Below are 55,853 nucleotides of genomic sequence, written 5' to 3'. Positions count from 1 at the left end.
CACCGGTCAGGTTAGCGATTTGCATGCGGACTGCCTCGACACCCCTATCGAGCGTTTCGTAATCGATCAGCCCGACGTCGCCACGGCACTGTTTGCCCAGCCAGCGCACCAGGTTGTTGTCGGTCATGGGCGTCAATGGATGATGCTGCATGCCGGATGCATTGAGCGGTACGCCGTTGACGAAAAGCTCGCCGTTCACAACAGTGCGGCCGGTGGCCGGAAATGCCGGCGCAGCGATCGCTAACGGGGCCCCCAGATCGCTCAGGAGGGCCTCGGCGACGGGACCGATATTACCGTCTGGCGTAGAGTCGAAGGTTGAACAGTATTTGAAGTAAAACCGCTTGCAACCGGCGGTCTGTAGTGCGGCAAGCGCCGCGCGCGACTGGGCCACCGCATCCGCCGCCGGTATGGTCCGGGATTTCAGAGCGACAACGATCGCGTCCACCTCGCCTAGTCCGGCGAGAGCCGAGGCCGTGGGCACGCCAATCACCTGCACTGTGCGCATCCCCGCCCGAACCAGGTTGTTGGCAAGGTCCGTCGCGCCGGTGAAGTCATCCGCGATGCAGCCAAGAAACGCCATGATCAGACCGCTGCCGCATCGTTGGCCGCAGGCGGCAGGGCAATGCCTGCGAGGCGTTCGTAGACCTTGATCACCGCACAGTCATCCTCGCGCCCGAACCCCGCGGCCGAGGCGGCATTGAACTGTTGCTGAGCAGCGGCCGAGAGTGGCAGCGGGAAGCGCAGATCGTGACCGGTCTCGGTAACAATCCCCATATCCTTGACGAAGATCTCCACCGCCGAGCGGGGGCTGTAGTCTCCCGCCAGCACATGCGCCATGCGATTTTCGAACATCCAGGAATTGCCCGCCGACGAGGTAATGACGTTGTAGATCGTATCGGCATCGAGCCCCATGCGAATCCCCAGCGCCATCGCCTCGGCGGCGGCGGAGATATGCACGCCTGCAAGCAGCTGGTTGACCAGCTTGACGCTTGAACCCGGACCACAGTGATCGCCCAGGCGGTGCACCGTGGCCGCCATTGCCTCAAGCACCGGCTCTGCACGTTCAAAGCCAACCGGTGTGCCAGAGGCCATGACGGACAGAGCGCCTTCGCGCGCCTTGACCGCGCCGCCGCTGATAGGCGCATCCAGGATTTCGATGCCATCGGGCAGGCGCCCGGGCAGCGACCTCGCGAAAGCGGGCGGAACCGTCGCGTTCTGCAGCACGACCGCATCGTTCCCCAGCGCGGCATGGACAAGGCCATCGTCACCGAAGATTACCTGTTCGACCTGGTCTGCATTGACAACGATCAGAAGGACGACATTTGCGCCACGAGCTGCCTCGGCCGGTGTACGGGCAATCGTGCCACCCGCATCGGAAAACTGCTCCAGCGCGCCCGGACTGACGTCACAACCGGTGACGCTGAAGCCGGCATCAACGAGGGCCTTTGCTGTTCCCATGCCCATCGCGCCCAGACCGATTACGGCGACCCGTGTACTGGATGGTTCGCTCATATCTCTCCTCCTCGTTTGATGGTAACGGTACCAATCTATTTCTGGTAACGGTACCACCTTTCATGAATAATCCTCGAATATGGAGGAAGACAACAACCCCAGGGGTGCAGGGGGCTCGCCCACACGCCGCCGACGATCCGGCCGCATCACGATTACCGATGTGGCAGAACGAGCCAATGTAGCCCGGATAACCGTCTCGCGCGCGCTGAACGACCCGGGCACGGTCTCAGCGGATCTGCGAAAACGCATTGACGCCGCTGTCAGTGAACTTGGTTACGTCCCCAACCGGCATGCGGGGAGCCTCGCGTCAGCGGTCAGCCCCGTCGTGCCGATCGTCGTCCCCTCGCTCTCCAATGCCGTATTCCTCGAGGTCATTCGGGGCGCGCAGACGGTACTCGAGACCGCGGGGTACGAATCCTTACTGGGGAATACCGACTACGACGTCAGCCGCGAGCAGAGACTCATGCAAACGCTGCTCGGCTGGTCGCCCGCCGGCGTCATTATTGCCGGGCTGCGGCACAGCGAAGGCACACTCGCGATGCTCCGTCGATGGAATGGTCCCTGCGTGGAGATGATGGAATTCGGCACGCCGAACATCGACATGAATGTCGGGCTTTCCCACGAGGCGGCCGGTGCAGCCATGGCACAGCACCTCATCTCGCGTGGTTATCGACGGATCGGTTTCGTGGGCGCACGAATCGACTGGGACTATCGTGCTGCGCAGCGTCTCGCCGGATTCAGTCAATCCCTCGACCAGGCCGGGATCGAACTGGATTTCGTGGAGCGGTTTGATGCGCCCTCCACGGTCGGGCTGGGAGGGCGCGCCCTGAGACGAATCGTTGAGAGGTACCCGCAGGCCGAGGCCACTTTTTTCGCCAATGACGATCTCGCAATCGGCGCGATCCTCGAGGCGCAGCGTTCCGGCATTCGCGTGCCCGATGACATGGCGATTGCAGGCTTTAACGGACTCAACCTCGGCAATCACATCACACCGCGGCTTACTACGATCGTGTCGCCGCGCCTGCGCATGGGGCGACGCGCCGCTGAAATGCTCCTCGCAAGGATCCGGGGCGAGTCGGTCCCCCAGTGCTCGAAGGATGTCGGTTTTCGGCTGGTTGCCCAGGACAGCACCTAATTCCCTGGCAGTATAAGTATCGCCCGTAAATCATTGACATTCGTAAGGGTCGGCCCGGTCACGAGGAGGTCATCGAGGGCCTCGAAAAAACCGTAACCATCATTGTCAGCCAGCCGCCCTTTCGCATCGACCCCCGCTGACCGTGCGCGAGCGAGTGTGTCCGGCGCAATCCGGGCGCCAGCGTTATCCTCACTGCCGTCGATCCCGTCACTGTCGACGGCGAGCGCATGCACACCGGGCTCGCCCTCGAGCGCGATCGCCAGCGCCAGCAAAAACTCCGTATTGCGCCCACCTCGACCCTCGCCCCGCAGGCTCACGGTGGTTTCACCCCCGGATAGAAGGACGCTTGGTGCCGCCGCCGGTTGCCCGTAGCGTGCGACCTGGCGCGCGATTCCCGCCATCACCCGGGCGACATCGCGGGCCTCCCCTTCGATGGAATCTCCGAGTATGACCGGCGTTATGCCCGCTTCACGTGCGCTCCGCGCCATTGCCTCCAGCGACATCTGGGCGCGGGCGGCAAACACGGTCTCGACGCCGGCAAGACGGGGATCGTTCGGCTTCGGTGTTTCGCTACTCTCCAGCTGTAGGTGACGGCGGATGCGCTCCGGGGGATCAATCGCGTATCGATTCAACACCGATCGGGCATCCGCGCAGGTCGTTGCGTCCGCTACCAGCGGACCGGACGCCACCATTCCCGGATCGTCGCCGGGCACGTCCGAGATCAAAAGGTTGGTGACGTGGGCAGGATAGGCCGCCGCCGCAAGTCGTCCGCCCTTGATCGCGGAGAGATGTTTGCGCACGCAGTTGATCTCGGTAATGGTGGCGCCCGATCGCAGCAGCGCAGCGGTCAATACCTGCTTGTCCTCGAGCGTTACCGCACCGGCGGGCAGCGTGAGCAGCGCCGAGCCACCCCCGGAAAACAGCCCGATCAGCCGGTCGTTCGGGCCCAGATCACGGGCGGTGTCGAGCATCTTCTGCGCCGCCTTACACCCTGCTGCGTCCGGCACGGGATGACTCGCCTCGACACAGCTGATGCTGTCGAGGCTGACGGCATGTCCATAGCGGGTAACTACAAGGCCAGTGGGTGGCGGAAGATTAGCAGGCCAGTGGCTCTCGACAGCGCTTGCCATAGCCGCTGATGCCTTGCCGGCACCGACGATCAGCGTGCGGCCCGTCGCCGCCGGCGCGGGCAGACAGGGCGGCACGATCTGCGCCGGATCAGCCGCCGCCAGCCCCGCACGTAACAAGCTGTCCAGTAAATCCCTCGACGTGGCGGTCATGTCGACTGATCAACCCGGAGCGACATTTCGGGTGCGATCCCGGCGGCTGAACTTATCCGCGTACATCCGGCCGTCCGCTTCGCCGACTGTCTGATTGAACCGTCTTGCGGGATAGTGGATAGCACTGCCGATCGACGCGCTTACCTCTGACGCCTCGAGCGCGGCGCGAACACGCTCGACAACGCCCTCGATACAGTTTGGATTACAGTTAAAGGCGAGCACGCCGAATTCGTCCCCGCCCAGACGCGCGACCACATCATTCGGACGAACCGCCTCGCGCAGTGCGCCGGCCGCACCTCTGATCAGCGCATCACCCGCCTCGTGCCCCTGCTCATCGTTGACGGGCTTTAGCCCGTCGAGATCGATCACGAGGACACCGACGGGTTCGCCATAGTGGGCGGTCCTCAATTCTTCCTGGGCCACTGCCGATTCCCAACCGCGCCGGTTGTTGAGACCGGTGAGATAGTCCGTGTGGGCCTCGGTCTGGGCACGCTCGTGGCGGCGCTGGTCGTCGATCGCCTTTAGATCCCGATCAAGCACCGTGCCGAGCAGTCGAGCCAGAAGGGTGACGGTAGGCTCTTGCCGGGTGATCGCTTCATCCTGCGTATCGGGGGAAATACCGCACAGCGTCCCGAAGAGCGTGCCATCCTCCCGCTGGATGGGGACACCAACATAGGCCCCGATCTGGACCGTTTGATTAATGGGGGCCGTCGCGTAGGCGGAAAATCCCATGGCGTCCGGCGCAAAGCGAGGCGCCTCGTTATTGACCATGCGCGAACAATAGCTGTCCGACCAGCGCAGCACGCTGCCTTCGTCAAGCGCATAGAAGCGGTCATCGGTTTGAAGGATAATCCAGTCGTCCCCCTCCGTGCGCGTCATCATCCACAGGCCCATGCCGATCTGCTCATGCAGGTAGGCAAGCACGGCACGGCTGGCGGACTCGAAATCTTCAAAGGGCTGAACGAGCGGATTCACTGGCCTTCTCCGGGTGATATTCCCAGCCCTCAGTGTACTCGGTTCAATCCTCGGACGGACAGGGTGCGCCACAAGGGGCGCATGCCCCGCTATCAAGCTGGGAATAGCTGGTCGCCACGCCGCCCTGGCCGCTGTTCAGGGCGAAAGTCGCCGAATTGAAGTGATCGGCAAGAATCAACACCAGCAGGCCGAGGAGGACCGCCAGAACTCTAATGCGGCTATAGTCGCGCTGGATTGTCATTCCGGCTTCCTCACTGATCGAGGCCGAACCAGGGACGCAGGCGAATGCCGGCCAGCGACCCGGCAAAGGCGCAGGCGAACCAGATCCAGCCATGCAGACTGGCCGATGCAATGCCGCTGAACATGGCGCCGATGTTGCAGCCAAATCCCAGCCGGGCCCCATATCCCATCGACAGCCCACCGATTACCGCGGCTGTAATGGAACGGGCCGGTAGCGGTCGACGGCTCGCGCGGTTGAAGCGACCTGCCAGTCCAGCGGCAAGCATCGCACCTAGCAGCAAGCCGAAATCCATGACGGAAACGACGTTCACGAGAACACTGTCTGCCAGGGCAAGCGCCGGGTAGTCCCAGGTCCAGAACGCCCACTGCGCCATGTCAACGCCCAGTGCCTGAAGTACCTTCGCCCCCCAGAGTCCGAAGGCGAAGGTAATACCCCAGGGGTACCCCGCGATGAGTAGCGTCGCCAGGTTGAGCAGCGCCAGCGCGATAGCGCCCCAGAGCAACGGCCATCCGCCCTTCAGCAGGGTCGTATACCAGGGACCGACCGGGCGCTGCAGGATGGCTCGTTCCACCTCGCCGTGATGCTGGCGCTCGATCCGGGCAAACCACATCGCCAGCAATCCAAGCGCACCGAGTTGCAGCACCAGCGTCGGCATCACACCCACACCGGCGATCAGATCCACGGGATCAATGCCGGGCTGTGCGAGCCACCAGGGGAGATGCATCGTGCCGATCACGGAGCCAATGATGAAAGTAGTCAGCGTTACCATCATCCGGAGGTTACCGGCACCCACCGTAAACAGCGTGCCTGAACCGCAACCGCCGCCGAGCTGCATCCCGAAACCGAACAACGACGAGCCCACCAGTAGCGACACCCCGACCGGCGCAAGGGTGCCGCTGATACCCGTCAGGCCCAGTGTTTCGGCGAAGCCGAGCACCGGCACGAACAGCACCGTTGCAATCGCCAGTAACAGCATCTGCGCGCGCATGCCGCCGCTGCGGCGTTTGAGGACCAGGTTCCGCCAGCCGGCGGTGAACCCGAATGCCGCGTGGTAGAGCGCAATACCTAACCCCACTCCAACGAAGAGCAGCCACACGCGGTCGATCGGCGCCTCCAGCCCGATCAGACCCGCCAGCAAAGCCAGTGAAGTTAGTGCAGTGGAAACGACAAACCCGTCAATCCGGCGCGCTTCGTCGGTCTCCGATTGCGGCGGGAGCCCCGTGTTCAGCGTTGTCTGCGTGGTCGCCATCATTAGCCACCAAAGAACTCGAGGATCCGCGCAAGCCCGCGCTTGGCAACGGCAACCGGGCGCGACTCATTCGCCGTCCACTCCACCATTGAACCGTCGTAGAGGCCGACGTTATCAACTCCCTCGATCTCGGACAGGGCAAACCAGGTCGTACTGGCCCAGTGACCGGTATTGCAGAAAGACACGGGACGGCGATCTGCATCCAGGGTTATACCGTCGACAATGCTGCTGACGCTTGACTCGTCAAACCGCCAGACATCGTCATTGCTGAAAAACCGCTGGTGCTCCAGGTTCACGGCGTCCGGAATAGTACCGGCAGCCGCGGCCTCGGGGTGCTTGGTCTCGCCTTTGAAGTAGTCCGAGGGACGCGCATCCACTAATTGCAGCCCGCGTGTATCGGCATTTTCTATCGCATCGGTAGAGACGAGCATCGATTGACGCAGATCCGCACTGAAGCTCGTCTGCTCGGGACTGACCAAACCGGTTGCCACTGACTCCCCTGAAGCGACCCAGCCCTGGTAGCCGCCGTTGAGAATGGTGACGTCATCGTGGCCCAGTGTTTTGAATGTCCAATAGATCCTGGCGGCACTGCCGAAGTCGGTTGGACCGGTCCCTGCCGGGACCACCACAACGGTGTCGCCGTTTTCAACACCCAGCGACCCGATCAGGGTTTCGAGCTCATCGACAGGTGGCAACTTGCCAACCACATCGTCCTGTGTGGCGCGCCAGGGATGACTCGTATAGCCCGCATCCACTGCACCCGGGATGTGGCCATCCGCAAAAGCGATCTTATCGCCGTCATCAATCGCACTACGGACATCAAGCACGGCGATATCGCTATTTTCTACTCGATCGGACAGCCAGTCCGGACCGACTAGTGGTGGCGTCGCGGCCAGTGCCGAAGCACTGCCGAGCAAAGTCAGCAACCCGACGCCGAGTGAGGACAATTGTTTGTGCATGATTGAGCTCCGCTTAGCAGTGGTATTACCCGAATAGTTCATTATATCTAGAAGAAATTATCAAATATTCTTATATTCGATTGTGAAATATAAGACTGCTCGGGTGTTATAACCGTCTACGGATGGATTGCTACACTGGGATTTTATAGATCAGTGGAGACCAGGATGTCTGACCATTTTCCCGTCTGTGCCATTAACGGCGTCGGTCCCGGCAACGGTGCCGCATTCGCGCGTCGATTCGCCGCAGCGGGCTATCGCGTGGCGCTCATCGCAAGAACATCGGAGTTTTCGGAAAGCCTGGTCAATGAAATCGGGGATCAGGCGCGGGCCTATACCTGCGATCTGGCCGATCCCGATGCCGTCACCGCGACCTATGCACGTATCCGCGAAGAACTGGGGCCGCCGGATGTGATGCTGCATAACGCCGGAGCCGGTATCTGGGGCGACTTCGAATCGGTGGATCCGGCCGTGTTCGAGCAATCCTGGCGGGTGAACACCCTCGGTCTGCTAACCGCTGCGCGCGCGATTGCCCCGGACATGCGCGAAAAAGGCCACGGGAGCATCATTGTCACCGGTGCGACCGCCTCACGGCGAGGCGGCGCGAAGACCGCGGCGTTTGCCAGCGCCAAGGGTGCACAGCGAAATCTGACCGAGTCGCTGGCAAAGCAACTCTGGCCTCAGGGGATTCATGTCTCGCTGATCGTGGTGGACGGCGTCGTCGATGCGCCGCAAGCCCGGGAGCGGCTTGCGGACAAGCCGGATGACTTCTTCCTCGACCCGAACGACATCGCCGAGACGGCCCACTGGCTTACCAGTCAGCCGCGCTCGGCATGGTCTTTCGAGGTCGAGGCGCGGCCGTTCGGGGAGAATTGGTAGTGTTATCCGGCGCTCACCAGACCGGGATATAGGGCTCGGGGAGTGCCTGAAACCCGGGGCGAGCCAGCAGATACCCCTGGAAAAGGTTGATGCCATGCGCCCGGCACCAGGCATACTCCGCCTCGGTCTCGACCCCCTCAGCGATGGTTTCGATGCCGAGCCGGCCCATCGATAGCAGCGTCCCCTCAATCAGAGCCTGCTTCGCGGGTTGACGGTCGCAGTCACGAATCAGTGACATGTCGAGCTTCAGATACTGCGGGCAGGTATCGGTCAACAGATTGATCCGCGAGTAGCCTGCACCGTAGTCATCGATCGCGATGGTAAAACCCATCTCGCGGTAAGCATCGATAATCCAGACCAGATGATTGGTGTCTGACAGCGTCTCCGACTCGGTGAACTCGAACACCAGTTTGCTGGTATCGAAATCGTACTGTCGTGCCGCTGCCAGTGTGGTGCGGATGCACGTCGCGGGACTGTACACCGCGTTGGGCATGAAATTGATCGACAGCTGCTGCTTGAGACCCAGGTCGGAGGCGAGCTTCACCGCCTTGACGCGGCAGGCCTGGTCGAACTGATAGATCGCTCTACCCGTGACCTGTTGGAGAATCGTACCGGCGCCTTCGCCGTTCAGCCCCCGGACCAGTGCCTCGTAGGCCCTGATCTCGCGCCGGTTCGCATCAACAATCGGCTGGAAGGCGAATGTGAAGTCGAAATCGAGGCCGGCGCCGTTCTGGCACAGAGCGCAATGGGACTCATCGAAGAGTTCGTCCTCGTCGATATCGATCGGGCTGTCACTCATGCCTTGAACTCCCCGCTGTCCTTGCTTGTCCGCATTCTGTCCGCGCACACTAAATTTTGTGAAAATCCTATTCTAGCTGAAATCGGCCAAACCGCTACGCCAGGAGCACTTCATGGATCTTCAGCGACTGATCGACACTTTCAACTTCCTTGATAACTGGGAAGATCGTTATCGCCTGCTGATCGATATGGGCCGCGAGTTGCCGGCGCTGCCGGACGAGGCGCGCGTCGAGGCGAATCGTGTCGATGGCTGCACGAGTAACGTCTGGCTCGAGACGACGGTCAGCGACGAGACGCCGCCTCGGATGCACTTCACGGCCGACAGCGACGCGTTTATCGTCAAGGGGCTCGTCGCCATTCTCCTCAAGGCCTACTCCGGCAAGACCCCGCAGGAGATACTCGATACCGATATCGAGTCGCTCTTCGATGACCTGGGGCTTTCGCAGCAGTTGACCGCCAACCGGCGGGACGGCTTCGTCGCCATGGTTAAACAGGTGCGCAACCGGGCCCAGGCGATTCAGTCCGGTGGAACCGCCGCCACGGCAGACTGAAAAAGTCAGGTCCGGTGCACCCAGGCATAGACCGCCGGCACCGCCAACAGCGTCACAACCGTGCCGACCAGCACGCCACCGATGAGGACATAGGCGAGCGGCCCCCAGAAGCTGTCCATCGTCAGCGGAACAAAAGCTAGGCCCGCCGCGACCGCGGTCAGCATCACCGGACGGGCCCGCTGAACCGCCGCCTCGATAATCGCCTCACGATCCTCCATGCCGGCCTGCCGGTTGTCAGCCACCTGCTGGGTAAGGATCAATGCATTGCGCATGAGGATACCCGCCAGCCCGATCAGGCCTAGCGTTGCCACGAATCCGAATGGCTGGCCGAAGGCCAGCAGAGCGATCACTGCCCCGATAAGCCCCAGCGGCGCCGTCATCAAAGTAATGAAAAGCCCGCTGAAGCTGCGCATCTGCAGCATGATCAGCATCAGCATGAGCGCCACCATTACCGGCAGCAGTGCCCGGATAGAGGCCTGCGCCTGCGCGGACTGCTCCTCGCTACCCGCAATCTGTATCTCGTATCCCGGCGGTAGATCGGCATTCATCGCCTCGATCTCCGGCCAGATGGCGGCATGGGCGCCCTTGGTGCCAATGCCCTGGATATCGGCATTGACCGCCAGCGAGGTGGCACGGTTGTGCCGCTTGAGTACGGGATTCTCGAAGACGATATCGATATCGGCAACGCTGGTCAGCGGGACGGCGTCCCCGGCCGGATTACGCAGCTCGAGCGCCCTGATCCGGGCCTCCTGCCCGGCGACGGATCGAGCCTGATCCAGCGGCACACGATCACCGATGGCCTCGAGCCGCACCGTGGGATAGCCCTCACGGAGCTCTGTCACGACTTCGCCATCGAGCAGCCGATTCAACTGCTGAGCCACCCGCTGCGGCGTGAATCCCTTGCGAACCAGGGCCGCTTCGTCCCAGTCGAGGTGGATGCTCGGCACCTGCCCGCCCCACTCCAGGTGCGGATCGACTGTGTACGGGCTCTGCGCCATCTGATCGCGGACCCGTCCAGCGATCCGGCGTACTCGCTCGGGATCCTCACCCAGTACCCGATAAGACACCGGCCAGGTCACCGGAGGGCCATAACGCAGCCGCTCGACGCGAATCCGTGCCTGGGTGAACTCTCCTTGATCGATGGCGCGGTTGAAGCGCTCGATCAACGCATCCCGCGCGGCCGGATCGGCCGTGACGATTAACAGCTCCGCGAAGGCGCTGCTGGGTTGCTCGGGCGTGGCGGAGATGAAATAGCGCGGCGCACCCGCGCCGACGTAGGCCGACATCGAATCGACCCCGTCCGCCTCGGCCGCGATCGCCTCGAGTGCCTCGACGGTGCGGTTGGTCGCCTGGATGGATGTCCCCTCGGGCATGTCCACCGTCACCGTCACTTCCGTGCGGTCGGAGGCCGGGAAGAACTGCTTTTGCACCGGTCCCGCGAGGCCGGCAATGGAGGCGACAAGGGCCAGCAACGTCAGTGCCGACACCGAGCGCTTATAGTTGACGCAGAACGTAATCAGCCGGCGCAACCGCGGATATTTCTGCGTCGGTGGCAGCGTCTCGGTGCCCGCCTTCGGCGCCGGCATCAGTTTGACGCCCAGGTAGGGCGTAAAGATAACCGCGACCAGCCACGACAGGATCAGCGAGATCGCCAGTATCCAGAAGATATTGCCGGCGTACTCACCGACCATCGACTTGGCGAAACCGATCGGGACAAAGCCCGACACAGTCACCAGCGTGCCCACCAGCATGGGCGCCGCGGTCACCGACCAGGCGTAACTCGCCGCCTGGATGCGATCGACACCCTCCTCCATTTTCACCAGCATCATCTCGATGGTGATGATCGCGTCATCGACGAGCAGACCGAGGGCGATGATCAGCGCCCCCAGGGTGATGCGATCGAGGTTCATCCCCATCGCCAGCATCACCATGAAGGTCGCCCCCAGGGTGACCGGGATCGCAATCCCCACCACCACACCGGCTTTAAGGCCGATGGCAAGAATACTCACGCCGGTGACGACGAGCAGCGCGATCAGAAACTTCCACTGGAAAAGGTTCACCGCCGCGTCAATGGCATCGGCCTGGTTCGTCAGCACACTCAACTGCATGTCCGCGGGGATCTGCGACTGCTGCTCATCCACAAACGTAGCGAGGCGCTCGCCGAAGGCCTGTCCGTTGGCACCGCTCTGCATCACGACGCCCAGCAGCAGCGCGTCCTCGCCGTGGGCGCGGATCAGCTGCTGCGGTGGATCCTGGTAACCCCGCTCGACTTCGGCGATATCCTGCAGACGGATTTGTTGATCGCCGATGCGGATGGGCAGGCGGGCGATCTCCTCGGGGTCGGATAGCGTGTTATCCACGCGCAACCGCAATGTCGCCCCCTGAGTCTCGATCCGTCCGGCGGGCGCCAGTGCATTGAACTGACGGATCTGCGCCAGCAGCTCGTCGGTGGTAACGCCCAGTCGCTGGAGCTTTGCGGTGTCGAACTGGATGAATACCCGCTCCTCACGCTCGCCGAAGATCTGGGCCTTGTTCACCCCATCAACCCGCTCGAGCCGATCGCGGAGTGACTCGATGACTTCCAGCCGCTCGCGCTGACTGCGCGACTCGCCGGTCAGGGCCATCAGCGAGAAATAGACATCGGAGAAGTCCTCGTTGACCTGCGGGCCGCGGACACCGGCTGGCAGCGACGCCCGGATATCCTGCATCCGCCGGCGGACCTCGTAGAAGCGATCCGGCAGCGCTTCCGAGGTCACAAAGTCCTCGAACTCCACCTGCAGATAGGCAGCACCGGGACGGATAGTGGTCTTGATGGCGTCAATGTCACTGACGTTCTGTATTTCCTTTTCGATCGGATCGACGACTTCCGCCTCGAGGGTTTCCACATCGGCACCGGGCCACTGCGCGGAGACCATCATGACGCGGACCGTGAAGTTGGGATCCTCTGCGCGTCCCAGGGACAGGAAGGCGTAGATGCCACCGGCCAGGATCAGCAGCAGGAAGAACAGGGTGACCGAGCGCTCGCGGACGGCAATGGCGGAGAGATTGGGCAGCGACATCACTCGACAACCTTCACGGCCTGACCCTCGGTCAGTCGATGCACACCATGGGATACCACCTTGTCGCCGGGCTCGAGCGATTCAGCCTCGACGACCGCCTGCCGGGTATCCACGCGAATGACCGACACCGGGACCGTCGTCGCCTTCTGCTCCACGACCTGCCATACCCGGGTTTGATCGCCGCGCCGATCGATTGCCGTCACCGGCAGCGTCAGCGCGCGCCCGGATTGATCCGAAGCCGACAGGGGCAACCGGGCCTCGACAAGGGTGCCGAAGGTGACGGCGTCAGAGTCGAGGGGCAGGCTGTAGCGCACCGTGCGGGTGAAGCTCTGCGGGTCAACCGATTGCTGTGCGGAGAATCGTGTCAGCGGATATTCCTCGCCCTCGACCATTGCCGAGCCGGTCGCCGGGACCTCGACATCGCCGGGCAGAGTGAGCTCGAGTTGCACGGTATCCCCCTCGGCCAGCCGGACAACCGGCCGCGAAGGACTGACGACATCGCCGGGAGCGGCATGAACATCCACCACCGTGGCCGCCATTGGCGCTTCGAGTCGGGTGTAGTCCAGGGCGTTGCGGGCCTGTTCAAGGTTGGCACTGGCCTCTTCGAGACGTGACTGCGCCTCGCGTCGGGCCACCTGCAAGCTCTCGAATTCGCCCTCGTTGATTGCGCCGGTCTCCACCAGACGGCGCCCGCGATCGAGATCGTTACGGGCCTTCTCCAGCGCCCGCTCGGCCGCCGTCTCCGAGGCCTGCGCCGCAATCAACCGTTGCTCGAAATCGGCGGCATCGATCCGCATCAGCGTCTCGCCCGCCTCGACGCGATCGCCCGGTTCGACGGATCGCTGTGCGACTCGACCACTCACCTGGAACGCCAGCGACGCGTCAAAGCGTGGCGCTACCCGGCCCGTGCGAACGAGCGCCGGTGGATCGAACCGCTCGATAGCGGCCGTGCTGACGGGCGTCGGTTCGGACTGGCTGGCGGGCTCCTCGGAAGTACAGGCGACGAGCGTTGTCACCGTCGTGAGCAGGATTGTGCCAAGGCGCAAGAATGTGTTCGTGGTCTTCATACTCTGTCCATCCAGTGAATGTTGCAGAGCATAACGCAGGGAAGATGGTCGATCAGATCAATCTGTCGGCGGCTTGATATTTGTCAATGCGCATATGCGCGTGAGTAAATATGATGCCGGTATGCAGGAATTGTTGACAGCACTGGCGGATCCGACAAGACGGGCGGCCCTGGCGATTATCTGGTCGGGCGGCGAGCACTGCGTATGCGATTTGATGGCGGCTCTGGGTGCCACTCAAAGCCGCGTCTCGCGCCACATGCGCATCCTCCGCCAGGCGGGCATCGTTACCGACCGGCGCGACGCGCAGTGGGTTCGTTATCGACGCAATCCGCAGCTGACGGGCGATTTTGTCGCCGTCATTGATGCCATTCTCACCGCCGAGGCAAACGCCGCGGCGCGCGTTCAAGAGGAGACAATATGAGTACCCTACAGAGCGAAACCGGCGCAAAACGCGGGGTGTCCGACTGGACCTGGTACCTGGGTGTGCCCGTCGCCGCGGTCATCTGGTGGCTGGCCTACAGTCAGCTGGTCCCGGTATCCGAGGCAATCACGGCGCTATTCCCGGTCGAGCGCACCAGCCATACCGGCGAGGCCATCGCGTTTTTCGTCTACGACGTCCCCAAGGTGCTTTTGCTGCTGGTGGCAGTGGTGTTCGTCACCGGCGTCATTCGCAGCGGGTTCAACCCCGAGAAGACCCGGGCGATCCTGGCCGGCAAGCGGGCCATCTGGGGGTATCCCCTGGCAGCGTCGCTGGGCGTTCTGACACCGTTTTGCTCATGCTCGTCGGTGCCGCTTTTCATTGGCTTTGTCACCGCCGGCATCCCGCTGGGGATCACGTTCTCGTTCCTGATCGCCGGCCCGATGGTCGGACCCGTGGGCCTTGGCCTGCTCTTCGGTCTGGTCGGCTGGCAGGTCGCGACCATCTACCTGGTCTTCGGTTTCAGCATCGCCACGCTATCGGGCTGGGTTCTGGGCCGCATGGGGCTCGAGCGCTATCTCCAGGAGTGGGTGCGTGAACTCAACGTCGGCGATGCGCAGGCACCGGCCGAAGGCAAGATGACGTTTGCCGACCGGATGCGGATCGGGGCCGATTCGGTCCGCGACATCGTCGGCCGGGTCTGGATCTGGGTACTCGCCGGGATCGGCGTCGGTGCGCTCATCCACGGCTATGTCCCGGAATCGACCATGGTGCAGATCATGAACGGCGATGCCTGGTGGTCCGTCCCCGCAGCGGTGGGTGCCGGTGTGCCGATGTATACCAACGCGGCCGGTGTCATTCCGATTGTCGAAGCCCTGCTTGGCAAGGGTGCCGCGCTGGGGACGACGCTGGCATTCATGATGTCGGTCATTGCGCTGTCACTGCCGGAGATGATCATTCTGCGCCAGGTCCTGACCGTTCGACTGATCGGGGTTTTCGTTGCCGTTGTTTCCGCGGGCATTCTTGCCACCGGATTCCTGTTCAATTTCATTATGTAAGAGGTGAATCAGTATGCGTAAAGTCAACATCTACGGACCCGGATGCAAGCGTTGCGAAAGCGCCGCCAGCTTGGTCGATGAAGCGGCCCGCGCCACGGGCGTCGAGGTGAGCATAGAAAAGGTGACCGACCCCAAGTCCATCGCCATGGCCGGTGTCATGTCGACCCCGGGGATCGGCATCGACGGCAAGCTCGTTCATACGGGCGGCCTGCCCGATAGCGAGCAGGTCAAAACCTGGCTGGCAGAGTAGCAACCCGGGGCCGGCCCTCAGGGCCGTAATGTCGCCCCGCTGAAATCGGTCACGGGCATGGCGATCAGCGCATCCGCCATCGCCCGTGCGACCGTTTCCGGCGCCCGAGCCTGACCACTGGCCAGGGCATGATCGAGATAACCGGTATGCGGCAGACCGCAGGATCGCGCCGCGGCAAGATGATCCTGCAGCCCCGCCGTATCCACCAACCCGGGCTGGAACAACGCCAGCGCCGGCCAGTCATCCGCTTCCGCCCAGGCGAAATCCGCCTGCAACTGATCGAATAAACGCGCCAGCGCCTTTTTACTGATGCCGTAACTACCGGTGCCGGGCTGGGGACGATCGGCGATACCGGCCCCGACGAATAGCACCCTCGCATCCTCCGCCTGCCTGAGCGCGGGCATGAACTGCTGGGTAAGCGCGAGCGGCGCGGTGACGTTGACCGCCAGCGCCTGCGTCAGATCATCAGGCTCCATGGCCTCGAAACCCGCCGCGGGTTTACCAATGCCGGCATTGTGGACGAGATAACGCAGGCGTTGACCGTGCATTTCCAGCCGCTGCATGACCGACTGAACCAGCCCTTCCCGATCCGTCGCCTCGGCGATATCCACGGGCGCGACGAAAGCCGGCACCCCCGCCGGCAACGACGCCCGCGTCTGATGGAGCGCCTCGCGACGTCGACCCACCAGGATCACCCCGACCCCGCGGGTGGCAAGTTCAACCGCCAGCGCCGCCCCTATTCCGGAGCCTGCGCCCGTGACGAGCGCGAAATCGGTTACGGCATCCATCAGGTTGACGCCTCCGCCAGCCACTCCGACGGCTCACCGACATGGGTCAGCGCCAGTCGGTGCATTGCCCGGGTGCAGGCCACGTAGAGCAGGTTACGATCCATCTCGCTGATGTACTGGCGGGCGCTGACATCGGCGACGATGACCCGGTCGAACTCCAGGCCCTTGGCCATATGCGCGGTGCACAGGATAACGCCGGGGCGAAATGATCGGCTCTGCGTATCGAGTCGCTGAAGCCCCGGATAGTGAGATGTCAGCGCCTGCTCCAGCCGGCGGGCCTGCCGGTCGGTCCGGGCGATGATGGCGAGCGTGTTGTGTTCCGAGGCCTTGAACGCATCGATCATCGACCGGAGTTGCCGGGCCTCGTCCGCGGCATTCCGGCAGCGCACCACGCTCGGCGACTCGCCATGCCGTTCGATAGGCTCCAGGTCGGGGTTGGGGGAGATTCGCTGGGCGAACTGCATGATCTCGTAACTCGAGCGGTAGCTCTTGTTGAGCATGACGCTCGAGGCGCCGGGGAATGCCTCTTTGATCATCCCGGCATTCGTGGCGCCGTAAGGACTGACCGCCTGGCTCGCATCGCCGAGTATCGTCATGTTGCAGCGGAAAATCTGCGCGAGGACCGCATACTGGACCGGCGTGTAGTCCTGCATCTCATCGATGACCAGGTGCTCGACATGACGATGCCGTGACCGCACGCCCTCGAGCCGCATTTTCAGGTAGATCATCGGAAAGATATCGGCATACTCGAGCCGGCCGCGCCCGGCCGGGCGAAACAGCTCCGGCCGTCCGAGCCAGTCGAAGAACTGCTTGTAGGTCGAGCGCAGGGTCTGCTCGCGCACCATGCCCTTGATCGCCGTGCGCAGCTCGCGGCGCTCCTCGGGCTCGAGATCGTAGTGATACTGGATACCAATGCGCTGCTCGATCTCCACGACCACCTGCTTGACCCGGTCTTTGAGGCCGAGTCGGCGGTGCTTGCGGAACGTCTCGTCGATTAACCACGCCGGCACGTAGCGCCGCGCAATCCACACATCCTCCGCAGCGAAGCGCTGCTTCTCCACGATCTTTGCGTACTCGCCCAGCTGGCGGAGAAAATCGGCCGAGCCCTTGAAGGCCAGTCGCTCTCGCAGCGCCTCGTCGCCCTTCTCGAGCAGTGCCGTGATCTGCTCGAAGAAATGCTGGAAGCGATACTGACCGTCGAGCAGCTCATCGGCGAGCGTCTCCATGCCGATTTCCGCCACCGATTCCTCACCCAGTTCCGGAAGGACGTTGGAGATGTAGTCGGCAAAGACCGAATTGGGTGAAATAATCAGGATATCGTCCGCCGACAGGGTGTCGCGAAAGCGATAAAGCAGATAGGCGATCCGGTGGAGCGCGATCGAGGTCTTACCGGACCCGGCCACGCCCTGGATGATCAGCACCGGGGCTTCGTCGTTGCGGATGATGGCGTTCTGATCCCGCTGGATGGTGGCGACGATGTTCTTCATGCCATCGTCCGATGACTGACCCAGCGTCTCCTGGAGCACGTCATCGACGACGTGGACACTGCTCTCGATCATCAACTCGAGCCGGCCGCCGCGGATACGGAACTGGCGCTTGCGCTCGATCTCGCCGTCGACGTCACCCTGCGGCGCCTCGTAGCGCGCCGCGCCGGTCTCGAAGTTGTAGAACAGGCTCGCGATCGGTGCACGCCAGTCATAGACCACGTCTTCGCCCTGTTCGTCATCGTGGAAATGATGGATACCGACATAAACCGGGAGGGCGCTGGCCGCGCTGTCCGAGCGAAAATCGACACGGCCGAAGTAGGGAGAGGCCCTCAGCTTGCGCAGCCGATGCTGGCGCGCCTGGACGAACTCACCCGCGGTAGCGGCCTGTTCGATGGACTGACGCGCCGCGATTTTCTCGACGTGATCCATCTCATCGCGGCTGCTCCACAGGTGCTCCTTTTGATCCTGTACGTCCTGCGCATAATCATTGAGCCGCTGGTCAACGCCCTGCAGCGCTTTTTCAATACGGTTCTGAACTTCCGTCAGATAGGCCTGCTCGGCCCGCTCGACATCGGATGCGCTGGTATCGGAGGTATCCATTGGTGGCAATCGGCTCCTGGTCGGGAAATGCACTAAACCGCGTATTATAGCGATCGCAGAGTTACCCCACGAGAGGAGAGACGCCGTTCCCCCATGCGCCTTTTACTGATTCGCCACGCTCAGACCGTCGCCAACGACCAGGGTCGGTGGCAGGGACATACCGACACACCGCTGACCGGGCGTGGCGAGCGCCAGGCGCAGTGCCTGGCCACCACCCTGGCGGCCGAACGGGATCGTGATCCCGCTTCATGGGGTGATCCGGTGCTCTACGCCTCGTCGCTGGGACGCGCACAGGCCACCGCCGGCTGGATCGCCCGCGCGCTGGCGCTACCGGTCATCAGTCGCGACGCGCTGCGCGAGTACGACGTCGGTGTGTTTTCCGGTAAATCCTGGGCGGAAATCGAGACCGATCACCCGGCGATCGCCCGGCACTGGCAGCAAAACCGGGACTGGTCAGCCGTTCCCGATGCCGAGCCGCTCGCCGATCGGGTCCAGCGCGGTGAATGCATGATCGGCGAGCTGCTTGCGAAACACGCCGATCATCAGACCGTGCTCTGCGTAAGCCACGGCGGGTTCCTGCAGTACCTGATTGCGGCCGTTCTGGGTACCCGCCGCATCTGGGGGGTTCGTCCGGGCAACACGGCGGTGTTCGAATTCACGCTGACCCGCGCCGGTCATGCCGATGACCGGCAGAGCGCAAGCGGGCTCAGTCCTTACGAGTGCCGCATCCATCGCTTCAATGACACCGCTCACCTCGCCCCGCTGTCCGCGTCCTGATCACCGGCGCGGCGTTCGAGATCGGCGAGGATCGTTTCATCGATATCGATCATCTTTGCGTTCGACTGCCGGGCGGCAAGCCGCCGGGCACCGGGCAATCGCACACCCGGCTCCTCGACCATCATCGCGAGCATGGCCTCGACGCGGTCGACAAAGCCGTCGCCAGCACCGAAAAAACGCGGGTCCATCACGATAAACAACTGCCCGAGTCGCGGCGGGTCGCCCTCGGCGTTGAATAGCGACGAGGCCTCGTAGGCAAAAGACGAACCGGTCAGCCCCGCCGAGAGCAGCTCAACCATCAGCGCCAGTGCCGCGCCCTTGGCATCGCCCATGGGCCGCACGCTGCCCGCCATTGCCGCCGTGGGGTCAGTGGTAGGCTGCCCGTCACGATCCAGTGCCCAGTCATCGGGAATGGACTCGCCGGTGCGCTGCGCCATCATCACCTTGCCGCGGGCGACCCGGCTGACCGACAGATCGATCACCAGCGGATCGCTCCCGGCCCGCGGTGCTGCAAAGGCGATGGGATCGGTCCCGAACAGCGGCCGCTTGCCGCCCCAGGGAGCGATCGAGGCGGGGGCGTTGCCAAAGCCGAGCGCGACCATACCCTGGCGGGCCATCGCCTCGACGTGATGGCCGGCAACCCCGAAGTGATGGGAATTGGCCACGCCCAGCGCCGCGATTCCGTGGCTCCGGGCCTGCTCGACCGCGGGTGCAATCCCCGCCTCAATGGCCGGGTAGGCGAATCCGGTCGCGGCATCCACGCGCACCACTGCCCCCTGTTCGGTCAGCGACGGTGTCGCCCGACCGTCGACCTTGCCGGCGGCGACCTGGTCGGCGTAGTACGCCACGCGGGCCAGCCCGTGGGAGGGGAGATCATCCAGTTCGGCTGCCATCAATGCGCGGACCACCGAGGCGGCATTATCGCGACTGGCGCCCGCCTCCTGGAGCACACGACGGGCAAGGGATTCGGCGACAGGAACAGTGCATTGCATAGACGAGTCCTTTTGGTGACTGGCTTGTTCATGATCCGTGACAATACGGATAGGCGATGCCTTTGGTATTCTCTCAAACTATCGATCGTGAATCGCTCAACCGGAAAGGGGCAGTCCCCATGGATCAATCGTACCGTCCCCCCGCTTACTGGCTTTTCCCCGTCGGTCTGCTGCTCTCGCTGGGGATTTCCCTGCTACCCGGGCAATGGCCGCTGTACGTTGTCCTTGCAATCAGCACCGCCGTGCTGGGATTGCCGCACGGCAGTCTTGATACAGAAGTGGCCAGGCGCTACCTGCACTTGAACAGCTTCCCGCGCCTGGTCGGTTTCCTGGTGGGGTACATGGCACTGAGCGGGATCGTTATCGCCATCTGGCTGCAGATTCCGAATATCGCCCTCGGCGCCTTTCTGCTCTATTCCGCGGTGCATTTCGGCGATGATGTCGCGCATCGGCTGGGACGGATCGGCGGTATCGGGTACGGGCTCTGGATACTCGGGCTGCCCGTCACGTTTCATCCGGGAACGGTCGAGCCATTGTTCGCGATGCTCGGCGCCGATCAGACCGGCCTGATCATCGCCGCTGCGCCCTGGGCGCTGGCAGTGGGCGGCGCTATCCTGCTCGGCGCGCTTGCACTCAATGCCGACCGGGCTGCCAGTGACTGGCGGGATCCGCTCCTGCTCGCGGCCGGTGCCGCGCTCCTGCATCCGCTGGCCTACTTCATCGCCTACTGGTGCTTCCTCCACAGCCCCCGTCATCTCGAGCTGGCGGCGCGGGACCTGGGGTTGCAAGGCTGGCGCGAACGCCTGCGGGCGGTGGCGCCAACAACGCTGGCGACCTACGCGCTGGCAATCGCTGCGGTGCCGTTTCTGATCAACCTGCCCAGCGATGCCATCCTCATGCAGGTGATCTTTATCGGCCTCGCCGCGCTGACCGTGCCGCACATGATTCTCGAATTCATCGCCAGCCCGCATCGGGCGGAATGAGGGATGCTGGACGCCGCGCTACAGCCACTCCAGCATCGAATCCTGGTGCCCATGGCTCGCCAGATCGTAGCGCGTGGCGGCCGGGCCGACACGCTGACACTGACCGGCTTCGCCCTCGGTCTGGGCGCCCTGCCGCTGATCATGAACGAGGCCTACTTCGCTGCCCTCGTGCTGATCATGCTGAATCGATTGATGGACGGCCTGGACGGCGAGGTCGCCCGCCTGACCACGCCGACGGATCGGGGGGCGTTTCTGGACATCGCGCTCGATTTCTTCTTCTATGCGACGATCCCGCTCGCCTTCGCGATTGCCGACCCGGCCGGCAACGCACTTGCCGCCGCCGTTGTCATCACGTCATTCGTCGGCACGGGATCGTCGTTCCTCGCCTTCGCGGTGATCGCGGAAAAGCATGGGCTGCCGGCCTCGGCGTACACCGGCAAGGGCATCCATTACCTGAGCGGATTGACGGAAGGCACTGAAACCGTTGTATTCCTAATCGCTATCTGTGTATTCCCGGGCTACTTCGCCGAGATCGCCTACGGCTTTGCCATCGCCTGTCTGATTACGACGTTCACCCGCTGGGCCCAGGGGATGAAGGCATTCGGTGGCACGGGGGCGGCCTCGTGAGACAGCTTCCGGTCGTGCTGTGGCTGATCATCATGCTCGTCGGCAGCGGCGCCGCCATGGCCGAGACGCCGCAGTCGGCCGAGGCGGACTGGGTACAGACACGGGCAGACGCCCGCGGCCAGACGGTCTACTGGAATGCGTGGGGAGGTGACAGCCGCACTAATCGCTTCATCGAGTGGGTGGGCGAGCAGACCGAGCAGCGCTTTGGTGTCGCAATCCGTCACGTAAAGCTCTCGGATACCAGCGACGCCGTCACCCGCGTGGTCACTGAAAAGGCGGCTGGACGCGACGAATCGGGATCGGTGGATCTGCTCTGGATTAACGGGCCGAACTTCCTCTCGATGAAAGAACAGGATCTTCTCCACGGGCCGTTTGTCCGGGAACTGCCCAACAGCCGTTATCTCGATCTCAGCCCCGGCTCCGCCAGCACGACCGACTTTACGGTTCCCACGGAGGGTTTCGAGAGCCCCTGGCGCCTGGCGCGGTTCGTATTCAACTACGATAGCGCGCGGGTCGAAGACCCGCCCCGCAGCATGCCCGCGCTGCTGGACTGGGCACGGGCCCATCCGGGCCGCTTCACCCATCCGCATCCGGATAACTTCATGGGGGCGACGTTTCTCAAACAGGCGCTGGTCGAATTGACGCCGGACCCGACGGTACTCCAGCGCCCGGTCGCCGAAGCGGATTTCGAGGCCGCCACCGACCCACTCTGGAGCTGGTACGACCGGATCCGCCCGCATCTCTGGCGGAGCGGACGGACATTTCCGGCGAACGAGTCCGAGCAACAGCAGCTCCTCAACGATGGCGCGGTCGATATCGGTATGTCGTTCGATCCGGCCTCCACCGCCGCCGCCATCCAGCAGGGATTACTGCCCGAGAGTGCCCGGGTCATCGTCCCGGCAGGCGGCAGCATCGGTAATGTCAGCTTTGTTGCCATTCCCTACAATGCGCGTCACACCGCCGGCGCGAAGGTGGTCGCCAACTTTCTGCTCTCGCCCCGGGCCCAGGCGCGGATGCAGGATATCGACGTGCTGGGCGCGTTCTCGGTGCTCGACTTCGATCGCCTCGATGAAACCGCCCGCGCCCGCTTCGAGTCGCTCCCCGACGCGCCGGCTCTGCCATCACGAGAGGCCCTGGGGCAGACCCTGCCCGAGCCGCATCCGAGCTGGATGACACGGCTGGTCGAGGCCTGGTCACAGCGCTACACCCGATAGCCCCACGTGTCCTGATGCTGCTGCGCACGGGCCTGCGCACCCTGGTTATCGCGGTCATTATCGGGCCGGTACTGCTCGGGGTGACCCAGACACTGACCGCGGCGTTTGGCTGGCTGCCGGCGCTGGGCGAGCGCAGCATCGGGGTCGCTCCCTGGGTCGCGCTGCTCGATCGCCCCGGGCTTGTCACATCAATCCAGTTGACGGTCTGGACAGGAATCGCCGCCACCATCGTCGGCTTCGCGCTGGCGTTCGCCTTTGTCGCCGGCCTCTACGGGACGCCGGCGGGTCGGCGCCTGACACCGCTGCTTGCGCCCTTCCTGGCAACTCCCCACGCCGCCATCGCGATCGGACTGGCCTTCATCATTGCGCCTTCCGGGTGGCTCTTCCGCCTGCTGGCCGAGCCACTGCAACTCTCGCAGCCGCCGTCCTTTGCACTGGTGGGGGATCCGATGGGGATTGGCCTTATCCTCGGGCTGCTGCTCAAGGAAATCCCCTTCCTGGCACTGGTGATGACCGCCTCGCTGGGCCATCTCCCCGTTCGACGCTGGCTGATTGCCGCCCGATCCCTTGGTTACAGCAACGCATCGGCGTGGCTGCGAGTGGTTCTGCCGCGACTCTGGCCGCACATCCGGCTGCCGACGCTGATCGTGCTCAGTTACGCGCTCTCCAACGTCGATATGGCATTACTCCTGGGCCCGTCGAACCCGCCCGTGCTGGCGGTCGTGGTGCTGCGGCTCTACACGGATCCGGCGCTCTCCAGCCTGCTGACCGCCGGGGCAGGCGCACTGCTGCAGGCAGGGCTGGTCATGACCGCGTTCGCCGGCGTCTGGCTAATGGAGCGCTTGATCACAGTCACCGGGCGGATCTGGCTACGCCGAGGTGGACGCGACCGATTCGTCACCCCGCTACTGGCGATGGGACGGGTTGGCGTGCGCGTGCTCTTCGCTCTCGGGGGAATGGCAATCACCGCCCTGCTGGTCTGGTCGGTCACCTGGCGCTGGCCGTGGCCGCAGCGCTTCCCCGAGCAGTTTTCACTGGCGGCATGGCGGCAATCCGGCAATGACTGGACCGGACCGTTCGGTCATAGCCTGTTATTCGCGGGCATAACCACCATTGCGGCGCTGGTGCTCGCTATTGCCTGGCTGGAGACGGAGCGGCGCGGACGATCATCGATGCTTGCGGGCATTGTCTACCTCCCGCTTCTACTGCCGCAGATCGGCTTTCTGCCAGGATTGCAGTTCGGGTTCCTGCAGCTCGGCATCGATGCGGGGATTCTCGCAGTGAGCTGGGCGCATCTACTGTTCGTCTTCCCCTATGTCCTGCTGGTACTCGTCGGTCCGTGGCGGGGGTTCGATCCGATGCTCACGTACCAGGCCGCCTCACTCGGTGCCGGACCGCTGAGCCGTCTACTGCGCGTCAAGCTGCCTGTACTGATCGGCCCGATCCTCGCCGCTATCGCCATCGGTGTCGCGGTTTCCATCGCCCAGTATCTGCCCACGCTGATCATGGGTGCCGGGCGGCTCAGCACATTAACCACCGAGGCGGTGAGCCTTGCCTCCGGCGCGGATCGCCGGATTACGGCGGTCTATGCCATGCTGCAAACGTTGATCCCGCTGCTGGTCTATACCGTCGCGATCATTACGCCGATTATCCGGGCGCGGAACCGCCGCTTTCTGAGGGAGTAACCGCCATGTCGCTGGCGATCGATTCGATGGTGATCCAGCCACCGGGGGGTGATCCGCTGTTCGCACCGCTGACGCTTGATATCGGCGCGGGCACGATTACGACCCTGATGGGGCCGTCCGGCGTCGGTAAGACGACACTGCTGCATGCGATTGCAGGTCATCTCGCCGAATCTTTCACGTTGCAAGGTACCCTTCGCCTCAACGGTCGATTGCTCAACGGCCTGCCCGCCGAACGGCGACGCATCGGACTGATGTTCCAGGACGCCACGCTGTTCCCGCACCTGAGCGTCGGAGATAATCTGGCATTCGGCCTGCGCTCGGGCGTGAAGGGGCGCCAAGCCCGCGCCAAGGCGGTTGATCGGGCACTCGCCTCGGCGGGGCTCGACGGCATGCGCCGGCGTGATCCGGCGACGCTGTCCGGTGGCCAGCGGGCACGCGCCGCGCTGATGCAAAGCCTGCTCGCCGAGCCCGAAGCGATCCTGCTCGACGAGCCTTTCTCGCGGCTTGACGAAACGCTGCGCGCCGACATCCGGGCGTTCGTCCTCAACCACATTCGGGACCGATCGATCCCCGCACTGCTCGTGACCCATGACCCCGCCGACGCCAGGGCCGCGGGCGGGCCGACGATTCCGCTGGGTGAAGGAGCCATTGCATGAACCGCAGACGACCCGCCTTCGACGTGCCCACCGCTATGCTGTTGATCGCGGCGACGCTTGCGCCCGCTGCCGAGGCTCGGACGGACATCACCTTCGAACCGGCCTCCATCATCGGCTGGGAACGCCACAGCTTCAGCGGCGAGACCGATTACACGCTATCCCAGCGCAGTGCGCACCGGGGCGTACGCGCCGAGTGCGAGGAAGGTACCGCCTCCGGACTCATTTACCGCGAGGGAATCGATCTCACCCGCACGCCGATCATCGAGTGGCGCTGGCGTATTGTCGAGCCGATCGCCTCCGGTGCCCCGCGCAATAAAAACGGCGACGATTACGCCGCGCGGCTCTATGCCGTGGACGAAAGCCCGATCCTGCGCTGGCGAACCCGCGCCATGAACTATGTCTCGACCACTCGCACGGCAAAGGGTGATCACTGGCCCAACGCCTATGCCGATCAGGCAATGATGGTTGCCGTCGATGGCGCCGACAGCGACTCGGGCTGGCAGATCCATCGACGCAACCTGCGCGAGGATTTTGCGCGTTTTCATGATCGCGACATCACTGAAATCGACACACTGGCGATCATGACCGATTGTGACGACACCGGAGATCGCGCCGAGGCGATCTACGGGACCATCCGGTTAATGGGGGAATGACATGAGCACGCGGAAAATCACCTTCACCGGTCACGACGGCGACACGCTCAACGCCCGACTCGACCTGCCCGACGGCCCGGTCCGTGCCGCCGCGCTGTTTGCCCACTGCTTTACCTGCTCGAAGGATATCCCCGCCGCGCGCCGTATTGCCGGCCGCCTTGCCGCGCAGGGGATCGCGGTGCTGCGCTTCGACTTCACCGGGCTCGGTCACTCCGAGGGCGAGTTCGAGAACACCAATTTCAGTTCGAACGTGGAAGATCTGCAGCGTGCAGCTGCCTATCTGGCCGAACATGTCGCCGCCCCGCAGCTGCTGATCGGTCATTCACTGGGCGGCTCGGCGGTTATCAAGGCCGCCCCGCTGATCGACACGGTCCGTGCCGTCGTGACCATCGCGGCACCGGCGGATCCAAGCCATGTCTCGAAGCTCTTCGCCGAGCAGCTGGCGGCGATCGATACGCACGGCGAGGCCGAGGTCAACCTGGCCGGACGGCCGTTTCGCATCCGCCAGCAGTTCATCGACGATATTACCGAGGCGAAGCTCGATGACGCCCTGAAGCACATGAACGCCGCGCTGCTCGTCCTCCACTCCCCCCAGGACACCCTGGTCGGCATTCGCAATGCGGCGGAGATTTTCCAGGGCGCGATGCATCCGAAGAGCTTCGTCACGCTGGATAACGCCGATCATCTGATCAGCCGCGGTGCCGACGCCGACTATGCCGCCGATGTCCTCGGCGCGTGGGCGGTGCGCTATCTGCAGATGGCGGACGACTCGTCCCTCGCAGCGACGCCGGAGGGCGTGACGCGGGTTTCGGAGGTCGATCCGGAGGGGTTTCGCCAGGCCATTACGGTATCCGGCCCGCATCTGCTGACCGCGGACGAGCCGGTAAAAATGGGCGGCACGGATAAAGGACCCTCTCCCTATCAGCTCGTCGCCGCCGGCCTGGGGGCGTGCACAAGCATGACGATCCGAATGTACGCTCGCCGCAAGCGGATCGCCCTCGATCACGTCTATACCGACGTCAGCCACAACAAGGAACATCGCACCGACTGCGAGCACTGCGGTGAGTCCGGCGCAAAAGTCGACGTATTCCAGCGCCGGATCCACCTGGGCGGCGATCTCGGCGCGGACGATCGCCAGCGGCTGCTCGAGATCGCCGACAAGTGCCCCGTTCACCGCACGCTTGAATCAACGGTTGTCATCGACACGGAGCTGATCGACGACTAGCCGAGGCGTTCGCGCTGCGCCTCGAGGTACTCCCAGCGTTCGTAGGCGGTGGACAGTTCGGCCTCGGCGGCCTCGAGCGCATCCAGCGTAGCCTGGATCGTGTCCGCGTCCTGCTGGTAGAGCCCGGGATCATTGGCCTTCGCCCGTGCGGTCTCGGCAACCGCCTCGAGGGTCTCGATCCGGGCCGGCAGCTCGTCGAGCTCAGTGCCCTCACTGTAGGTCAGCTTGCGTGGCTTTTTCGGCGACGATGCCGGCTTGCCAGCGGTTTTCGAGGCCTTGCCCTCGCTGCGGGCGGGCTGCTGCGTCTGCCGCAGCCAGTCGGCATAGCCACCCACGTACTCACCGATACGGCCCCCACCTTCCGGCACGAACACGCTAGTGACGACGTTATCCAGGAATGTTCGGTCATGGGAGACCAGCAACAGCGTGCCGGTGTAGTCCACCAGTCGCTCCTCGAGGAGCTCGAGCGTCTCGACATCCAGATCGTTGGTGGGCTCGTCGAGCACCAGCAGGTTGGAGGGTCGGGCGAACAGCTGGGCGAGCAGCAGCCGGTTGCGCTCACCGCCGGACAGGCGGCTGATCGGTGCGTTGGCGCGATCGGGCGAGAACAGGAAGTCCTGCAGATAGCCCATAACGTGCCGGCGTTTGCCATCACCCAGATCGATGAAGTCCTCGCCGCCGGCGACATTCTCGCGAGCGGAGCGGCGGTCATCCAGTGACGCCCGGTGCTGGTCGAAATAGGCGACCTGCAGCCCGGTGCCGAGCTTGATCGACCCGCTATCCGGCGCCAGCTCACCGACCAGAAGCCGGATCAGCGTGGTCTTGCCCACGCCATTCGGACCCAGGATGCCGATCCGGTCACCACGGATGATGCGGGTGCTGAAGTCGGTCACCAGCGGCTTGCCATCGATGGCGTAGGTCAGATGCTCGGCCTCGATCACGCGCTTGCCGGAGCGCTCGCCCTCCGCCATGGTCAGCCGCGCCTCGCCCGGGCGTTCACGGCGCTCGGCGCGTTCCTTGCGCATGGCCTGGAGGGCACGAACACGACCCTCGTTACGCGTGCGACGGGCCTTGATGCCCTGCCGGATCCAGGCCTCTTCCTGCTTGAGCTTCTTGTCGAAACGCGCCTGCTCCTCGGCCTCCGCGTGGTCCCGCTCCTCGCAGCGACGCAGGTAGTTGGCGTAGTCGCCGGGCCAGCTCGTGAGCTGTCCGCGGTCGATCTCCACGATCCGGGTGGCAACCGCCTGGAGGAAGGCGCGATCATGGGTCACGAAGATCACCGCACCGTTGAACTCGCGCATGAAGCCCTCGAGCCAGCGGATCGCCTCGATGTCGAGATGGTTGGTCGGCTCATCGAGCAAAAGCACGTCAGGCCCCGGCACTACGGCACGAGCGAGAAGCACGCGCCGCTTGAGCCCGCCGGAGAGGTTCGAGAAGGCACTGTCTGCGGGCAGGTCGAAGCGGGTCAGTACGGCGTCCACGCGCTGCTCGATCTGCCAGCCACCGGCCGCCTCAATGCGCGATTGCAGATCCGTTAGCTCGTCGATATCCCCCTCACCGGCGCCAATGGCCATGGCGAGGTCATGATGACGCGAGAGCAGCGATCCGAGATCGCCCAGCCCCTCGGTCACGACGTCGAAAACCCGCCCCTCGAGGTGATCCGGCACGGCCTGCTCAAGGCGCGAGACGGTGACCGCCTCACCGCGCTGGACGCGCCCGGCATCGGGCTCGATCGCACCCTCGATGACGCGTAACAGGGTTGATTTGCCAACGCCGTTACGGCCTACCAGACAGACGCGTTCGCGATCTTCGATCGTCAGCGACGCATGCTCGAGCAGCGGTGGCCCGCCGACGGAAAACTCGATCTCATCAAGGCGAATCAGACTCATTCGGTCTCCTTAAAACAAGCTGCCAGTCTAACAGAGCGGCCCGGGTCATACCGTCAATTTTGACCCAAATCAACGAGGTGGCAGAACCTCCGGCACACTTCGCGGTCGACCGGTTGGCAGCGACGATTTCGCACCATCGTGGTGCGTACATTCAATTGACCTGCCACAGAGCCGAGCGTATCTTTCGACGTGATTCCAAAAGGAGGAAATCACCAATGGACCTTTCGACACTTAGCGTGGGTCAGTACGACTTTATTGCAAACAGCTTCTCATTCGGCTTTGCAGTAATGGCGGCCGCGACCCTTTTCTTCTGGCTTTCACGCAGCCAGGTGGCTCCGGCCTATCGGCTGGCAATCACCATCACCGGCCTCGTTACCGCGATTGCCGCTTACCACTACTTCCAGATCATGACTTCCTGGGAAGCGGCGTTCAGCGTCACCAACGGGACGATCGAGACGACTGGCTACGGCTACAACCAGGCCTACCGCTATGTGGACTGGCTGTTGACCGTGCCGCTGCTGCTCGTAGAGCTGATCTTGGTTATGCGGCTGTCGCGCAGCGAGACGATCTCGCAGAGCGTCAAGCTCGGCGGTGCAGCCGCACTCATGATCATCCTCGGCTACCCGGGTGAGGTTTCAGAGGGCGGTGCCGTCCGCTTCCTGTTCTGGGTGCTGTCGATGATTCCGTTCGTGTACATCGTCTACACGCTCGTGACCGGTCTGAAGGCTTCCATCGCCAAGCAGCCGGAAAACGTGCGCGGGCTGATCAACGGCGCTTCCACGCTGGTGATTGTGTCCTGGCTGTTCTACCCGATCGTGTTCCTGTTCCCGCTCATCGGTCTGACCGGCGGCGCCGCCGTGACGGCAGTCGAAGTGGGCTACACGATTGCGGATATCACCGCCAAGGCCGTGTTCGGCGTGGTCATTCTGACGATCGCAATGCGCAAGTCAGAGGCCGAGGCAGCAGGCGAAACCGCCAACGCCTAATCGGAAACACTCCGATCAAGGCGGCGTTGCTGACGCCGAACCTGTGGAGCTCGGGCCTCGCCCGGGCTCCACTCTAATCAAGGCAGTCTGAGGGTAGCTTTCGTGGCCACAGTCGATGTCAGCCAAATACTCCAACCTGATCCGGACGTCTCTGTCCGACAGGATGCGCTGGCTGTCGGGGCCAACCTTCCGGCACTTCAGACCGTTGACCAGTTCATGGTCGACCAACTCGCCGCGATGCGAGCCACACCGGCCCGCGATGCTGCGATCTATCATCTCCAGACGGGTGGCCATCGAATGCGTGCAAGACTGGCACTCGCCAGCTGCGCGAATCGCTTGAGCCCTCAAGACCGTACGGCAGCGGCCGCTGCCTGCGAGTTTCTGCACAATGCATCGCTCGTTCACGACGACATCAGCGACCGCGATACCTACCGCCGGGGCCGACAATCGGTTCGCGCGGTGTACGGGGATGATGTGGCGCTGTGTGCGGGCGATCTCCTGTTGACGACAGCCTTCCAGGTCGCCGCGCGGATTACCGTACCGGCGGTGTCGCAGCGGCTGATACGCTTCATGGCGGATACGGCTGGCCGTGTCATCGGCGGCCAGAGTGTCGAGCTCAGCCACCACACTGGTGAGGGATCCGTCCGAACCGCCGACTATCTCGACGCAACCCGCGAAAAGACAGCGCCGCTGATCGAGCTGGCGCTCAACGCCGGGATCAGCGAACCCGCGAAGGCCGCTTATACGTCCGCAGTCAGTCGGCGTATCGCTGAAGCCATCGGGCTCGCTTACCAGATTCTTGACGATCTGGACGACCTTGACGGTGTCGATGATGTTTCGGAGCTGCACCCACTGCATGCCTGGTGGCACCACCGCCCCCGCACTCGGAGTGGGTCAGTTCACCTGCACCGGGAACCAACCCGCATCCGTTGCCTCCAACATGCTCGCGCGGCACTGAACCGCGCCGACCGACTCAGTGCGCGACTGCCGGAGCCCCTCCTGAGCGACGTGCGCCAACTGATAGAACGGCTGAATCACAAGTCCCGACAGGAGGGATAACATCCAATGCATTCCCTGATTATGGGTGGCGGCTTCGGCGGCATCGCCGCGGCATTGCGCCTGCGCGCACGGGGCCACGAGGTCACACTGATCGATCGTTGCCCGCGACTCGGCGGACGGGCACAGGTCTTCGAGCGCGGCGGCTACCGGCACGACGCGGGACCAACGGTCATTACCGCACCATTCCTTTTCACCGAGCTGTTCGAACTGTTCGGTGAATCACTGCACGATCACCTCGAACTCCGGCCGCTCGATCCATGGTATCGATTCCGCTTCGCCGATGACTCCTCATTTGATTACGGTCCGGGCATCGAGCGAATGGAGGCCGAAATCGCCCGCTTCAACCCGGACGATGTCGCCGGTTACCACGGCCTGCTTGCAGAGTCCCGCGAGCTCTTCGAGATCGGGTTCAAGGAACTCGGCTACCAGCCATTCCATCGGGCCTCGTTCATGGCGCGCCAGATTCCCCGGCTGCTACGACTGCGCTTCGACCGGAGCGTCTGGAAGATGGTGTCGAGCCATATCAAGCACCCGTACCTGCGCCAGGCGCTGTCATTGCAGCCATTGCTCGTGGGCGGAAATCCGTTCGATACGACCTGTATCTACGGACTCATCCACTACCTCGAGCGTGAGTGGGGTGTCCACTTCGCGATGGGCGGAACCGGTGCACTCGTCGGCGAACTCGCCAATCTGCTCGAGCGCCAGGGTGTACGGGTGGAAAACGGCCGCAGCATTACGGCGGTCCATCGCGATGGACGGCGCATCACCGGGGCGAGCATTGACGACGGGCGCACGATCAAGGCGGATAACTTCGTCTCCAACCTCGACCCGATGCACCTCTACGGCGAACTCATGGATCCGGCCCCCATGGCGGCCCGGGTCAAGCAGCGGCTGGCCCACTCGTCGATGGGGTTGTTCGTGCTCTACTTCGGTACCGACTGCCAGTATCCCGACGTCGCCCACCACACCATATGGCTGGGCGAGCGCTATAAGGAGCTGCTGCGGGACATCTTTGATCGAAAGATCCTCTCCGAGGATTTCTCGCTGTATCTCCATCGCCCCACGGCGACCGATCCGAGCTTTGCACCGGCAGGGCACGACAGCTTTTACGTGCTGGCTCCCGTACCCAACCAGCTGGGTAATATCGACTGGTCGGTGGAAGGACCGAAACTGCAGGCGCGTATTGTCGAGGCGCTGGAAGCAACCATCCTTCCAGGGCTCAGCCAGCATATCCGCGCCGATTTCCACATGACGCCGGATAATTTCCGCGAGAATTACCAGAGCGTCTACGGCAGTGGCTTTAGTCTGGCGCCGCTATTCCGGCAGTCGGCCTGGTTCCGCTTCCACAACCAGGCCGAGGGACTCGATAACCTCTACCTCGTTGGGGCGGGAACCCACCCCGGTGCCGGCATGCCCGGGGTGCTCTCCAGCGCAAAGGTCCTCGAGCGCCTGTTCCCCGAGGGAACGGAGGCGGCGTGAAGCCCCGTGAGGTACTGGCCCGCCATGGGAGCAGCTTCCACATGGCGAGCCGGCTCCTGCGGCGCGACGATGCCAATGATGTCGCCACTCTCTATGCCGTCTGCCGGCTGATCGACGACATCGCGGACGAGTCCGCGAATGGCGCCGGCCGTATCGATACCTTCATTGAGGCGCTCACCACCGGCGAACTGGCGAAAATACCGGTGGATGGCTTCGAGGCGATGGTCGAGCGCCGGCAGATGCGGCTCGAGCCATTGGCGACGCTGGCCCGTACCGCCGCCCATGAAGCCCGATACGGCCGTCTCATCGACACCGAATCCGAGCTCATCGACTACTGCTACGGCGTTGCCGGTACGGTTGGCGAGCTCATGTGCCCACTACTCGGTGCCGATCCCGTGCGCGGTCGGGATGCCGCTGTTGCCCTCGGTATCGGCATGCAACTGACCAACATCGCGCGGGATGTCCTCGAGGATGCGCAGCGCGGCCGTCGTTATCTGCCGGCGGAATGGGTTGGCCAGCGGCCGCCGGAGGTTATTGCCGCAGCCGCAGACCCTGATCGGGCATCGGTGCAGGCGGCAATCGGCCGAGTCGTTGATCGGGCCGAGGTCGAGTATGCCCGGGCGGAGACGGCGTTTGCGTTAATCCCCTGGCGCAATCGCGTCGCCATCCGCGTGGCGGCACGTCTCTACCGCGCCATCGGCCTGCGGGTGCGGGACGGTGGCTGCCGTTACTGGGAAGGACGAACGTCACTCAGTCATCGCGACCGGCGCCGGCTTGCCCTGCGCACGCTGTTTCGGCCGGCAGACGACGCCCCCGCCGCCACGGCATGAAACACTTCGATCTCGCGCTGATCGGATTCGGCGCCGCAACGATGAGCCTGGCGGTCCGACTCGCGGCCCGCTATCCGGGACGGATCGCGATCATCGAACCACGACAGTTGCCAAGTGACGATCGGACGTGGTGTGGCTGGCGACTGGTCGATCACCCCTTTGTCGATCAGGCAACGCAGATTTGGACCCGCTGGGCCGTCAGCCACGGCGGCCGCGAGATCATCCGCGGCAGCGACCAGACCCCCTATGAAATGCTTCGTGCGTCGGCAGTCCAGGCGCAGGCGCTGGACGTGATCGGGACCCGGCAGGACTGGTCGCTGTTCGCGGGATCGGCTCTGCAGGCAGCTGAACGCCACGATTCGGCCTGGTCACTGACACTGGATAGCGGCGAAACGCTTACCGCCACGCGCGTTATGGATTCCCGCCCGCCGGCACTGGCGCTGGATCGGCCGTGGGTATGGCAGAGCTTTGTCGGCCGCGAGCTGACCGGGCCCGGGCTTGCCGGTGAATCGCCAGTACGGCTGATGGACTTCGTCGACGACACCACCCCCTTACTGACGTTTGTTTATGAACTGCCCATCGGTCCCGGCCATCGATTGATCGAACTGACACGATTCGCGCCCCAGCGCCCTTCCCTGTCGGAACTGGGGGGGCAACTGGATCGCATCCTCGCCGACCGCGGGCTGGCGGCGCATACGGTGGTACGGGAGGAATCGAGCCACCTGCCCATGGCACCGATTCCCTCCTACGACCAGGAAGGATGGATGCGGGTCGGTACGGCAGGCGGTAGTATGCGCCCGGCCACCGGGTATACCTTTCACGATATACAGCGCTGGGCGGATGTCTGCGCGGAGGCACTGGTTGCCGGGCAGGCCCCCCGCGCCCCGTCGCGGCGCTCGCTTATGGACTGGCTGGACGGGGTCTTCCTTGAATCACTCTGGCGGCATAGACCTGTCGGGGCAGCGGGTGAGCCGTTCGTACGCCTGTTTGACCGGACGCCCCCGGAGTCGATGGCACGGTTTCTCATGAGCCGGCCACAGCTGGCGGACATCGGCCACATCCTGCGTGCACTCCCCCCGACCCCCATGCTGAAGGCCGCCATGCGGCACTCCTGCCGGCGCAACCGCGGGGTGCGGATCGATTCGCCGACGGGCTAGCCGGCCTGGAACTGCAATGCCGCGAGATGGGCATAGAGGTCGTCGGTTGCCATGAGCTGGTCATGCGTCCCGATGGCCCGCACCGTGCCCGTCTCGAGCACCGCGATCCGGTCGGCGTTGCGCACCGTCGCGAGCCGGTGAGCAATCACGACGCTGGTCCGGTGCGTCATCAGCCGGGTTAAAGCGGTTTGCACCTGCTGCTCGCTCTCGGCATCCAGGCTGCTGGTCGCCTCATCGAGTAGCAATAAGGCCGGATCGCGCAGAATGGCCCTTGCAATCGCGATCCGCTGCCGTTGACCACCGGAGAGTTGCACGCCCCCGGGGCCGATATCGGTATCAAGCCCAGCCGGCAATGCATCGACAAAGCCCTGGCAGTTCGCGGCCTTCGCCGCATCGACGATCCGGTCGCGTTCCGCGGACGGATTGCCGAAGCGGATATTGTCCGCGACGGTACCGGTGAACAGCACCGGCTCCTGCGCCACCAGGGCCATGCGCTGGCGAACGGCCGCCGGGTCGGCATCACGCAGATCCACGCCATCCAGTGTGATACGGCCCGAAGACGGATCGTGGAAGCGCAATAACAGGCTGATCAGGGTGCTCTTGCCGGCACCGGACGGACCCACCAGTGCCAGTGTCTCACCGGCATGGACCACCAGATCCACGCCGGTCAGTGCCGGCGGCTCCGGGCGGGTTGGATAGCGAAACGCCACCGCCTCGAGTACGACCTCGCCGCGGGCGGGCACCGGCAGGGTAATGGGGTGGTTCGGGGACTGGATGGCGGGCTCGGCATCCAGCAGCTCGAACAGCCGCTCCGCCGCCCCCGAGGCGCGGAACAGCTCGCCGGCCACTTCCGAGAGTACACCGACGGCGCCGGCCGCCAGTACGGCGTAGAAGAGGAACGCCGAGAGCTCACCCGCGCTCATTGCTCCGGCGATGACGGCGCTCCCCCCTCGCCAGAGCACGAACGCCACACCGCTGAAGGCCAGCAGCAGCGCCACGGCGTTCAACCCGGCGCGCTGACGGATCCGGCGGACGGCGATCGCGAACGCCTCCTCCACCCGATCGCCGAAAACCCGCCGGTCCACGGGCTCGTGGACAAAGGCCTGAACCGTCTCGATCCCCCCGAGCGTCTCGCCGGCATAACTGCCGACATCGGCAATACGATCCTGGCTGAGCCGCGAGAGCCGCCGCACACGACGGCCAACGATCAACATGGGTGCCAGCACGATGGGGATCCCGGCAATGACCAGCGCGCTCAGGGCGGGTTGCGTCACCACGAGCATGATCAGCGTGCCGGCGAGTAGCAGTGCATTGCGCAGGGCCATCGAGAAGGTCGAGCCCAGCACGCTCTGCAACAGCGCCGTATCCGTGGTCATCCGCGACTGGATCTCCCCCACGCCGTTGCGCAGGTAGAACCCTGGATCGAGCTCGAGCAGGCGCTCGAACACGTCGCGGCGCAGATCGGCGGCTACGCGCTCACCGATCCACATGACCCAGTAGAACCGCAGCGCCGCGGCCACCGACAGCACCAGGACGACCCCGGCGGTCACCAGTAATGCGCGGTCGAGCGTGGCACCGGTGCCACTCGCGAGGCCCTGATCAATGACCAGCCGCAATCCCTGGCCGATACCCAGGACACTGCCGGCGGCGACGATCAGCGCGATACCGGCAATGAGCGCCTGCCGCCAGTACGGACGCAGATACCCGGCAAGCCGTACCAGACCACCGAAGCGTCTCACTGCCGGACTGTCCTCATGGCGTCGTTACTCATTCCGTTATTATGAAGGCGGATGTTCTCGTCAGCTACGGGTGCGTGCATTACCATTGGGAATGGAATAAACGAAGACGCGGTGAATAGACTCATGATGATTTCGGTACTGCAAGCCAAGATTCACGCGGCGACGGTCACCGATGCCAATCTCGAGTACGAGGGCAGCATCACCATCGATCCGACGCTGCTCGACGCTTCGGGGCTGTTACCGCACCAGCATGTACACGTCTACAACATCACCAACGGCAATCGGTTCGAGACCTATATCATCAAGGGCATGCCGGACCGCGGCGAGATCACGATCAACGGCGCCGCCGCGCACATGGCAGGTCGCGGCGACCGGGTGATCATCGCCGCCTATGCGCAGGTCAATCCCGAAGAGGCACGGACCTGGGAGCCGACGCGGGTCTTCGTCGACTCGCAGAATGTGCCGAAGACACCCGGCTGAGCGATCACCCGGCAGCCGACATGATCGCGTCGCGGCCTGCATGCTCGAGGTGTGCCAGGTAGCATCGCGCCAGGGCGATTCCGGTCAGCCGGCTAGCGACATTGTCATCCCGAGTACTCATGACCACCGGTACCCGCAGGCCCATCAGCAGACCTGCTCCCCGGGCGTCGGCGAGATGGCTCAACTGCTTGACGAGCATACTGGCCGCCTCCAGGTCCGGGGCGATCAGCCCGTCGGCACGTCCCGCCACCGGCGACTCCAGCCCCCGCGAGCGGGCCGTGGCGGCCGAGATCGCGGCATCGAAGGCCATCGGACCATCGATAACGGCGCCTTTGACCTGGCCACGATCCGCCATCTTGCAGATGGCCGCCGCATCCAGCGTCGAACTCAGTTTCGGATCGATGGCCTCCGACGAAGAGAGCATGGCGATGCGCGGTTCATGGATCCCCAGCGCATGGGCCAGCAGCGCCATGTTACTGACGATATCGCGTTTCTCGAATAGCGTCGGGTGGATATTAACGAGCGGATCGGAAATCAGCAGCGGCCGTGGATAGGTCGGCACGTCGAAGGCCATGACCTGGCTCGGCTCGCGCTCGGTGCGCAGACCATTGCGCGGGTCGATGAGCTTGCCGAGCAACTCATCGGTGGCAAGCCCCCCCTTGATCAGCATGGCGACATCGCCGGAAGACACCATGTCGACTGCGGCTTTCGCCGCACCGTGACTGTGTTGCGTGGCGACCTGCTCGAAGCCACTGATATCGACGCCCGCATCATCCGCCGCCGCCTGCATGCGCGCCAGCGGCCCCACCAGGACCGGACGAATCAAGCGTCGCTGCACGGCAATATCAAGTGCCTGCATGCTCTCGATATCGACCGGGTGGACCACCGCCGCCGTGGTTGGCTCCTGCGCATCGGCGTCGGCGAGCATCTCCGAGAGATGGCCCTCCTCCGCGAGCCGGATGGTCGGCATGACCGCACGCGGGCGACTGATTTTATCGGTGGGCGCAAGCACTTTGGCCTCGCCGTCGAGCACCAGGGCGTCCTCCTGGTTGCGGCCTTCACAGGCGAAGGTTATCCGGCCTTTCTGCTCATCCTTTTCCGTGGCCGTGACTTTTACACGGATCTGATCGCCCAGAGTCACCGGACCACGAAACCGCAGCGTCTGGCCGAGATAGATCGTGCCCGGTCCGGGGAGCTGTGTTCCCAGCACCGTCGAAATCAGCGCCCCGCCCCACATGCCGTGGGCGATCAGCTCGTGGAAGCGGCTGCTGCGCGCGAACTCTTCATCCACGTGGGCGGGATTGACGTCGCCGGACATCACCGCGAAGAGCTTGATGTCCTCCATCGTGAGGCGCTTTTCGAGCATCGCCGAGTCGCCGATCTCGATCTCGTCGAAGGTGCGATTCTCGATCAGGTCAGAACCGGACATGATGCCCCCCGTCCACATAGTGGATCCCGCCGGTCACCGATGAACCGGCATCGGAAATCAGGTAGGCGGCGGTATTGCCGATGTCCTCCACGGAGACGAGCCGGCGCAGCGGCGAGTGGGTCTCGCCATCCGTTGCCAGTGCCTCGAAATCCTTGAGCCCCGAGGCCGCCCGGGTGCGGATCGGCCCGGGGGAAATGGCGTTGACCCGAATGCCCTGTGGCCCGAGCTCGGTGGCAAGATAACGGGTGGACGACTCGAGCGCCGCTTTCACCGGCCCCATCAGATTGTAGTTCTCCACCGCCTGGTCCGCCCCGTGGTAGGTCATGCAGATCAGACTGCCGCCCTCCGCCATTAACGGCTCGGCAAGCCGCGCCATGCGCACGAATGAATGGCAGGAGACGTCCATCGCCAGCGAGAAGCCGTCACTGGTCGTATCCGTCAGGCGCCCCTGCAGCTCCGCGAGCGGGGCGAAGGCAATGGAATGGATCACGAAATCGAGTCGGCCCCAGCGCTCCCGGGCCCGGTTGAAGAGCGCTTCCAGCGATTCGGCGTCCTGCACGTCGACGAGCTGGTACTCGGGGTTACCCATGGACTCGGCCAGCGGCATGACGAAGCGTTCGGCCTTCTCACTGGCATAGGTCACGATGCACTCCGCCCCCTGGGCGGCCAGTGCCCGCGCACAGCCGTAGGCAATGCTGTTTTCGTTGGCCAGGCCGGTGACGACCCCTACCCGCCCGTTGAGCGAGAAGGCGCCGCCAGTTGCTTGATCGGTCATGGGTTGCTCCCTTTGCATGCGATGTTGCAGTGCACACTTAACAACACCTGTCCGTGATCCGCAATCGTCGGCGGGGTATCTGCGCATTTCCGCCGCAGCCTATAATCGCGGCATGGACAACGACACTCGCACAATCCGCGCCAATCTGATCGACCTCCACGACCGGCGGATCTACGCCGCCGCGGTTGCCTGGAGCGCCCGGCACATCGTCGCCATCACCACGCTCGGGCCGCCCGATCCGTCACTGGATTACCTGCTACCGGGCTTTATCGATGCCCATGTGCATGTCGAGAGCACCATGCTCACTCCCGCCGAGTTCGGCCGGATTGCCTGCCGGCACGGCACGGTGGCCGCCGTCAGCGATCCCCACGAGATCGCCAATATCCTCGGGACGGACGGGGTCCATTACATGGCATCGGATGCACAGCGCAGTCCGATCCCGATCCATTTCGGGGCACCGGCCTGCGTCCCCGCCACTGCGCACGAGACGTCCGGGGCCGAGCTGCGCGCCAGTCATATCGAGAAGCTTCTGAGCGAGGGCCATGCGGAACACCTCGCCGAGGTGATGGACTTTCCCGGTGTGCTCGAGCGCGAACCCGGCTTAATGGCAAAGATCGACATCGCAAAGCAACGCGGCCGCCGGGTGGACGGTCATGCACCGGGGCTGACCGGCGACGCGGCACGGCGCTATGCCGACGCCGGCATCGATAACGATCACGAGTGTGCGACCCGCGAAGAGGCCGAGGCAAAGCTCGCCGCGGGCATGCACCTGGTCATCCGCGAGGGGTCGGCGGCGAAAAACTTCGCGGCACTGCACCCGCTGATTGATTCATACCCGCAGCAGATCATGTTCTGCACCGACGATCTGCACCCGGATGACCTTGTTGCCGGCCACATCAACCGACTCTGTGCCCGGGCAATCGCCGCCGGTCACGATCGCTTCGATGTACTGCGCGCGGGCTGTATCAACCCGGTGCGGCACTACCGGCTGCCGGTCGGTCAGCTGCGCGTCGGTGATCGAATGGATGCCGTCCTCGTCGATGATCCCGACCGGCTGAATGTCCTCACGACCTGGGTGGCGGGCAACCGCGTTGCCGAGGACGGGAACAGTCTCTCCCGACATCAGCCCGCAGCGCTGATCAATCGCTTCAATAGCGCACCAGTCACTGCCGACGCGCTGACGGCCGCGCTGCCGCGGGCAGACCCGAGCGATCCGTCGATAAGTCTGCGGGTGATCGAGTGCCGCGACGGGGCCCTCGACACTTCGGAAAGACGGGTCAAACCCTGTTGGGAGGGCGATCAGCCCACTCCCGATCCGGGCAACGATGTGCTGATGCTCGCGGTGGTCAACCGCTACCGGGTCACCCCGCCCGCAGTCGCCTTTATCCGCGGGTTCGGGCTCAACGATGGTGCAATCGCCGGCTCCATCGCGCACGACTCGCACAACGTCATCGCTGTTGGCAGCAGCGCTCAATGGGTAGCGGAGGCACTGAACCGCGTCATCGACATGCGGGGTGGCATCGCTGCGGCCGGCAAGGCGGGGACCGATCAGCTGCCGCTACCGGTTGCGGGGCTGATGAGCGACGCGGACGGCGACACCATGGCGCATCGGCACGAGGCGCTGGTTACCCTCGCGCAGCGACTGGGAACGCCGCTGACGGCTCCTTTCATGACGCTGTCGTTCATGGCACTGCTGGTGATTCCGGCCCTCAAACTCAGTGACCGCGGCCTGTTCGATGGCGAGCGATTTGCGTTCGTGCCGTTGCTGGATGGGGCGTAGTTCTCAGTCTCCCGCATAGCACTCGTAGACAATCCGGCCATCAAGCCCTGAAGGAGTTGGACGATGGCCCGTGACTATATTCGCCCCGAGATCCCCGACCGCCTGTACACCGAGCTGACGCGAGACCAGCGCCTTCTGATCAACCCGGAGAAGGACGATCTGCTACGGGCCCTGGAGACGACACAGCACGGTTCACGGGAGCGTTTGCTGACGATACCCCGAGTACTCCGCGGCTGGCGGCGTCTGCACGGTGGCGATACCGATCTGGTTGCCCTTGCAGCGCGAACGGAAGCACCGGACCACTACCAATGGCCCATGCGGGTTAGCGTATTCCAGGCCGTTGTTATCACCCCGAAGCTGATCGGCGCTGTCTTCGAGCGCGCGCGCATCGAACCGGGCCAGTCACTGCAATGGCCGATTCCACCCATCGCGGACTCGACACGGGATCGGCGCAACGCAATAGTCACCACCTTCTGGATGCACTTGAGCGACCACGATATCCGCCAGCTGGATCAATACACCGCCGCCGCATAGGCCCGGGGGCGCAATCAATTGACGGCAACGGGGAGAAGCGGAAAACTGGAGCGTCTTACAACAACGAGGAGAGATTGAATGGCGTATTACCGCAGCCTGTTACCCGCTTTGGCGCTGGGTATTGCCCTGTCCCCGCTGCCCGTTAGCGCGCAGGACGGGACATCATTCGACGATATGGAGCCCATCGAGCTGCGTCTCGCCCATGTCGTCAACGAGCAGGACGGGTTCCACCTCGCCGCCGAGAAGTTCGAGGAACTCGTCGAGGCGCGGACCGACGGCGTCGTCGATGTAGAGCTTTTCCCCAACGCACAGCTCGGCGACGAGCGCACTCTGCTCGAGGGGATGCAGATCGGCACCGTCGACATGGGTGTCATTACCAACGGCCCGGTCGCCAATTTCGTTGAGGAAATCGCGGTCTTCGAACTACCGTTTCTGTTCCCGTCCCGGGAGGCCGCCTATCGCGTGCTCGATGGTCCAATCGGCCAGGATCTGCTCGAGGAGCTCGAGCGCGTCAACCTCAAGGGGCTCGCCTACGCCGAGCGTGGCTTTCGCAACCTCACCAACAGCCGCGGCCCGGTCAGTGAACCCGCCGACCTCGAGGGGATGAAGCTGCGGGTGATGGAGAACCCGGTCTACGTCGACACCTTCCGCGAACTCGGTGCCAACGCCGTGCCCATGGCTTGGACCGAGGCACTGACCGCCATGCAGCAGGGCACCATCGACGGCCAGGAAAACCCGGTGAACGTCATCCACTCGTTCGAGCTCAACGAGACGCAGACCCACATGACCCTGAGCCGGCACACCTATGCACCGGCGATCTTTGTCATGGGGCTGCCGGTCTGGAGCGAACTGCCTGCGTCCGTGCAGGCGGTGGTCGAGCAGGCCGCCCAGGAGGCCGCGGAGTACGAGCGTCGGATCAACGCCGAAATGGAGGCAGAGCAGCTCGCCGAGCTGAAGGCGCGCGGCATGACAGTGACCGAGGATCCGGATCTGGCGGCCTTCCGAGAGGCGGTTGCGCCCGTCTACGACAAGTACGAGGAGCGCTTCGGCGAGTACCTGACGCGGATCCGCGAAGAACTGGACTGATCGTTTGCTGGCGACACTCCAGCGCGTCGAGGGCGTCATTGATGCCGTGCTGCAACGCATTGCGTTTGCCGGTGTTGTGGCGCTCATCGGCGTCATGTCCCTGCAGATCGTGTCACGGCTGTTCTTCAACGCCACCAGCTGGAGCGAGGAAACGGCACGTTATCTACTCATCTGGTTGACCTTCCTGGGGGCTTGCCTGGCCTTTCGGCGCGGCCGGCATATCGCGGTCAGCGTGATCGCCGACGGTCTGCCTTCACCGATCCCCCGGATCGCTAAGGCGCTCGTCGCGATAGTGGCCCTCGTGTTCATGATCGTCCTGGTGTGGGTTGGACTCGACTACATGGCCCTGCAGTCGTATCAGCAGTCGCCAGCGCTGCAGATCCCCATGTCGGCGGTGTACGCGGTCATGCCGCTGAGCGCCGGAATCATGGGGTTCATGGCATTCATTGATTTGCTTGAGGCGCTGGCCGGGCGATGACGCTGCTGCTGTTCACCAGCTTCCTGTTATTCCTTGTTATCGGCGTGCCGGTGGCCATTGCGATCGGTGCGAGCACCGTCGCCGCGCTGTGGGCCGATGGCGTGTCGCTCATGGTCCTGCCCCAGCGATTGTTTGCCGGTATCGATTCATTCGCGTTGGTCGCCGTGCCGCTTTTCATCCTCGCCGGCGACCTGATGGCCGGTGGCCGGATCAGCGAAAAGCTCGTCGCCTTCGCCGATTCCCTGCTGGGGTTCGTGAAAGGCGGGCTATCGGTCGTATCGGTGCTCGCGGGCATGTTCTTCGCCGCCATATCCGGCTCCGGCGCCGCCACCACGGCTGCCATCGGCTCCGCGCTGGTGCCCGAGCTCCGTCGCCGGGGGTATGACCCTGCCGCCGCGGCCAGCCTGATTGCCGCAAGCGGCACCATCGGTGTAGTGATCCCGCCCTCGGTCCCGCTGATCATCTACGCGGTGATCGCCCGCGAATCGGTCACCGAGCTTTTCCTGACCGGTTTTCTGCCCGGGGTCGCCATGGGCGTAGGTCTGATGGCCATTGCCGTGACGCAGGCCTACCGGCGCAACTATCCGCGCGGTTCCGCCTTCAGCCTTGGTCATGTCTGGAGCACTTTGCGCGGGGCATTCTGGGGACTGCTGACACCGCTGATTATTCTCGGCGGCATCTTCTCCGGGCTTTTCACACCCAGCGAGGCCGCCGTGATCGCGGTCAACTATGCGGTTTTCGTCTCGCTGGTCATCGAGCGCGATCTTGGCCTGCGGGACGTGTACCGCATCATGATCCGCTCGGTGATCACCACCGCTGTCATCATGTTCGTGATTGCGACCTCCGCCGTCCTCAGCTGGACACTGGCCAACTGGAGCATTCCCGGCCAGATCGCGGAATTCGCGCTCTCGCTATCCAGCAACCCCTATACGATCATGCTGCTGGTGGTGACGGTCATCCTGCTCACGGGTGTCTTCATCGAGACGGCCAGTGCACTGATTATTCTTACGCCGGTATTGTTGCCGCTGGTCACGCAGATCGGCGTCGATCCGATCCATTTCGGGATCATCATCGTGGTCGGACTGGCGATTGGCATGATCACGCCGCCGGTGGCCATTAACCTGTATGTGGCCTCCTCGGTCACCGGGCAGCCTCTGGAGCGGATCGCCCGCGCCGTCATCCCCTATCTCCTGTGCCTGATCAGCGTGTTGCTCGCCGTGGTTTATCTGCCGATGATCGTCGCGGGTTAGTCACCGAGCGCGAATGCAACGGCCGCCTCGGCGTGCAAACGGGTCGTATCCAGTAACGGCGCCGGTGATGTCCCGGCATCGACCAGCAGACCGATCTCCGTGCATCCAAGAATCACCGCCTCGGCCCCCTGGTTGACCAGGCCTTCAATGATCGCCTCGAAACGCCGGCGGGATTCGGCATTGACCACCCCCTGGCAGAGCTCGTCGAAAATCACCCGATCGATCAGCTCCCGATCCGCGCTCTCCGGCACGTCGACCTGGAGCGTATCGTCCGCGAGGCGATCCGTCAGAAAGGATTCTTCCATCGCATAGCGAGTGCCGAGCAACGCGACCTGGCGATAGCCGGCCGACTTGATGGCCTGGCGGGTTACATCGCTGATGTGCAGGAATGGCACTGACGTCGCCTGCTCGATCGGGCCGGCCACCTTGTGCATGGTGTTGGTACACAGGACCAGGGCGTCGGCGCCGGCCATTTCCAGCCGGCGGCCGATACCGGCCAGTCGGGCGCCGGCGCGTTTCCATTCGCCATTGGCCTGCATGGTCTCGATCGGGGCAAAGTCGACACTGTGGAGGATGATTTCCGCCGAGTGGAGGCCTCCCAGCGAGGCTCGAACACCCTGATTGATCAGCGCGTAGTAGCTCTGGGTGGACTCCCAGCTCATCCCCCCGATCAAGCCCAGTGTTTTCACGGCGTATCTCCTTTATCAGCCAGAAAACGATCCAGCGCGTCGGCAAAGCGCTTGCGATCGGCATGGGTCAGTGCGGGCGGACCCCCTGTCTGAACCCCGCTGCTGCGCAGCGTCTCCATGAAATCGCGCATCTGCAGTCGCGCCCGTATGTTCTCGCGGGTCTGCACCTCGCCACGCGGACTGAGCACCATGGCGCCCTTGTCGATCACCTCCGCGGCAAGCGGGATATCGGCGGTAATCACCAGATCGCCATCATGGACACGGCGGACGATTTCGTCATCGGCCTTGTCGAACCCCGCGCTGACCTGGACGGCGTCGATCAGGGAAGTGGGCGGCGTCTGCACGGGCTGGTTCGCGATCAGGGTAAGGCGTGCGCCAACACGCTGAGCGGCCCGGAAGAGGATCTCGCGCACGGTCCCGGGGCAGGCATCGGCATCCACCCATAGATGTGCTGGATGACTCGCCTGTTGCATGACGGCCGCCTAGCGGGCCTTCCAGCCCGTCCAGATGATCGCAAGCCAGGCAAACATAAGGAGCGTGCCACCCACTGGCGTAATATAGGTGAACTCGATGACATCCAGCGCGACACCGAGGTAGATGCTGACACTGAAAAGCACGGTGCCGACGAACATCAACCAGGCAGCGATCTGGAGCCGGCCCCGTGTCTCGCTGGCAAGCGGCAGCGCGAGCCCGAACGCCAGGGCCAGCAATGCCACCGCATGGACCTGGTTATAGCGGACCGCGGTCATCAGGTATCGGAAATACTCGGCCTCCACGGCCGGGCGAATCGTGTGCTCGGAAATCGCACCGAACGCCACGGCGAGCAGGCCCAGCAGGCCTGCCAGGATCAGGAAAATGCGCATTGTAGCTGTCGCTCGCTGTTTGGTTTTATGCTGTTCGGAATGAGTGACCATTGCCCTGGTTGAGTAACGGAAAACCCATGACTTTTTCATCGATCAGGATCGCATCACTGCGCATCGCGCGGATCGCGCTGGACGCCGGGAATCTCTGGCAGAGCAACAATGCGCTCGGCAACGCCGGTGCGCTCGCATTTTACACGCTGTTCTCGCTGGCTCCCATCCTCATCTTCGTCATCACGGCAGTGGGTTTTCTGCTCGGCCCCGAAGCGGCGGAGACACGGATCGTGGGCCAGCTGCAGGGGTTCATCGGCGAGGAGGCGGCACAGGCGGCACGGCAGGTGATCGCCAATACGCGCATTGACCGGGCCGGCTGGCTGCCAACCATTGCCGGGCTCGGGGCGATGACGGTGGGTGCCACCGCCGTTTTCGCACAGCTACAGCGATCCCTGAACGCCATCTGGGGCGTCACCCTGCAGCCAACCCGGCGTGGCCGGATCCTGATGGTGCTCCGCAACCGCCTCCTGTCGCTGCTGATCGTTGGGCTGTTCGGCCTGAGCCTGCTGGTAACGCTCGTCTCGAGTGTTGTAGTCAGGGCGGTGGCGCGCTTTGCGGCGGATTGGCTGCCATTCGACGTCGGATTACTGACGCTACTCGATACCGCACTGACCCTGTCCGTCATGACGATCCTCTTCGCCGCGATCTTCCGGATCCTGCCGGATGTCAGACTGAGCTGGCGGGATGTCATGCCCGGCGCTCTGATCACCGCCATTCTTTTCATGCCCGGGCGCCAACTCATGGCGAGCTACCTCACCCTCACTGCCCCCGGTTCGGCCTATGGTGCCGCCGGATCGCTGGTCGTCCTTCTCCTGTGGATCTACGGATCGGCACTGATCGTGCTGCTCGGGGCGGCCGCGACACGGGCCATCTTCACCGCCAGGGGCGGCGTGATCGTGCCCCGCTGATAAGCGCAGGACACCGCGTTATAACCGGACGTTGTGACCTCAGACTGAATCCATCTAGCCGATCTGTTGCGACAGGTGTGCCCGTTACCTATCGTTCCGTTCTAACAATGCAGGGCGACTATCGCCTGAACGCATAAAAACGGATCAATCAGAGGAATTCAGCCATGTATCGCGGGAAACCCGGCCTTCCACCTATCCATCACGGCATTGGCCGGATTGCCATTGGCGCCGGACTTACCCTGGCACTGGCCATGCCGGCGCCCGCTCAGGAGCGGGAATTACTCAACTCATCCTACGATATCGCGCGCGAGCTCTTCGCCGACTACAACACCCTGTTCGAGGAGCACTGGGAGGCGCAGACCGGCGAGACGGTCAACATCCGGCAGTCCCACGCCGGTTCGTCCAAGCAGGCACGGGCGATCCTGCAGGGTCTCGATGCGGATGTGGTGACCTACAACCAGGTCACCGACGTCAATATCCTTGCCGAACGCGGCAACCTCATTCCCCCGGACTGGGCCGATCGCCTGCCGAATAACAGTTCACCCTATTACTCCACCATGGCCTTCCTGGTGCGGGAGGGGAATCCGAAAGGCATTCAGAACTGGGACGACCTGGTCGCCGAGGATGTCGATCTGATCATGCCCAACCCGAAGACCTCCGGGAACGCGCGGTATACCTTCCTTGCCGCCCAGGGGTACGCGCAGTCGCGCTTTGGTGACGATCAGGAGAAGATCGACGGCTTTCTGAGCGATCTGCTCGGCCAGGTCAAGGTCTTCGACTCCGGCGGTCGCGGCGCGACAACCACCTTCGTTGAACGCGGGCTGGGTGACGTACTCCTCACCTTCGAATCAGAGGTGAACAACATCCCGTCGCAGCATCCGGACAAGGGCTTCGAGATCGTCGTCCCGGAGGTCAGCTTCCTCGCGGAATTCCCGGTTACCGTCATCGACGCCAATATCGAGGAGAAGGGCACGGGTGATCTGGCGCGGGCCTATCTCGAGCATCTGTATTCGGAGGAGGCGCAGCGCCTGCTGGCCAGCTTCAACTACCGGGTCCATGTCGAGGACGTTGCGACGGAGGTCTCGGACCGGTTCCCCGAGGTCGAACTCATGAGCGTCGAGGAGATCGCCGGCAGCTGGGAGGAGGCCATGGAAAACTTTGAAAGCGGCGGACGGCTTGACCGGCTGCAGCGGCGCTAGACGATACAGCGACCGTCGATGAACGCCAGTAAGCGCGTTTTGCCGGGGTTCGGCCTGAGCCTCGGCATCTCGCTTTTCTTCATCAGCCTGATCATCCTGCTGCCCATCACCGGCCTTTTCATCCGGGCGGCCGGCATGGGCTGGGAGCAGTTCTGGCTGGTCGTCAGCGATCCACGGGTGGTTGCCGCCTATCGGATCACGGGTCTGGCCGCGCTCGCCGCTTCGCTGTTCAACTGCGGGTTCGGTTTGTTGATGGCGTGGGTGCTGGTTCGCTATGACTTTCCCGGCCGACGGGTGCTCGATGCGCTGATGGATCTGCCCTTCGCCCTGCCAACGGCCGTGGCCGGCATTACACTGGCGACGCTGTTCGCCGAGAGCGGCTGGTACGGCGGCTGGCTTGCCGAACTGGGTATCGAGGTCGCCTACACCCCGCTGGGGATTATCGTGGCGATGGCGTTTACCAGCGTACCGTTTGTCGTCCGCACGGTTCAGCCCGTTCTCGAGGAGCTCTCCCCGGAAGACGAGGAAGCGGCGATGAGTCTGGGTGCCTCGGATTTCACCGTTTTCCGCCGGATCCTGCTGCCCGCGCTATGGCCGGCGGTGGTGACGGGCGGTGCGCTGTCGTTCGCCCGCAGCCTGGGTGAGTACGGCGCGGTGATCTTCATTGCCGGCAACTCGCCGTACATCAGCGAGGTGATCAGCCTGATGATTTTCGTGCGTCTCGAGGAATACGACTTCCCCGCCGCGAGTGCAATCGCGGCGGTCGTATTGACGGTCTCGCTGCTGCTTTTGCTGGGCATCAACATCTGGCAAGAGCGCTATCTGAAGCGCTTGCACGGAGGCTGAGGCATGGCCGCCCGCCATCACCGCCGCGTCGGCGACGGTCCCATGGTCCGCCGCACGCTGATCACGCTGGCAATCACGCTGACGGGGCTATTGCTGCTGATGCCCCTGGTGCTGATCTTCGTCCAGGCCTTTGCGGATGGCTGGGCTGGCTATATCGGCAACATTCTCAACGAGTACACGCTCCACGCCATCGGCCTGACACTGTTCGTGGCCCTGCTGACCGTCCCGCTCAACCTGGTGTTCGGGGTGTTCCTTGCCTGGCTCGTGACGCGGTTCCGCTTCCCCGGCCGCAAGCTGCTCGCCACGCTGATCGACATACCCTTTGCGGTGTCACCGGTGGTGGCCGGTCTGCTCTTTCTGTTGCTCTATGGCCGCAACGGCTGGGTGGGCGACTGGCTCGGTCAATACGATATCGAGCTGATGTTCGCCTGGCCGGGAATCTTGATGGTAACGGTCTTCGTGACCTGCCCGTTCGTGGCGCGCGAGCTCATCCCCCTGATGCAACAGCAGGGTGGCGAGGAGGAAGAGGCCGGGGTTGTGCTGGGGGCCTCGGGCTGGCAACTGTTCCGGCGGGTGACTTTTCCGAATATCCGCTGGGCGCTGCTCTACGGCGTCATCCTCACCAACGCCCGGGCGGTGGGCGAGTTCGGCGCCGTTTCGGTGGTCTCGGGCAGCATTCGCAGCGAGACCAACACCCTGCCCCTGCAGGTCGAGCTGCTCTACCAGGACTACAACATCGTCGGCGCCTTCACCGCCTCGTCTCTGCTCGCCGGCATCGCACTGATGACGCTGATCGCCAAGACCGTCATCGAATGGCGGCAGAGCCATCACTGAGGGACCGAAATGGGTATCACGATCGAGCGCATCGGAAAATCGTTCCGCGGGCTACCGGCGCTGGACAACATCGAACTGGCTATCCCGGATGGCGAGCTCACCGCCCTGCTCGGCCCGTCCGGATCGGGCAAAACAACGCTGCTGCGGATACTCGCCGGGCTCGAGACCCCCGATACAGGCCGTATCCGGTTCGGTGAAACGGATGTGACCGACCGCCATGTACGCGATCGGCGGGTCGGATTCGTCTTCCAGCACTACGCGCTGTTCCGGCACATGAATGTCGCCGAGAACATCGCCTTTGGCCTGAGTGTGCTGCCGCGAGCCGAGCGCCCCGACCGCGCCGCGATTGACCGGCGAGTCAACGAGCTGCTCGAGATGATCCAGCTCGAGTCCCTGCACGATCGCTACCCGGCCCAGCTCTCCGGCGGACAGAAGCAGCGCGTCGCGCTCGCCCGGGCAATGGCGGTCAAGCCCGAGATCCTGCTCCTCGACGAGCCCTTCGGGGCCCTCGACGCCAAGGTGCGCAAGGAGCTGCGGCGCTGGCTTCGAAACCTCCACGATGAGCTGCATTTCACCAGTGTCTTCGTGACCCACGACCAGGAGGAGGCGCTGGAGCTCTCCGACCAGGTCGTGGTCATGAACCACGGCCGGATCGAACAGGTGGACCCGCCGCAGACAGTGTACGAGCGCCCGGCCAGCCGGTTCGTGTTCGATTTCCTGGGGCGGGTCAATATCCTCCCCGGACGGATCCACGATCGGGTGCTCACGCAGGGGTCGGCCCGGGTGCGTCTGCCCGATACCTGCCCGACGGCCGCCGCCCAGCTCTACCTGCGCCCCCATGAGGTCCGTCTGTGTGACACGCCCGGCGATGACGCCTATCTGCCATTCCGGATCGAGGCCATCAATCTGATCGGCGCCGAGGTACGACTCGAGCTCCGGCCGGAGGGCTGGGAGAGCCCGGAACTCTGGGAAGTCGGCATGACCCATGCGGATTTCAACCGCCGGCGGCCGCAACGTGGCGATCGCTGTTTCGCACAACCCACCATCGGCCACCTGTTCGTCGAATCACGGGCCGCACCGCAGACGATGATCTGGGTGTAGAGCGACCGCGTTACACTGATCGCATGATTCACTTACTCACCACCGGCGGCACCATCGCCAGCACCGCCAGCGACCAGGGTCGCAATGTCGCCGGTGCGCTTAGCGCCGACCATCTGATGGAACGGATCGGGGCGGCGATGGGTGATGAACACCCCGTCCAGAGCGAGTCCCTGCTCCAGAAGCCCAGCAATGCGATCAGCCTGCAGGATTTGTGGCGTATCGCCGAGCGCTGCGAGGCCCTTCTAGGGGAAGCGGCCACCGAGGGCATCGTCATCACCCATGGCACCGACACCCTCGAGGATACGGCGTGGTTCCTGCAGCAGGCACTGGGCGACTGCCGCCGCCCCGTGGTTGTCACCGGTTCGCAACGCGCACTGCACGAAACCGGCTCGGATGCGCCCCGCAACCTCGTCGATGCGATTCGCGCAGCGAGCGCCCCGGAATCACGCGGCCAGGGCGTCCTGGTGGTCTTCGACGAGGAGATCCACAGCGCCACGCTGGTGCGCAAAATGAGCAGCTATCGCCTGGCCGGTTTCGGTTCGCCAGGCTACGGCCCGATCGGGCAGATCGATGGAGCGGCGCTGCGCTATGCCCTGCGCGCCCGCCCCGCCGATCCGGTTCCACGGGGCGAGGTGATACCGCGCGTGGACATACTGACCGCCGCGATCGATGGTACCTGCCTGATCGATGCCGCAGTGACCGATGGCGCTCGCGGCCTGGTGATCGATGCCCTCGGCCGTGGACAGGTGCCGCCGGACTGGGTGCCTGCCATCGAGCGGGCCAGCAGCGCCGGTATCCCGATCGCCGTGACCTCGAGCACCGGCTCGGGCCCGGTTCGAACGGTCTATGAATACATCGGTAGTCTAGAATCGATCATCGCGGTGGGTGCCCTGCCGGCGGGCGCACTCACGGCTCGGCAGGCGCGGATTCTGCTGATCATGCTGTTATCGGCGGGCGCCTCTCGTGCGGAACTGGCGGCCGGCTTGACCCGGGTCGCCGGCTGGCCGGCGGATTGATTAGCCGCGCCGGCGCCGAAACGGATCGGTAATTCGGCGAATCGCCCGGCCGAGTCCCTCCAGATCATCGATCGCGAGCTGCCCCTTGCGATCGACCTCCCGGCTCACCGAGGGCCCGATCGGCGCGTAGCAGCGATAACAGGTGCCGTTGTTGATCGCGGGAGCCGGGTCAAGCCACTGCATTGCCTCGGTGAGCGCCTGGCGACTACCACCGCGGGCCGGGATTGCCTGCAGCCGCATCACCCGGCCGCTGAGCGGCAGGCGGATCATGAGCCGTAGTGCCGGGCTAAAGCCGCTGACCAGCAAATGCGGATCCTGGGCGACACTCAGATCCGGCTCATGGATCTGGTGACGCGGATCGTCGCCGAAAACCCCGCGCAGGTAGTCGTAAATGGCCCAGAGCTTTTCGACGATACCGTTATCGAGGATCTGGTCGCGCTGTTTCTGCGTATAGGTGCCCTCCCGCAGGCCGCGAGGCACGCGCTCGACATCGATTCCGGGCATCGTGGTGTAGGCCTGTTGGCGCCATTCGGTGGAGGGCCGCACAAAGCTCGCGCGATGGCCGTGGATGGCGTTGGTGAGGTGATCGAATCCGTAGGTCCACTTGATCAGCACGGTCTCCACGGCGAACGCCTCAGCCTCGGTCTCGACACGGGCGACAATCACGCGAGTTACCTCATGGCCCGATGCCTTGATCGCGGCGATACGGCGCTGTTTATCGCTCTCATCACCCTCGTCGTGGAAATCCACGCGATCGCGGGTGCCCTTACCGACATAGAAGACCGCGTTGTCGCGTGGATCGCGAAGCTCGTAGACATAGTAGGGGAGCATGTGGTCGGCATCGCCGGGGGTCTGCTGTTCAGCCAATGAATCGTTCTCGCCGCGGTTAATCCGCGTAATGACAACACAGCCCGCGTGCGGCGCACCATGCCTCGAAGTCGGCCAGTACGGCCTCGGGTACTGTCAGCGTCGCAGTAACGCCTTCGCCATAGTCGATCGCCCGAAGATCGGCATCCGGCTGGCCGGAGAGCCAGTGGCGCAGCGGCTGCTCGTCGGCAAACGCCATGGCGAGCGAGCAATGCACCACCGGCTCTTCCGTACGGCCCGGCAACTCCGAGAGCACCGCCTCTGCCGCCCCGGCATAGGCCCTGACAAGCCCGCCGGCACCGAGCTTCGTACCGCCGAAATAGCGCGTTACAACGACGACGACATCGACCAGTCCCTTATGACCGATAACGCCCAGGATTGGCCGCCCCGCCGTACCGCCGGGCTCGCCATCGTCGCTCGATGCCGCGCTGTTTCGCCCCTGCCAGGCCCAGCAGTGATGCCGCGCCTCGGGATGCTGGCAACGCGACTCATCGACCGCGGCAAGGGCCGCGTCGCGGTCCGCTGCCGGCACGGCAGTGGCGATGAAGCGACTGCGCTTGACGGTGATCTCGGCGGTGCCGGTTGTTGCGGGTACGCGGTACATCACTGATCAGCGGCTGGCGACGGCTCGTTATTATGCGCATGAGTGCGCAATTCGGCATCCTGTCGAGCACTAATCTCCGTCATGTCCAAACAGCAAACGGAGATAAACCCATGCCAAGCGCCAAGCATTTACCCCTCGCCCTTGCACTGATGACGACAACCGCACCGACGATGGCTGCGAACGCCGGAGATGCCTACGTCGGCGGCGGATTCACGAGGACCAGTTACGATGAGCAGGGCGCTCCGGAATTCAATCCATCCGCGCTGATCGGGCGCCTGGGCTATTACGTGACGGACAATATCGCGGTCGAGGGCCGCCTCGGCTTCGGGCTCTCGAGCGACGAAACGAGTGCTCGATTGAATGGGATGAATGTGACCGGCGAGCTTGATATCGAACGGCTTGCAGGCGCCTATGCGGTCGCGCACCTGCCGGTCACCGGGGCAATGTCGGTCTATGGACTCGCCGGTTTCAGTTACGCCGAGGCGGAAATCACCGCAAGCGCCGGGGGATTGAGCGGCAGTCTGACCAGGGATGACACCGGATTCTCCTATGGTGTGGGGGCTCAAGCCGGGTTGACCGAAGCGATATCGGGTTATGTGGAATGGGCGAGCTATCTGGATCAGGATGCCTACGAGGCGACCGGCATCACGATCGGAGCCAGTTACGGCTTCTGATATCCCTTGGCCGGGCGGATGGCAGTACAATCCATCTCCATGAACACACGCCTCCCCCCGCCCGCTGTCCTGTTGATCGCCGCGGCACTCGTCTGGCTCATTGATCGATCGCTACCCGCGCTACGCGTATCGATCCCGGGGCTGGACGTTGCCGCCGGGCTGCTGGTCATTGCCAGCATCGTGCTGATGGGCATGGCCGCCGTCCGCTTCGCCGCGCGACACACAACGATCAACCCGATCCATCCCGAGCGCGCCAGTCATCTGATTGTGGGCGGCGCCTATGCCTACAGTCGCAACCCGATCTATCTCGGCGATGCACTGCTACTTGTCGCCTGGATACTGTGGCTGGGGAATCCCGCGGGCCTGATCATGGCGGCGGTGTTCGTCGTCTTCATCACCCGCTTCCAGATCCGGCCCGAGGAACGTGCCCTCGCGACGAGGTTCGGCGAGCGCTATCGTGCTTACTGTCGCGGCGTGCGGCGCTGGATCTGATGGCCCTGCAGGTGCGGGCATCGTTCAATGCGAAGACTCGAGCGAATTAATGGCGGATTGCAGTGCCGCAGCCAGTTCCCCGATCAGTGCCTCGTCGATATGGCCATCGCCTGATTTCAGACGCCGATCGACCGCCGCAGCACTGACCTCGATGCGCTTCGCTCCCACGGATAAGGCCGATCCTTTCAGCGAGTGCACCTGACGCATAACGGCATTGTCGCGGGGCTTGCGGAGCGAATCGGGCAGCGAGACAAGGTCATCCATCAACTGCTGATGGAACACAGCGAGTACTGATTCATAAAGCGCTTCGTCGCCGTCCACACAATCAAGGCCTGCTTCACGATCAAAGTCTCTGGCGATCACACGTTTCGAATACCCTTTTGCGTTTATGCCGAATGGCAGTTCTATCCCGTTGATATGCCCTACTGAATGATTGATGGCGGATTGCAGTGCCACGGCCAGTTTTCCGATCAGTGCCTCGTCGATGTCGCCATCACCTGATTTCAGACGTCGATCGATCGCCGCAGCACTGGCCTCGATGCGATTCGCTCCCACTGATCCCGCCGATCCCTTCAACGAGTGCACCTGACGCACAACAACCTCATCGTAGGGCCCACGGAGGGAATCGGGCAGCGAGGCAAAGTGATCCCTCAGCTGCTGATGGAATATCGCGAGTACCGATTCATAAAGCGTTTCATCGCCATCGACACAGGCGAGGCCTGCCTCACGATCAAAGTCTCTGGGCACCATCCGCTTGCACCACCTTGTCGCCTTTACACGTATTACAAAACCTCTTCAGCAGGATACACTCCTTGCCGAGTTTAGCGTCGAACGAAAAAGCCCAATGTCGCAGTCGCAGTCGCAGTCGCAGACGATCCTGATCGTGGAGGATGATCCGGTCATCCAAACGATAACTTCCGCCGGATTGGGCAAGAATGGCTGGGCGATAAGGCAGGCAAACAGCGCCGACGAGGCACTTGCCTCGATGCAGGCCGACCCGCCGGATCTGGTGCTGGTAAACATCAATCTGCCAGACGGCGACGGGTTTTCCTTGATTGAAACCGTTCGCCTCGGGCAAGCCGGCTCGAGCGACCGGGACATCCCTATTCTGGTTCTCACGGCCCAGGACGACACCGCATCCATCCATCAGGCATTCGCCGTGGGCGCCACTGACTTCATCACTAAGCCCGCCAAGCTGGCGCTGCTGGTCGTGCGGGTCGAGTATGCGTTGGCGGCCGCGGCGCGGGCACAGGCACTTGCAGACGCAAGGATAGAGCAGGCCGTCGCCTGTCGAATGGCGCGGCTGGGCTCATGGCGACTTGATCACGTAACCGGCCGACTGCAATGGTCGGCCGGGGCAGCCGAGCTGCTCGGCTGTGCCACCCTACCCGAGACCCGCGAGGCGCTGATCGAACGCGCCGCCGACAACAATCGCTACCGCCTGGAGGCAGCTTTTGACTCGGCGATTGCCGGCGAACGAGGCGTGGATGTCGAGTGCACCCTGTGGCTGCTTGATGACCAGCCCACCATCCTGCGACTACAGAGCGAGGCAAGCCGTAACCAGACCTGGCTGATTGGCGCCTTCCAGGATGTCACCGGGTTGCGCGCATTCGAGGATCGCGCGCGCTATCGGGCCGAATACG

General features: G+C 63.7%; 57 protein-coding genes (2 of these 57 only partly in view). 34 read left to right on the top strand and 23 right to left on the bottom strand.

Features of this window, described 5'->3' with window-relative positions:
- Positions 1-580: the beginning of a 3-oxo-tetronate kinase gene (otnK, locus tag EV698_RS02855; RefSeq protein ID WP_130502650.1), read on the bottom strand. The gene continues 722 nt to the left of window position 1, outside the view; the window shows 580 of its 1,302 coding nt (coding positions 1-580); its start codon is at positions 578-580; its stop codon lies beyond the left edge, outside the window.
- Between the two features lie 2 nt (positions 581-582).
- A complete protein-coding gene (gene ltnD, locus EV698_RS02850) occupies positions 583-1,512 on the bottom strand; it encodes an L-threonate dehydrogenase (RefSeq protein ID WP_130502649.1) in 930 nt (309 codons plus the stop codon).
- 160 nt (positions 1,513-1,672) lie between these two features.
- On the opposite strand from ltnD, the gene EV698_RS02845 reads away from it, so the two are divergent.
- The gene (locus tag EV698_RS02845) at positions 1,673-2,647 is read left to right on the top strand and encodes a LacI family DNA-binding transcriptional regulator (RefSeq protein WP_207220481.1); all 975 of its coding nucleotides are present in this window, start codon (positions 1,673-1,675) and stop codon (positions 2,645-2,647) included.
- Here EV698_RS02845 and EV698_RS02840 read toward each other — a convergent pair.
- From EV698_RS02840 to EV698_RS02820, 5 genes are read right to left on the bottom strand one after another with little or no spacing between them, the layout of a single operon-like run.
- Positions 2,644-3,927, bottom strand: coding sequence for a glycerate kinase type-2 family protein (locus tag EV698_RS02840; RefSeq protein ID WP_130502647.1), 1,284 nt, complete (start codon positions 3,925-3,927; stop codon positions 2,644-2,646). The two genes, EV698_RS02845 and EV698_RS02840, sit on opposite strands and share 4 nt — an antisense overlap.
- 9 nt (positions 3,928-3,936) lie before the next feature.
- Positions 3,937-4,902, bottom strand: coding sequence for a GGDEF domain-containing protein (locus tag EV698_RS02835; RefSeq protein ID WP_207220480.1), 966 nt, complete (start codon positions 4,900-4,902; stop codon positions 3,937-3,939).
- A 43-nt stretch (positions 4,903-4,945) separates the two neighbouring features.
- Positions 4,946-5,143, bottom strand: a complete 198-nt coding sequence (locus EV698_RS02830; protein ID WP_207220479.1) for a hypothetical protein — start codon at positions 5,141-5,143, stop codon at positions 4,946-4,948.
- 10 nt (positions 5,144-5,153) lie between these two features.
- A complete protein-coding gene (locus EV698_RS02825) occupies positions 5,154-6,392 on the bottom strand; it encodes a YeeE/YedE family protein (RefSeq protein ID WP_130503984.1) in 1,239 nt (412 codons plus the stop codon).
- Positions 6,393-6,394: 2 nt separating this feature from the next.
- On the bottom strand, positions 6,395-7,351 hold the full coding sequence (locus EV698_RS02820) for a sulfurtransferase (protein ID WP_130502646.1): 957 nt from the start codon (positions 7,349-7,351) through the stop codon (positions 6,395-6,397).
- Positions 7,352-7,516: 165 nt separating this feature from the next.
- Here EV698_RS02820 and EV698_RS02815 point away from each other — a divergent pair, with 165 nt between their 5' ends.
- Positions 7,517-8,227, top strand: coding sequence for an SDR family NAD(P)-dependent oxidoreductase (locus EV698_RS02815; protein ID WP_130502645.1), 711 nt, complete (start codon positions 7,517-7,519; stop codon positions 8,225-8,227).
- 13 nt (positions 8,228-8,240) lie between these two features.
- Here the strand turns inward: EV698_RS02815 and EV698_RS02810 are convergent, their stop codons facing one another.
- On the bottom strand, positions 8,241-9,026 hold the full coding sequence (locus EV698_RS02810; protein ID WP_130502644.1) for an EAL domain-containing protein: 786 nt from the start codon (positions 9,024-9,026) through the stop codon (positions 8,241-8,243).
- A gap of 112 nt (positions 9,027-9,138) precedes the next feature.
- On the opposite strand from EV698_RS02810, the gene EV698_RS02805 reads away from it, so the two are divergent.
- Complete coding sequence (locus EV698_RS02805) at positions 9,139-9,576, top strand: SufE family protein (protein WP_130502643.1); 438 nt, start codon at positions 9,139-9,141, stop codon at positions 9,574-9,576.
- 5 nt (positions 9,577-9,581) lie between these two features.
- Here the strand turns inward: EV698_RS02805 and EV698_RS02800 are convergent, their stop codons facing one another.
- Positions 9,582-12,635, bottom strand: coding sequence for an efflux RND transporter permease subunit (locus EV698_RS02800; protein ID WP_130502642.1), 3,054 nt, complete (start codon positions 12,633-12,635; stop codon positions 9,582-9,584).
- Entirely contained in the window at positions 12,635-13,702 is a 1,068-nt protein-coding gene (locus tag EV698_RS02795) for an efflux RND transporter periplasmic adaptor subunit (protein WP_130502641.1), read from the bottom strand. The genes EV698_RS02800 and EV698_RS02795 overlap by 1 nt, the downstream gene beginning before the upstream one ends.
- Before the next feature lie 100 nt (positions 13,703-13,802).
- On the opposite strand from EV698_RS02795, the gene EV698_RS02790 reads away from it, so the two are divergent.
- From EV698_RS02790 to EV698_RS02780, 3 genes are read left to right on the top strand one after another with little or no spacing between them, the layout of a single operon-like run.
- On the top strand, positions 13,803-14,123 hold the full coding sequence (locus tag EV698_RS02790; protein ID WP_207220478.1) for an ArsR/SmtB family transcription factor: 321 nt from the start codon (positions 13,803-13,805) through the stop codon (positions 14,121-14,123).
- The gene (locus EV698_RS02785; protein WP_130502640.1) at positions 14,120-15,178 is read left to right on the top strand and encodes a permease; all 1,059 of its coding nucleotides are present in this window, start codon (positions 14,120-14,122) and stop codon (positions 15,176-15,178) included. Before EV698_RS02790 ends, EV698_RS02785 begins: the two co-directional genes overlap by 4 nt.
- Positions 15,179-15,191: 13 nt before the next feature.
- Complete coding sequence (locus EV698_RS02780) at positions 15,192-15,428, top strand: thioredoxin family protein (protein ID WP_130502639.1); 237 nt, start codon at positions 15,192-15,194, stop codon at positions 15,426-15,428.
- Between the two features lie 17 nt (positions 15,429-15,445).
- On the opposite strand, the gene EV698_RS02775 is transcribed toward EV698_RS02780, so the two are convergent.
- Together EV698_RS02775 and EV698_RS02770 are read right to left on the bottom strand one after the other, a co-directional pair.
- Positions 15,446-16,216, bottom strand: a complete 771-nt coding sequence (locus EV698_RS02775) for an SDR family NAD(P)-dependent oxidoreductase (RefSeq protein WP_130502638.1) — start codon at positions 16,214-16,216, stop codon at positions 15,446-15,448.
- Positions 16,216-18,303, bottom strand: coding sequence for a HelD family protein (locus EV698_RS02770; RefSeq protein WP_130502637.1), 2,088 nt, complete (start codon positions 18,301-18,303; stop codon positions 16,216-16,218). The genes EV698_RS02775 and EV698_RS02770 overlap by 1 nt, the downstream gene beginning before the upstream one ends.
- A 93-nt stretch (positions 18,304-18,396) precedes the next feature.
- Here EV698_RS02770 and EV698_RS02765 point away from each other — a divergent pair, with 93 nt between their 5' ends.
- Positions 18,397-19,080: a histidine phosphatase family protein gene (locus EV698_RS02765; RefSeq protein ID WP_130502636.1), complete on the top strand. Its 684-nt coding sequence runs from the start codon at positions 18,397-18,399 to the stop codon at positions 19,078-19,080.
- On the opposite strand, the gene EV698_RS02760 is transcribed toward EV698_RS02765, so the two are convergent.
- Positions 19,053-20,072, bottom strand: coding sequence for an Ldh family oxidoreductase (locus EV698_RS02760; RefSeq protein WP_130502635.1), 1,020 nt, complete (start codon positions 20,070-20,072; stop codon positions 19,053-19,055). The genes EV698_RS02765 and EV698_RS02760 overlap by 28 nt on opposite strands.
- Before the next feature lie 119 nt (positions 20,073-20,191).
- Here EV698_RS02760 and EV698_RS02755 point away from each other — a divergent pair, with 119 nt between their 5' ends.
- From EV698_RS02755 to EV698_RS02725, 7 genes are read left to right on the top strand one after another with little or no spacing between them, the layout of a single operon-like run.
- Positions 20,192-21,055, top strand: a complete 864-nt coding sequence (locus EV698_RS02755) for a Brp/Blh family beta-carotene 15,15'-dioxygenase (protein ID WP_130502634.1) — start codon at positions 20,192-20,194, stop codon at positions 21,053-21,055.
- Positions 21,056-21,058: 3 nt separating this feature from the next.
- The gene (locus EV698_RS02750) at positions 21,059-21,682 is read left to right on the top strand and encodes a CDP-alcohol phosphatidyltransferase family protein (RefSeq protein ID WP_130502633.1); all 624 of its coding nucleotides are present in this window, start codon (positions 21,059-21,061) and stop codon (positions 21,680-21,682) included.
- Positions 21,679-22,896: an ABC transporter substrate-binding protein gene (locus tag EV698_RS02745; RefSeq protein WP_207220477.1), complete on the top strand. Its 1,218-nt coding sequence runs from the start codon at positions 21,679-21,681 to the stop codon at positions 22,894-22,896. The genes EV698_RS02750 and EV698_RS02745 overlap by 4 nt, the downstream gene beginning before the upstream one ends.
- Positions 22,897-22,910: 14 nt before the next feature.
- A complete protein-coding gene (locus EV698_RS02740) occupies positions 22,911-24,581 on the top strand; it encodes an ABC transporter permease (protein ID WP_130502632.1) in 1,671 nt (556 codons plus the stop codon).
- Between the two features lie 5 nt (positions 24,582-24,586).
- Positions 24,587-25,237 carry an ATP-binding cassette domain-containing protein gene (locus EV698_RS02735; RefSeq protein ID WP_130502631.1) on the top strand — a complete coding sequence of 217 codons (651 nt, stop codon included), beginning with the start codon at positions 24,587-24,589 and terminating at the stop codon, positions 25,235-25,237.
- Positions 25,234-25,890, top strand: a complete 657-nt coding sequence (locus EV698_RS02730; RefSeq protein WP_239016185.1) for a DUF3047 domain-containing protein — start codon at positions 25,234-25,236, stop codon at positions 25,888-25,890. The genes EV698_RS02735 and EV698_RS02730 overlap by 4 nt, the downstream gene beginning before the upstream one ends.
- A gap of 1 nt (position 25,891) precedes the next feature.
- A complete protein-coding gene (locus EV698_RS02725; protein WP_130502630.1) occupies positions 25,892-27,115 on the top strand; it encodes a bifunctional alpha/beta hydrolase/OsmC family protein in 1,224 nt (407 codons plus the stop codon).
- Here EV698_RS02725 and EV698_RS02720 read toward each other — a convergent pair.
- On the bottom strand, positions 27,112-29,004 hold the full coding sequence (locus EV698_RS02720; RefSeq protein ID WP_130502629.1) for an ATP-binding cassette domain-containing protein: 1,893 nt from the start codon (positions 29,002-29,004) through the stop codon (positions 27,112-27,114). The two genes, EV698_RS02725 and EV698_RS02720, sit on opposite strands and share 4 nt — an antisense overlap.
- A gap of 215 nt (positions 29,005-29,219) precedes the next feature.
- Between EV698_RS02720 and EV698_RS02715 the strand changes: the two genes are divergently transcribed.
- The 5 genes from EV698_RS02715 to EV698_RS02695 all read left to right on the top strand — a co-directional run bounded on the left by EV698_RS02715 (position 29,220) and on the right by EV698_RS02695 (position 34,515).
- On the top strand, positions 29,220-29,990 hold the full coding sequence (locus EV698_RS02715) for a bacteriorhodopsin-like (RefSeq protein WP_130502628.1): 771 nt from the start codon (positions 29,220-29,222) through the stop codon (positions 29,988-29,990).
- Between the two features lie 102 nt (positions 29,991-30,092).
- Positions 30,093-31,049: a polyprenyl synthetase family protein gene (locus EV698_RS02710; protein ID WP_130502627.1), complete on the top strand. Its 957-nt coding sequence runs from the start codon at positions 30,093-30,095 to the stop codon at positions 31,047-31,049.
- Positions 31,050-31,055: 6 nt separating this feature from the next.
- The gene (crtI, locus tag EV698_RS02705) at positions 31,056-32,528 is read left to right on the top strand and encodes a phytoene desaturase family protein (RefSeq protein ID WP_130502626.1); all 1,473 of its coding nucleotides are present in this window, start codon (positions 31,056-31,058) and stop codon (positions 32,526-32,528) included.
- On the top strand, positions 32,525-33,358 hold the full coding sequence (locus EV698_RS02700; protein ID WP_130502625.1) for a phytoene/squalene synthase family protein: 834 nt from the start codon (positions 32,525-32,527) through the stop codon (positions 33,356-33,358). The genes crtI and EV698_RS02700 overlap by 4 nt, the downstream gene beginning before the upstream one ends.
- The gene (locus tag EV698_RS02695; RefSeq protein WP_130502624.1) at positions 33,355-34,515 is read left to right on the top strand and encodes a lycopene cyclase family protein; all 1,161 of its coding nucleotides are present in this window, start codon (positions 33,355-33,357) and stop codon (positions 34,513-34,515) included. The genes EV698_RS02700 and EV698_RS02695 overlap by 4 nt, the downstream gene beginning before the upstream one ends.
- Here EV698_RS02695 and EV698_RS02690 read toward each other — a convergent pair.
- The gene (locus EV698_RS02690) at positions 34,512-36,254 is read right to left on the bottom strand and encodes an ABC transporter transmembrane domain-containing protein (RefSeq protein ID WP_130502623.1); all 1,743 of its coding nucleotides are present in this window, start codon (positions 36,252-36,254) and stop codon (positions 34,512-34,514) included. The genes EV698_RS02695 and EV698_RS02690 overlap by 4 nt on opposite strands.
- 123 nt (positions 36,255-36,377) lie before the next feature.
- Between EV698_RS02690 and panD the strand changes: the two genes are divergently transcribed.
- Complete coding sequence (gene panD / locus EV698_RS02685; RefSeq protein WP_130502622.1) at positions 36,378-36,734, top strand: aspartate 1-decarboxylase; 357 nt, start codon at positions 36,378-36,380, stop codon at positions 36,732-36,734.
- Between the two features lie 4 nt (positions 36,735-36,738).
- Here the strand turns inward: panD and EV698_RS02680 are convergent, their stop codons facing one another.
- A complete protein-coding gene (locus EV698_RS02680) occupies positions 36,739-38,163 on the bottom strand; it encodes a bifunctional enoyl-CoA hydratase/phosphate acetyltransferase (protein ID WP_130502621.1) in 1,425 nt (474 codons plus the stop codon).
- A complete protein-coding gene (fabI, locus tag EV698_RS02675) occupies positions 38,150-38,938 on the bottom strand; it encodes an enoyl-ACP reductase FabI (RefSeq protein WP_130502620.1) in 789 nt (262 codons plus the stop codon). The genes EV698_RS02680 and fabI overlap by 14 nt, the downstream gene beginning before the upstream one ends.
- Positions 38,939-39,050: 112 nt before the next feature.
- On the opposite strand from fabI, the gene ade reads away from it, so the two are divergent.
- The 5 genes from ade (at position 39,051) to EV698_RS02650 (ending at position 44,066) form a co-directional block, all read left to right on the top strand.
- Positions 39,051-40,718, top strand: coding sequence for an adenine deaminase (gene ade, locus EV698_RS02670; RefSeq protein WP_130502619.1), 1,668 nt, complete (start codon positions 39,051-39,053; stop codon positions 40,716-40,718).
- A gap of 63 nt (positions 40,719-40,781) precedes the next feature.
- Entirely contained in the window at positions 40,782-41,252 is a 471-nt protein-coding gene (locus EV698_RS02665; protein ID WP_130502618.1) for a hypothetical protein, read from the top strand.
- A gap of 78 nt (positions 41,253-41,330) precedes the next feature.
- Positions 41,331-42,338, top strand: coding sequence for a TRAP transporter substrate-binding protein (locus EV698_RS02660; RefSeq protein ID WP_130502617.1), 1,008 nt, complete (start codon positions 41,331-41,333; stop codon positions 42,336-42,338).
- A 4-nt stretch (positions 42,339-42,342) separates the two neighbouring features.
- Positions 42,343-42,816, top strand: coding sequence for a TRAP transporter small permease (locus EV698_RS02655; protein WP_207220476.1), 474 nt, complete (start codon positions 42,343-42,345; stop codon positions 42,814-42,816).
- Complete coding sequence (locus EV698_RS02650) at positions 42,813-44,066, top strand: TRAP transporter large permease (RefSeq protein ID WP_130502616.1); 1,254 nt, start codon at positions 42,813-42,815, stop codon at positions 44,064-44,066. The genes EV698_RS02655 and EV698_RS02650 overlap by 4 nt, the downstream gene beginning before the upstream one ends.
- On the opposite strand, the gene EV698_RS02645 is transcribed toward EV698_RS02650, so the two are convergent.
- From EV698_RS02645 to EV698_RS02635, 3 genes are read right to left on the bottom strand one after another with little or no spacing between them, the layout of a single operon-like run.
- Complete coding sequence (locus EV698_RS02645) at positions 44,063-44,755, bottom strand: aspartate/glutamate racemase family protein (protein ID WP_130502615.1); 693 nt, start codon at positions 44,753-44,755, stop codon at positions 44,063-44,065. The two genes, EV698_RS02650 and EV698_RS02645, sit on opposite strands and share 4 nt — an antisense overlap.
- Positions 44,752-45,228, bottom strand: a complete 477-nt coding sequence (locus EV698_RS02640) for a YaiI/YqxD family protein (RefSeq protein WP_130502614.1) — start codon at positions 45,226-45,228, stop codon at positions 44,752-44,754. Before EV698_RS02640 ends, EV698_RS02645 begins: the two co-directional genes overlap by 4 nt.
- Positions 45,229-45,237: 9 nt before the next feature.
- Positions 45,238-45,618 (bottom strand): DUF423 domain-containing protein, encoded by a 381-nt coding sequence (locus tag EV698_RS02635; protein WP_207220475.1) that lies wholly within the window; start codon positions 45,616-45,618, stop codon positions 45,238-45,240.
- Positions 45,619-45,695: 77 nt separating this feature from the next.
- Between EV698_RS02635 and EV698_RS02630 the strand changes: the two genes are divergently transcribed.
- The 6 genes from EV698_RS02630 (at position 45,696) to EV698_RS02605 (ending at position 51,573) form a co-directional block, all read left to right on the top strand.
- Positions 45,696-46,577, top strand: a complete 882-nt coding sequence (locus tag EV698_RS02630) for a YihY/virulence factor BrkB family protein (RefSeq protein WP_130502613.1) — start codon at positions 45,696-45,698, stop codon at positions 46,575-46,577.
- A 164-nt stretch (positions 46,578-46,741) separates the two neighbouring features.
- Entirely contained in the window at positions 46,742-47,776 is a 1,035-nt protein-coding gene (cysP, locus tag EV698_RS02625; protein WP_130502612.1) for a thiosulfate ABC transporter substrate-binding protein CysP, read from the top strand.
- Positions 47,777-47,794: 18 nt separating this feature from the next.
- On the top strand, positions 47,795-48,622 hold the full coding sequence (cysT, locus tag EV698_RS02620; protein WP_130502611.1) for a sulfate/thiosulfate ABC transporter permease CysT: 828 nt from the start codon (positions 47,795-47,797) through the stop codon (positions 48,620-48,622).
- Positions 48,623-48,625: 3 nt separating this feature from the next.
- Entirely contained in the window at positions 48,626-49,456 is an 831-nt protein-coding gene (gene cysW / locus EV698_RS02615; RefSeq protein ID WP_130502610.1) for a sulfate ABC transporter permease subunit CysW, read from the top strand.
- A 9-nt stretch (positions 49,457-49,465) separates the two neighbouring features.
- Positions 49,466-50,557: a sulfate/molybdate ABC transporter ATP-binding protein gene (locus EV698_RS02610; RefSeq protein WP_130502609.1), complete on the top strand. Its 1,092-nt coding sequence runs from the start codon at positions 49,466-49,468 to the stop codon at positions 50,555-50,557.
- 23 nt (positions 50,558-50,580) lie between these two features.
- Complete coding sequence (locus tag EV698_RS02605) at positions 50,581-51,573, top strand: asparaginase (RefSeq protein WP_130502608.1); 993 nt, start codon at positions 50,581-50,583, stop codon at positions 51,571-51,573.
- On the opposite strand, the gene EV698_RS02600 is transcribed toward EV698_RS02605, so the two are convergent.
- Both EV698_RS02600 and EV698_RS02595 read right to left on the bottom strand, forming a co-directional pair.
- Complete coding sequence (locus EV698_RS02600) at positions 51,574-52,440, bottom strand: GIY-YIG nuclease family protein (RefSeq protein ID WP_130502607.1); 867 nt, start codon at positions 52,438-52,440, stop codon at positions 51,574-51,576.
- A 19-nt stretch (positions 52,441-52,459) separates the two neighbouring features.
- A complete protein-coding gene (locus tag EV698_RS02595; protein ID WP_130502606.1) occupies positions 52,460-53,044 on the bottom strand; it encodes an IMPACT family protein in 585 nt (194 codons plus the stop codon).
- A gap of 110 nt (positions 53,045-53,154) precedes the next feature.
- On the opposite strand from EV698_RS02595, the gene EV698_RS02590 reads away from it, so the two are divergent.
- Together EV698_RS02590 and EV698_RS02585 are read left to right on the top strand one after the other, a co-directional pair.
- Positions 53,155-53,718 carry a porin family protein gene (locus EV698_RS02590; RefSeq protein ID WP_165385697.1) on the top strand — a complete coding sequence of 188 codons (564 nt, stop codon included), beginning with the start codon at positions 53,155-53,157 and terminating at the stop codon, positions 53,716-53,718.
- A 39-nt stretch (positions 53,719-53,757) separates the two neighbouring features.
- Positions 53,758-54,210, top strand: a complete 453-nt coding sequence (locus EV698_RS02585) for a methyltransferase family protein (protein ID WP_130502604.1) — start codon at positions 53,758-53,760, stop codon at positions 54,208-54,210.
- A gap of 24 nt (positions 54,211-54,234) precedes the next feature.
- Here the strand turns inward: EV698_RS02585 and EV698_RS02580 are convergent, their stop codons facing one another.
- Complete coding sequence (locus EV698_RS02580; RefSeq protein ID WP_130502603.1) at positions 54,235-54,960, bottom strand: Hpt domain-containing protein; 726 nt, start codon at positions 54,958-54,960, stop codon at positions 54,235-54,237.
- Positions 54,961-55,054: 94 nt separating this feature from the next.
- Here EV698_RS02580 and EV698_RS02575 point away from each other — a divergent pair, with 94 nt between their 5' ends.
- Positions 55,055-55,853, top strand: the 5' end (the start) of a protein-coding gene (locus tag EV698_RS02575; protein ID WP_130502602.1) for a putative bifunctional diguanylate cyclase/phosphodiesterase. Its footprint extends 1,277 nt past the window's final position; the window shows 799 of its 2,076 coding nt (coding positions 1-799); the start codon lies at positions 55,055-55,057; its stop codon lies beyond the right edge, outside the window.

Source organism: Spiribacter vilamensis (genome assembly GCF_004217415.1).
Classification (GTDB): Bacteria; Pseudomonadota; Gammaproteobacteria; order Nitrococcales; family Nitrococcaceae; genus Spiribacter; species Spiribacter vilamensis.
This window is presented reverse-complemented; position numbering and strand designations above follow the sequence as displayed.

What these genes read in the sequence shown, in the direction of transcription:
- EV698_RS02820 (WP_130502646.1), bottom strand. Translation starts at nt 7,351, where the DNA reads ATGCACAAACAATTGTCCTCACTCGGCGTCGGGTTGCTGACTTTGCTC.
- EV698_RS02630 (WP_130502613.1), top strand. Translation starts at nt 45,696, where the DNA reads ATGACTTTTTCATCGATCAGGATCGCATCACTGCGCATCGCGCGGATC.
- EV698_RS02580 (WP_130502603.1), bottom strand. Translation starts at nt 54,960, where the DNA reads ATGGTGCCCAGAGACTTTGATCGTGAGGCAGGCCTCGCCTGTGTCGAT.
- EV698_RS02830 (WP_207220479.1), bottom strand. Translation starts at nt 5,143, where the DNA reads ATGACAATCCAGCGCGACTATAGCCGCATTAGAGTTCTGGCGGTCCTC.
- EV698_RS02730 (WP_239016185.1), top strand. Translation starts at nt 25,234, where the DNA reads ATGAACCGCAGACGACCCGCCTTCGACGTGCCCACCGCTATGCTGTTG.
- fabI (WP_130502620.1), bottom strand. Translation starts at nt 38,938, where the DNA reads ATGACCGATCAAGCAACTGGCGGCGCCTTCTCGCTCAACGGGCGGGTA.
- EV698_RS02695 (WP_130502624.1), top strand. Translation starts at nt 33,355, where the DNA reads ATGAAACACTTCGATCTCGCGCTGATCGGATTCGGCGCCGCAACGATG.
- EV698_RS02650 (WP_130502616.1), top strand. Translation starts at nt 42,813, where the DNA reads ATGACGCTGCTGCTGTTCACCAGCTTCCTGTTATTCCTTGTTATCGGC.
- cysT (WP_130502611.1), top strand. Translation starts at nt 47,795, where the DNA reads ATGAACGCCAGTAAGCGCGTTTTGCCGGGGTTCGGCCTGAGCCTCGGC.
- ltnD (WP_130502649.1), bottom strand. Translation starts at nt 1,512, where the DNA reads ATGAGCGAACCATCCAGTACACGGGTCGCCGTAATCGGTCTGGGCGCG.
- EV698_RS02755 (WP_130502634.1), top strand. Translation starts at nt 20,192, where the DNA reads ATGGATCAATCGTACCGTCCCCCCGCTTACTGGCTTTTCCCCGTCGGT.
- EV698_RS02750 (WP_130502633.1), top strand. Translation starts at nt 21,059, where the DNA reads ATGCTGGACGCCGCGCTACAGCCACTCCAGCATCGAATCCTGGTGCCC.
- EV698_RS02720 (WP_130502629.1), bottom strand. Translation starts at nt 29,004, where the DNA reads ATGAGTCTGATTCGCCTTGATGAGATCGAGTTTTCCGTCGGCGGGCCA.
- EV698_RS02795 (WP_130502641.1), bottom strand. Translation starts at nt 13,702, where the DNA reads ATGAAGACCACGAACACATTCTTGCGCCTTGGCACAATCCTGCTCACG.
- panD (WP_130502622.1), top strand. Translation starts at nt 36,378, where the DNA reads ATGATGATTTCGGTACTGCAAGCCAAGATTCACGCGGCGACGGTCACC.
- EV698_RS02640 (WP_130502614.1), bottom strand. Translation starts at nt 45,228, where the DNA reads ATGCAACAGGCGAGTCATCCAGCACATCTATGGGTGGATGCCGATGCC.
- EV698_RS02610 (WP_130502609.1), top strand. Translation starts at nt 49,466, where the DNA reads ATGGGTATCACGATCGAGCGCATCGGAAAATCGTTCCGCGGGCTACCG.
- EV698_RS02715 (WP_130502628.1), top strand. Translation starts at nt 29,220, where the DNA reads ATGGACCTTTCGACACTTAGCGTGGGTCAGTACGACTTTATTGCAAAC.
- EV698_RS02590 (WP_165385697.1), top strand. Translation starts at nt 53,155, where the DNA reads ATGCCAAGCGCCAAGCATTTACCCCTCGCCCTTGCACTGATGACGACA.
- EV698_RS02805 (WP_130502643.1), top strand. Translation starts at nt 9,139, where the DNA reads ATGGATCTTCAGCGACTGATCGACACTTTCAACTTCCTTGATAACTGG.
- EV698_RS02770 (WP_130502637.1), bottom strand. Translation starts at nt 18,303, where the DNA reads ATGGATACCTCCGATACCAGCGCATCCGATGTCGAGCGGGCCGAGCAG.
- ade (WP_130502619.1), top strand. Translation starts at nt 39,051, where the DNA reads ATGGACAACGACACTCGCACAATCCGCGCCAATCTGATCGACCTCCAC.
- EV698_RS02780 (WP_130502639.1), top strand. Translation starts at nt 15,192, where the DNA reads ATGCGTAAAGTCAACATCTACGGACCCGGATGCAAGCGTTGCGAAAGC.
- EV698_RS02635 (WP_207220475.1), bottom strand. Translation starts at nt 45,618, where the DNA reads ATGCGCATTTTCCTGATCCTGGCAGGCCTGCTGGGCCTGCTCGCCGTG.
- EV698_RS02765 (WP_130502636.1), top strand. Translation starts at nt 18,397, where the DNA reads ATGCGCCTTTTACTGATTCGCCACGCTCAGACCGTCGCCAACGACCAG.
- cysW (WP_130502610.1), top strand. Translation starts at nt 48,626, where the DNA reads ATGGCCGCCCGCCATCACCGCCGCGTCGGCGACGGTCCCATGGTCCGC.
- cysP (WP_130502612.1), top strand. Translation starts at nt 46,742, where the DNA reads ATGTATCGCGGGAAACCCGGCCTTCCACCTATCCATCACGGCATTGGC.
- crtI (WP_130502626.1), top strand. Translation starts at nt 31,056, where the DNA reads ATGCATTCCCTGATTATGGGTGGCGGCTTCGGCGGCATCGCCGCGGCA.
- EV698_RS02740 (WP_130502632.1), top strand. Translation starts at nt 22,911, where the DNA reads ATGCTGCTGCGCACGGGCCTGCGCACCCTGGTTATCGCGGTCATTATC.
- EV698_RS02825 (WP_130503984.1), bottom strand. Translation starts at nt 6,392, where the DNA reads ATGGCGACCACGCAGACAACGCTGAACACGGGGCTCCCGCCGCAATCG.
- EV698_RS02660 (WP_130502617.1), top strand. Translation starts at nt 41,331, where the DNA reads ATGGCGTATTACCGCAGCCTGTTACCCGCTTTGGCGCTGGGTATTGCC.
- EV698_RS02815 (WP_130502645.1), top strand. Translation starts at nt 7,517, where the DNA reads ATGTCTGACCATTTTCCCGTCTGTGCCATTAACGGCGTCGGTCCCGGC.
- EV698_RS02605 (WP_130502608.1), top strand. Translation starts at nt 50,581, where the DNA reads ATGATTCACTTACTCACCACCGGCGGCACCATCGCCAGCACCGCCAGC.
- EV698_RS02665 (WP_130502618.1), top strand. Translation starts at nt 40,782, where the DNA reads ATGGCCCGTGACTATATTCGCCCCGAGATCCCCGACCGCCTGTACACC.
- EV698_RS02680 (WP_130502621.1), bottom strand. Translation starts at nt 38,163, where the DNA reads ATGTCCGGTTCTGACCTGATCGAGAATCGCACCTTCGACGAGATCGAG.
- EV698_RS02810 (WP_130502644.1), bottom strand. Translation starts at nt 9,026, where the DNA reads ATGAGTGACAGCCCGATCGATATCGACGAGGACGAACTCTTCGATGAG.
- EV698_RS02775 (WP_130502638.1), bottom strand. Translation starts at nt 16,216, where the DNA reads ATGGATGCCGTAACCGATTTCGCGCTCGTCACGGGCGCAGGCTCCGGA.
- EV698_RS02735 (WP_130502631.1), top strand. Translation starts at nt 24,587, where the DNA reads ATGTCGCTGGCGATCGATTCGATGGTGATCCAGCCACCGGGGGGTGAT.
- EV698_RS02585 (WP_130502604.1), top strand. Translation starts at nt 53,758, where the DNA reads ATGAACACACGCCTCCCCCCGCCCGCTGTCCTGTTGATCGCCGCGGCA.
- EV698_RS02840 (WP_130502647.1), bottom strand. Translation starts at nt 3,927, where the DNA reads ATGACCGCCACGTCGAGGGATTTACTGGACAGCTTGTTACGTGCGGGG.
- EV698_RS02785 (WP_130502640.1), top strand. Translation starts at nt 14,120, where the DNA reads ATGAGTACCCTACAGAGCGAAACCGGCGCAAAACGCGGGGTGTCCGAC.
- EV698_RS02760 (WP_130502635.1), bottom strand. Translation starts at nt 20,072, where the DNA reads ATGCAATGCACTGTTCCTGTCGCCGAATCCCTTGCCCGTCGTGTGCTC.
- EV698_RS02725 (WP_130502630.1), top strand. Translation starts at nt 25,892, where the DNA reads ATGAGCACGCGGAAAATCACCTTCACCGGTCACGACGGCGACACGCTC.
- EV698_RS02800 (WP_130502642.1), bottom strand. Translation starts at nt 12,635, where the DNA reads ATGTCGCTGCCCAATCTCTCCGCCATTGCCGTCCGCGAGCGCTCGGTC.
- EV698_RS02595 (WP_130502606.1), bottom strand. Translation starts at nt 53,044, where the DNA reads ATGTACCGCGTACCCGCAACAACCGGCACCGCCGAGATCACCGTCAAG.